We start from the raw sequence: 55382 nt of genomic DNA, 5'->3' as shown, positions 1-55382 counted from the left end.
CACTTACGCTCGTGTGCTCTGACATGCCTTCCTCCTGGCGGCCTTTTAGACGAGTTCGTCGCTCGGGAACACCGTAACACCAATAGGTTTCATTTGTTTTCAGATGTTTCGATGGCAAGACACATTTCGTGTCATCGCCTTCATCGTCTCAGAAAACGCAAAAAACCTGACCAGCTGACTTTGCGTGACCTTGGACAAGGCGGTGAGTTCGCGTTACCTTCCTACACAAGAGGAGAAACGCCCCATGTTCCTGAACTTTTTTTCAGAGCTTCGCGCCGCCAAGGTTCCGGTGACACTCAAGGAATACCTGTCCCTGATGGACGCCATGGATCAAGGCGTCATCGATATGGATGTCGAGGAATTCTATTATCTCGCCCGCACGGCACTGGTCAAAGACGAGCGCAATATCGATAAATTCGACAAGGTGTTCGGACATACTTTCAAAGGGCTCGAAAGCATCGGCGAAGGCATTGATGTGCAGGAGCTGCCGGAAGAATGGCTGCGCAAGATGACCGAAAAATTCCTCACCGAAGAGGAAAAGAAGGAAATCGAAGCGCTCGGCGGCTGGGAAAAACTGATGGAGACGCTGAAAGAGCGTCTTGAAGAACAGAAGAAACGCCATGAAGGCGGCAATAAATGGATCGGGACCGGGGGCACCTCGCCTTTCGGCGCCAATGGCTACAATCCAGAGGGCGTGCGCATTGGCCAGAACAAATCCCGCCATCGCCGCGCGGTGAAGGTCTGGGACAAGCGCGAATACAAGAATCTGGATGATTCGGTCGAACTCGGCACACGCAACATCAAGGTTGCCATGCGCCGTCTTCGCAAATGGGCGCGCACAGGTGCCGCTGAAGAGCTCGATCTCGACAATACCATCCGGGCCACAGCCAAGCAGGGCTATCTCGATCTTGTCCTGCGACCGGAGCGTCGCAACGCCGTTAATCTGCTGCTCTTCCTCGATGTCGGCGGCTCGATGGACCCGCACATTCGCGTCTGTGAAGAGCTGTTTTCAGCGGCGCGGACAGAATTTAAAAATCTCGATTACTATTACTTCCACAACTGCATCTATGAGGGTGTGTGGAAAGACAATCGTCGCCGTCATGCGGAAAAGATCCCGACCTGGGACGTGCTTCACAAATACTCGTCTGATTACAAGGTTATCGTCGTCGGCGATGCCACAATGAGCCCTTATGAGGTCACCTATGCCGGCGGTTCTGTCGAGCACTGGAATGAAGAACCGGGCGGGCTCTGGATCCAGCGTCTGGTGCAGCAATATCCTGACCTTGTCTGGCTGAACCCATCTCCGGAAAACTCCTGGGACTATAACTCGTCGGTCAAACTGATCCGCGACCTGATTGGCCCGCATCGCATGTTCGAGATGACACTTGGTGGTCTCGAAGACGCGATGAAGGAATTGTCGCGCTAGCCGCAGCGCAGGCACGTGAAAGAATAGAAACCTCCCGGCACCAGTCGGGAGGTTTTTCGCATAAGGGATGACCAGCAAGGACGTAACGCCTTCAGAAAGCCCGCCTTCCCCCGACGTCTATCTCGACACGCCCTGGGAAAGCCCATAAGGCAGACAGGTATTGCACCGCATCGGGGGATTTCGTGGCCAGAACGCACGGCAAGAATGCCTTTCTGTTTGTGATCGTCACGGTCGCACTGGACTTGCTGGCTTTCGGCATTTTCATTCCAGTCGTCCCAGACTTCCTGACCGAAATCACCGGGAAATCCGAGTCCGAGACCGTTGCCATTTCAGGCTTTCTGACAGCCACATTCGGCGTGGTGAACTTTCTGATGATGCCGACGCTCGGCAATCTGTCAGACCGGTTTGGTCGCCGCCCTGTGCTTCTGACCTCCATTGCGGTCCTCTGCATCGACTTTCTGATCATGGGCTTTGCACACAGCCTGTTCATCCTGTTCATCGGGCGCGCGCTGGCAGGTCTTGCGAGCGCGACCTATTCGACGGCAAGCGCCTATATTGCGGATGTGACAGAGCCCGAGAACCGCAGCCGCGCCTTCGGCATGATTGGCGCCGCTTTCGGGTTCGGTTTCGTGTTCGGCCCGGTCATTGGCGGCCTGCTGGGCGACATTCACACGCGCCTGCCCTTTTTCGTTTCGGCAGGCATTGCCGCCTGCAACTTTCTCTATGGTCTGTTTGTCCTGCCAGAGTCTCTGGACAAGGAGCATCGCCGCCCGTTCGACATCAAACGGTCAAACCCGCTGGGCGCGTTCACGCACTTTGCGAAACTGCCAAAAATCGCATGGTTCCTCGTGGCCGTTTCGATCTTTGGTCTGGCGCATGCCGTTTATCCGGGCTCCTGGAACTTTTATGGTGCCATCCGTTACGGCTGGGACTCCCAGCATATCGGCCTGTCACTCGGTTTTGTCGGCATCAGTTCTGCGATCGTTCAAGCACTGCTGGTCGGCCCGATCACCAAGAAGATTGGCCCCGAAAAAGCAGCTTATGTCGGATTTTCCTTCAGCGTATTTGGCATGTTCGCCATGGCCTTCGCATTTGAAGGCTGGATGGCTTACACGGTAATCGTGATGTCTGCGCTTTCCGGCATCGCCAATCCATCGCTGCAGACGATGATGACAAGCGTGACGCCCCGCAACGCACAGGGTGAACTCCAGGGTGCCATGGCAAGCCTCCAGTCACTATCCATGATCATTGGCCCGGTCATGATGACCCAGATCCTTCATTATTTTACCCAGCCGGAAGCGCCGATCTATTTTGCGGGCGCAAACTTCCTGCTGGCTGGCACACTCGCAGCCATTGCCATGGTCCCGCTTATCATCGGCATACGATCGAACCATGATGAGATTCAGCACGTTGTTGCCAAAGCAACCGATACGCCGGAGCCGACATGACCCCGAAACAGCCTCGCCCTGCCCTGTTTCTTGACAGAGACGGCGTTCTCAACATCGACAAATCCTACGTCCACAGCGTGGACGCGTTCGAATGGGTGGAAGGCGCAAAACAGTGCGTGAAGACCTTCAATGAGCGCGGCTGGTGGGTGTTGGTTGTGACCAACCAGTCCGGTATCGCGCGCGGCTATTACACAGAAGAAGAGATGTTCGCGCTGCACGCCTTCATGGAGCGCGAACTGGAGGCTGCCGGCGCGCATGTCGACCGCTTTTATCACTGCCCCTATCATGAGGACGGGGAGATTGAGCGCTATCGCAAAGACAGCTTCGATCGCAAACCCAAGCCCGGCATGCTGATGCGTGCCATGGGCGATTTCCCGGTCAAACGAGAAGCCAGCTTTCTGATTGGCGACAAGGAAACCGATATCCAGGCTGCTCATGCAGCCGGTGTTGGCGCCTTTCTCTTCAAGGGCGGAAACATTGCGACCTTCGCAGAATGGGCCCTTGCAAGCTTTGAAGACGGAACCCGGTGACGCGTTAGAGCCCACCCATTCGGCAGACTTCCTCCCATTCTTCCGGCTTGACCGGTTGAACAGACAAACGAGAGTTCTTCACCAGAACCATATCCTCGAGTTTCGGGTTGGCCTTGACGTTTTTCATGGAGACCGGCTTCGGCATCGGCTTCACAGCCTTGATGTCTACACATTCCCATCGCGCGTCGTCTGTCGTCGAGTCCGGATGTGCTTCGGCACAGACCTCGACAATGCCAACAATCTCGAGGCCCTGCCGGGAATGGTAAAAAAAGCCCTGATCACCGATCTTCATCTCACGCATGAAATTGCGTGCCTGATAATTGCGAACGCCGCCCCACTCTTCGCCAGCGTCTCCCTTCTTGACCTGCTGATCCCAGCTCCAGGCATCGGGTTCTGATTTGAAAAGCCAATAGGCCATAAGACAACTCCAAAGCTCAACGCGCCGACCGCACGGGCTCAGCGATCACTCGACGCGAAAGATATTCAGATACATTCCGCTCTCATCGTTTCCGAGCAGAAACAGTGTCTGATTACTATAGCGGAATTTATACTCGATCGCGTCGTCATACTGTTCAAGGCGGTCAAACAAGAGAACCGGACAGGCATGAAGATGGCCTGCCATGTCGCGCACATCGTCAAAGCTATATGTTTCAGCGTCCGTATTGTCCCAATAACACTCTACGGAACTGACGCCTTTGCGCATCCCTCCAAGACCGACCTCCTCCAGCCCCATGATCGCGGAACATTCAGTTTCATTCGCGCCCAGAACAGGCGTATCTGTCAGACCGTTTGGTGTGTTCGTCTCAACAGCTGCCGCGAAGGTTTCAAGCTGACCGCACACATCAGCGGCAGCGACATGTGAGCAGGCAAAAGCCCCGACCAGCATGGCAATGGCATATTTCATGATGATGTCCCCCGAGATTAGTCGTGACGTAATCTACTGAATTCAGGCGGCTTCACAATCATCAGGCGCAGTTCGCAATATCTCGCGCTCAATCCTGTTTCAGAAAGCAGGCGCGCATCACATGCTCATAATGATCCCAGCCCTTATAACGGCGCAGGGAGTCTTCGGTCTGGTTCCAACTCTCCGTGAACGCTTTCCGCCACGCTTCATTTGCAAGAATAGGCGACAAGGGATCGGTGCAGACACGGATGCAGAACAGGACGGCGCCTGTTCGCGTGAGCTTGCGGACCGTCTGGCGCTCAACCCGCAAATGCAGACCGGGGGCGATTTCTTCGGGCCGACCATTTGCCAGCGCCAGCTTCATGGGCTCGGCCGTCGGCGTATAACGTTCCGCGCCATACTGAACCGTCCAGTTGAAGCGTTCCAGCACCATGCCCGGCTGCAGACCATCAAAGACGCGGTTAATGCGGTCTGAGAGCTCAGGCGCGCCGCCTGGCACGGGCCCGTGCAAACCGGCGAGCGGCTTTCCGATGTTTTCCGTCAGCGACCAGAATGTCGGTGCACACAAGCTTGCGGCGGCGAGTTTGTATTCTCCGGCCTGCTTGATCATGACACACACATCATCACTGATCAGACCGGAGGCATTTTCAAACTCGGTCGGAAAGATCAGCTGATCGACAGATGTTGGCCCCAGGGCGCGGTGAATATCCCTTGCCGCTTCCTGCATGGCGTCTTCCGCCCAGGTGCGCGCCGCAAACACCTCATCGCGTGCCTTTTCCATGAGGTTTCGCTTCGTCGGCAGCCACGCTTCAGCCTCCGTATCCGGCGTGAGCCAACGCTCCATCGGAATCGGCTTCAGAAGTGGTGCAACCCGGGCAGGTCCATCCAGAAAAGGGAGATAGGGCGGTGTTCGCATCAGGCAGAAACGGCTTGCCCCCAATAGGCATACCCCATGATCTTCGGCGTGTTGGGCAGATACATAGTGTGCCCCTCCTGCACGCGAAAACCTGTCTGAGCGAGCATATCGGTCGGCACACGCGTCAGATGACATCCGCCTGCCAGTGCCTTTTGCAAGGGTTCAAACCGACGTTGCCATTTCGCCACCCCGGCATCCGGTGAGCCACCGTGCTCAGAATACAGAATGCGTCCACCGGGCTTCAAAACGCGGCGCGCTTCCTTCAACGCACCGGCCCAGTCCGGAATGGTGCAGAGGGTGAATGTAAAAATGACCGTATCGATACTGTTGTCGTCGAGCGGAACCGCCTCCCCGCCTGTCTCCAGAAAGCGGATATCGAGACCTGCCATGTGCTCTGGCTTTTTCTGTGCCTTCTCGATCATTTCAGCATGCGGTTCGAGCGCGAAGAGCGTGTCGACTTTGCTGCGATCATACAGTGAGAAGTTGGTACCCGAGCCGCATCCGACCTCCAGAACGCGGCCATGCGCGTCGGGGATGATTTTTTCGCGCTGCTTCATGATCGGCCTGGACGAACAGGCGCAATCAATCAGGCATGGCAAAATGTAGCGGCTATAGATTCCCATTTGCAGGAGAATAGCCGCCAGTCGCTATTCGGCAAGCTGATCTTTGTCCATCAAAGACGTCACCGGAGATGCAGGTGCCGCGTCACGTCGCGGAACCCAGTCGTGCAGCCCTTTGCGGGCCGCTTCGTTCAGAGGTCGCGCGATGAGGCCATTCTGCGTCATGATGATTTCGTAAGACGCCCCGGCAATCATCGGCACATAGGTTCCGGAGCCATAATAAGCATCGACCGCCTTCAGCCAGCCGCCCCGCTTCTTGACCAGCTCGAAGGTATCCACCCCGCGCTCATCGTGAAGCCGATAGACCGTTCGCGGTTTCTGAAGATCTTCCTGTATGTCGGTGTACTGTCCAGCCAGTCGATCCAGACGATAGACCGCGTCATAGCCGATGATGTTCGCCCAGGGTGACCATTTGATGATCCGCGCCTTGAACTCGATCTCATCGCCGCGCACTTCGTACGGCCTTGGCTGCACTTCATGGGCCAGTCGTACATTCGCGAGATAAAACTGCGGCTCCAGATAGGCGACATCAATGGTCGCGATGGTCTGTTCATGCGTGAGGCGCGAATAGGTCTGTAAATTGAGGCCAAGCATTGAGAGAAAGCCAGCAAGCGCCAGGACACCACCGCCTGATAACAGGCGTGTCGTGCCAGCCATGAGCCGGAATTTTCCGAAACTTCCAAACGCCGTAAGAAGGATGATGACGCCGAACAAGCCAACGGCACCGGGCAAGATCCACCAGACCATTTTGTCTCCCTTCCCAGTACGGTTTCAACCAGCTCTGATTATACCAGAGCTGGTTGTATAGAAAACGAATGGGGCAGGAATTGGTTGCTCAGCCGCAATCAGGCACTGTGGCGACGGGCAAACACGCTTTTGTGACCGTCGGCAGCGGGCTGGTAAAAGTCTGAATATTCCTGAGACGCCGCAAGGAAGGCCTCTGCCGCATCTTCAGACTTGAGCTCAAACGCATCGAAGCCGGACCGGATCATGTTGAGGAGCTGATCGCGCAGCACGTCACCCACGGCGCGCAACTCGCCTTTATAGCCGAGACGACGACGCAAAAGCTGTGCCTGGCTGTAGCCGCGCCCGTCAGCATAGCGCGGGAAGCTGATCTCAATGACTTCCAGCTGGCCCAGAAATGGTTCCAGCGCCATTGGATCATCATCCGGCATCAGACGCACGCTGCGTGCGTCTTCAGGGTCTGCTCCGGCCATTTCAAGGAATGGCGTCAGGGTCAGCACTTCACCGTGCGTGTTCGTTTCGATCTTTCCGTTCTTAACCAGCGGCATAGAGCGCCTCCTTGAAAGGTTCGTCGCCAAGGCGCTCCAGCGCATCGATAAAGCGTTCAGATTTGTCCGCGCGAAGGTTGCGGTAAGCTTCGACCACGCGCTCCAGCGCGTCCGGCACATCTTCAGCTCGCAGACCCGGGCCTGCGATCTTGCCGATGGCGGCTTTCTCATCAGAGCGACCACCAAAGGTGATCTGATAGAATTCCTCACCTTTCCGGTCGACACCCAGAATACCGATATGGCCGACATGGTGGTGACCGCAGGCATTGATGCAGCCGGAAATCTTGATCTTCAACTCGCCAATGTCTTCCTGACGCTCGATATCTGCGAAACGGTTCTGGAGATCCTGCGCAACCGGAATGGAGCGCGCATTTGCAAGATTGCAATAATCCAGACCCGGGCAGCAGATGATGTCCGAGATCAGTTCATAGTTCGGCGTCGCCAGTCCGGCAGCATCCAGTTTCTGGTAGACCTCATAAAGATCATCCAGCTTCACATGCGGCAGAACCATATTCTGCTCGTGTGTGATGCGGACCTCACCGAAGGAATAGGCATCCGCGAGGTCTGCCGTCAGATCCATCTGCGTATCGCTGACATCCCCAGGTGGTTTGCCGATCGGCTTGCAGCTGATGGTGACAATGCCATAGCCCGCCTGATTGTGTTCGCGCAGATTAACGCGTGCCCAGCGGGCAAAGGCCGGATCTGCAGCCTTGGCGCGCTCAAACGCATCGGACTCGGCTGACAGGCCATCTTCGAAGGCTGGCGGCGCGAAGTAGTTCTCAATGCGCTCGATCTCAGCCTGAGGCAGTTCGATCTTTTCGGAATTACGCTGAGCTGCGAACTCGTCTTCGACCAGACGGGTGAATTCCTCAGCGCCTGTCTCGCTGACGAGGATCTTGATGCGCGCCTTGTACTTGTTATCGCGGCGACCAAAGCGGTTATAGACCCGCATAATGGCTTCCAGATAATCAAGCAGGTTTTCCTTGGCGATGAAGTCACGAATGGTCGTGCCGACATGAGGGGTACGCCCCTGACCGCCACCAACGATCACTTCGAAGCCGGTCTCGCCTGCACCATTCTTCTTCATGTGCAGACCGATGTCATGCACGCGAACAGCGGCCCGGTCATGCTCAGCAGCCGTCACAGCGATTTTGAACTTGCGCGGCAGATACGTGAATTCCGGGTGGAAGGTCGACCATTGGCGGATGATCTCACACCAGGGGCGCGGATCTTCAATCTCTTCGGCCGTCGCACCTGCAAACTGGTCCGACGTGGTGTTGCGGATACAGTTACCGGAGGTCTGGATGGCATGCATTTCGACGTCTGAAAGCAAGTCGAGAACGTCCGGAATGTCTTTCAGCGCGACCCAGTTGAACTGAATGTTCTGGCGGGTCGTCCAGTGGCCATAGCCCTTGTCATAGTCACGTGCGACACGGGCGAGCGCGCGCATTTGCCGTGCGCTCAGCGTGCCATACGGAATGGCAATCCGCAGCATATAGGCATGCAGCTGCAGATAGACACCATTCATCAGACGCAGCGGTTTGAACTGGTCTTCGGTAATCTCGCCCTTCAGACGGCGCTCAACCTGCCCACGGAACTGGGCAACGCGGTCTTTGACAATCCGGGCGTCGAATTCGTCATAACGATACATGTATCAAGCCTTTTCTGACCAGACGCCGAGCTCATTGCCGGCGGGGTCTTCGAAATGGAACCGCCGTCCACCCGGGAATGGGTAGATGTCGCGGATGATCTTGCCGCCAGCGGCTTTGATCTGATCTCGTTTCTTCTCGAGTTCTTTGGAGTAGAGGATCACAAGCGTGCCAGGCTTCGAAACCGGCAGTTTGTCCTGCCCGTTAAAGCCACCATCAATGCCTGCGCCTTCAAAGCTGATATAGTCAGCGCCCCAGCGCTGAAAATGCCAGCCAAAAACCGTCTCGTAAAACATGATGACCGGCTCCGGGTCCGTCATCGGAAGTTCAATGTAATTGATGCTGTTTTCTGCACGGCTCATAATGCTGCTCCCTCGCGCGGCATGGCGTGGCCAATACCCAGCGCATGCTCTGTACGACTGACCCATCGTTCTACGGATGGGAACTCGCCCAGGTCAAATCCGCCCTCATGTGCAAGGCGCGTATAAGCAACCAGAGCAATATCTGCGAGTGTCATCTCATCACCGACAATCCAGTCTGTGTAGGTGAGCTGCATCTCCATCACGCCGAGCGCACGGCGCCCTTTGGACAGAAGATTTGGATCGATCTCGTCATCAGATTTTTTGAGATAATGCTTCTGAAAGCGACGCACAGCGATCGCCGTTTCATGTGAGTACTGCTCCCAGAACAACCAGCTCATCATCTGAGCCTTGCGGAACGGGTCCACTGGGATGAGATCGCTTTGCGCGCTTTCGGCAAGATACAGCATGATAGCATTTGACTGCGGAAGGACGCGTCCATCCGGCCAGCGCGCGAATGGCACCTGGCCGACCGGGTTGAGCGCCAGAAAGGCTTCGGTTTGCGTATCGCCGGCGAGAATGTCGATCTCGACCCAGTCATACGAAATGCCCAGCAGGTCAGCCGTCCATTTCGGCTTCATGCAGTTGCCGGAAATCGTGTTTCCGTAAAGCGTCAGTTTTTCAATATCGCGCTGTGGCATGGACACATCTCAGACCGTTTTGTGATACTCAGGGTGTGTCGTCGGCCCGCGCGCCCGAATGCTTTCGCGCAGGGTTTCACGACCATTCACAGCGCCATCTTCCGTCACTTCCATGACATAAGGATCGAGCACAAGTGTCTCTTCTTCCTTGGCCGCGGCAAGTGCGCTTTCGGCGTCCTCTCCCTTGAGGATGGCTGCATCGCTCAGGCTTTCAGACCAGTCCGGCCTGGACGTGCGATAGACCGTGACACCAGTGCGCACATCCCATGCGGTGATGACTTTTGGCGTATCAGGAGAGAGTTTAGGACGAACAGAGGTCATGCGGCGTGTTCCAACAAGGTTTGTGCTTCAGCGATTGCGTCTTCTGACAGGCTTGCCACCTCACCAATGATGAGAAGCGCAGGCCCGCGAATTCCGCGTGTTTCGATCAGTTCGGATAAATGTTCGAGGCGCCCGGTTGCCCGGACCTCATTGTCGCGTGTGCCATTTTCGACGACCAGAACCGGCGTCAGAGCCGACCGCCCAGCCTCGATCAGGTGTTTCTGGATATCCGGCGCCGTTCCGACGCCCATATAGACCACGACGGTCTGATTGGCGCGTGCCAGAGATGGCCAGTCGAGATCCGGCGCTTCACCATTCTTGGCGTGCCCCGTAACGAACGTCACAGACTGCGCCAGATTTCGATGCGTCAGCGGCACACCGGTACTCGCGGCGCAGCCGAGCGCTGATGAAATGCCCGGAACGACATATGCATCAATTCCAGCTTCCCGCAGGGCCAGCAATTCCTCGCCGCCGCGACCGAAAATAAACGGGTCGCCGCCTTTCAGACGCACAACACGTTTACCGGCGCGCGCCGCTTCAATGAGATACTCATGGATTTGCGGCTGCGGAACAGAATGATTGCCCTTGCTCTTTCCAACGCTGATACGTTCAGCGTCACGGCGCACGAGGTCCATCACACCGTCACCAACCAACTTGTCGTAAAAAACAATGTCAGCATCCTGCAACACGCGCAGCGCTTTCAGCGTCAGAAGCTCCGGATCACCCGGACCCGCGCCGACAATGTGAACAACGCCTTGTTTGTTGCTGGTCTCCTCAAGCTCGCGCAGCATGCCCATACGTGCATCGTCGGTTTCACCCGCAAGCACCTTGTCGGCAATCGGACCAGAGAAAACCTTTTCCCAGAATGATTTTCGGTCAGCTTCATCAGCAAAGCGGGACTTCACAGCACCGCGAAAACTCCGGGCAAAATCTGCAAGATCACCGAGACGCTTCGGCATGAGCGCCTCAAGCTGTGCGCGGATCTTCCGTGCCAGAACAGGCGCCGCACCCCCGGTTGCAATCGCTCCGACAACACTGCCACGATCCAGAATGCTCGGAACGGTAAAGTCACAAAGCTCCGGACGGTCGACAACGTTCACAGGCAAGCGTGCCGCTCTCACATCCGCCAGAACGGCCTCAAGCCGGTCGTCCTCTTCCAATGCGACGATGACGAATTTTGCGTCGTTTAGAAGCTCTGACAGGTGTTCGAACGGGGCTGTCTCGATGCGTCCCTGGAATTCATCTGCAAAGGCAGGCGCAAGCTGATCAGCGCAAACATGAATGTGTGCGTGGGTTTTCGCGAGCAATCGAACCTTGCGACGTGCGTTCTCACCACCGCCGACAACGACGACGGAGACGTCTTTTGTTCCGAAGAAGACAGGAAACAGGTCCAAAATTGCCTCTTAATTCCTAGGTTTTGAGCTCATTGCGAAAATGGCAACTTGCAAAATTACCACAAGGTGACACCTCTAAGACGACTTGTTAGATATTCTCATCCTAGCCTATGGCAGCTTCAGGGCATTTCGCGTACCGCCATAGCTCACTCAGGAGCCTGATCATAACATGCCTGACTCCAAAGATCGCCTGCCGCCGCTGAATGCGCTGAAAGCGTTTGAAGCCGCCGCCAGACATCTGTCCTTCACCAAGGCAGCTGACGAGCTTGATGTAACACCTGGTGCCATCAGTCAGCAAATTCGTTTGATGGAAGAATACACGAATGTGCCGCTTTTTAAACGCACGGGCAGACAGGTATTGCTGACCGATGCGGCGCAGGCTGCCCTGCCCATGGTACGGGAAGCTTTCGATAAACTGATCGAGGCTGGCAGGATCATGCGTGCCCCGGCGCGCAAGGGTAAGGTGATGATCTCCTGTGCACCAAGCTTCGCCACGAAATGGCTGGCGCCAAAGCTCGACCGGTTTCATCAGGAACACCCTGAAATCGAGGCCTGGGTTTCGGCGGATATGGGGCTGACGGACTTCAACACCGCCGATACCGACCTCGCCATTCGCTATGGCCGCGGTGTCTATGAAGGCCTGAAATCAGAAAAACTACTCGAAGAGACGGTCTTGCCGGTCTGCTCTCCGCGCCTGATGGAAGGCCCGGATGCCATCAATCGCCCGGCTGATCTCGCCCGGCATACGCTTTTGCACGATGAGAGCCCTGAAAAAGACCCTTCCTGCCCTGACTGGACCAGCTGGCTGCGAGCGCGCGGCGTCGAGGATGTTGATGCGACGCGCGGCCCGCGTTTCAACCAGGCTGTTCTGGTGATTGAGGCCGCTGCTACAGGGCGCGGCGTTGCGCTTGCGAAAAAAGCGATTGCAGCGGCCGATCTGGCATCCGGACGTCTGGTGGCTCCCTTTGCTGACGGCTCAACCGTCATTGATTTCGCGTATCACATTGTGTGGCCGCGCGGACGCACACAAACTATTGAAGCACGGACCTTTATCAAATGGCTGAAGGCTGAAGCTGTTCGCGACGAAATCGTCGGAGTTTAGCTAATCTCACAAAGCCTTTCACCGCAGCGTGACTTGATGCCTCGTTGCACAAACGCATATGCGTGGTTAGAAGCCAGTTGATAAAAGTTCGCAACTTGAAAGAAGAAACATTGAGCGTGACACAGACCGCAGGTAATCCGCCGAAGAAAGTCAGCCCGAACGCGCCGACCGAACAGGAAGTGCTGTCCGTCCACCACTATACGGACCGGCTGTTCAAATTCCGGATTGAACGTCCACCAACTTTCCGTTTCCGCTCGGGTGAATTCGTGATGATCGGTCTGCCAAGGGAAGACGGCAAACCGCTTCTGCGCGCTTACTCTATTGCGAGCCCTGCATGGGATGAGGAACTGGAATTCTTCTCGATCAAGGTTCCGGACGGTCCGCTGACTTCTCGCCTCGGTGATATCAAACCAGGCGATAAAGTTCTGCTCGGCAAGAAGCCAACCGGCACGCTCGTGCATGACGCTCTGGTACCAGGCAAGCGCCTCTATATGTTCTCAACAGGCACAGGCGTTGCGCCTTTCGCCAGCCTGATGCGCGATCCGGAAACGTATCAGAAGTTTGATGAAGTCATTCTGACGCAAACCTGCCGCGAAGTGGCAGAGCTTGCATATGGCGAGGAACTGGCGGCAGGCCTGAAAGACGACCCGCTTTGCGACGAGTATGCGCACCAATTCCGTCTGTACAACTCAGCCACACGCGAAGACTATCCGCGTCAGGGGCGTATCACTGACCTCATCAAGTCTGGAAAACTGTTTGAAGATCTGGGCGTTCCGCCACTGAACCCTGAAACAGATCGCGTCATGATCTGCGGTTCGATGGCCATGTTGCAGGACACCAAAGCCCTTTGCGAGGAAGCCGGCCTTGTTGAAGGTTCTAACGCGACGCCTGCGCAATTCGTTATCGAAAAGGCGTTCGCTGACTAATTTCAGCGATATCTAAGCTGATAGTAAAGCAATCAGCTTCCATCATCGCGCGAAACCTTAAAAAGCCGGCTGAAAAGTCGGCTTTTTCTGTGTAAACAAGTTAAGCGAACGATCTAAATTTGGCGCGCCCCAACACAGCATATTAATCTGATCTGTTTACTCAGGTACTCGAACGAAAGAGGCCTGTGACGACTTCCCGATGATCAATGTAATTTCCTGTATAACGCTTGAACATGACCTGCGGCTCGTAGCTCTGGCTGCGTTTATCTGCCTGGCCGGGGGACTGACACTTATTCAGCTGGTCCGGCGTGCCTATCAGGTCAAAGGACGTGCGCGCATTGCATGGGCGGCGATCTCGTCCATCGCGCTGACGGTCTCAGTCTGGTGTACCCACTTCATTTCCATGCTGGCTTTTGATGCTGGTGTGCCGGTGACGATTGACCCGGTCCTCACAATGCTTTCGCTGCTGCTCCCGACATTCGGCTTCTTTATCGCAATCTGCCTGAACATATCGAAACCAACGCAGCTCAATGCTGTCCTTGGAAACACGCTTATGGGCCTTTGCATCGCGACCCTGCACTATGTGGGCATGATGGCATATCGTGTTGACGGGCTGGTGTCGTGGAAACTGGAATACATTGCAGCGTCCGTCGCGCTGGTTTGCGCGTTCTCGATTTTGTCAGGCTTTGCTTTCCTGCGTTACAAGGAGTCCCGCTTCAACATCCCGGCAACGCTTCTGTTCGCAGCCGGCGTCGTATCCGTTCACTTCACAGGGATGGAAGCGATGCAGATCTATCCCCTGCAGCTAAGCGATGCCCCGATGGATGCAGCGACGTTTCAGGCGCTCTCTATTGCGACAGCGATTGGTGGTATTCTTGTGATTGGCCTGGGCCTGGCAAGCTTCTTCCTGGACCATGACACCCGTCAGGATAACTATCAGCAGCTGCTGAAAATGGCGATGACCGACTCCCTGACCGGTCTGCCGAACCGAAACGCCTTTATTGAAGATCTGGATCGCAAGATCGAGAAAGCACACGGGCTCAACAAGAAACTCGCTGTCATCGTCATTGATCTGAACCGCTTCAAGGAAATCAATGACATGTATGGCCACCGCGCCGGGGATGAGGTTCTGAGCACGCTCGCCACATCGCTGATCGGTGAATTGTCGGCGGACATCAATATCGCACGCATGGGCGGCGATGAATTTGCAGCCTCAGTCGTCTACGACAAGACAGCAACGCTGGATGCGTTCATCGCACGCCTGGAAAGCGCGCTGAACATTCAGGCCATGTTTGAAGAAACGCTCATTACGACGAGCGGCAGTTTCGGCGTCGCCAAATTTCCAACTGATGGTCAGTCGAGCGACGAGCTACGCAACAATGCCGACCTCGCCATGTACCGCGCCAAACTGCACCCATCGCGCAAAGTGTGCTTCTATGAGCCGTCCATGGACGCTGAAATCCGTCAGAAGCGCGAGATTGCCAATGCACTCAGCCACGCCATGGAACATGATCAGCTTGAGCTTCACTATCAGCTTCAGGCCTCGGTTCAGTCCGGCAAGGTATGCGGCATGGAAGCATTGCTGCGCTGGACACACCCGACCATGGGGCCGGTTTCACCCGCGGTCTTCATCCCGATTGCTGAAGAATACAATCTCATCATTGCGCTCGGCGAATGGGTGCTGAACCGTGCATGCCGGGATGCGGCGAGCTGGAAAGATGGCCAGAAAGTCGCCGTCAACCTGTCTCCTCTGCAGCTGATGCAAGTGGAACTCCCGCGCATCATCCATCAAAACCTGATTGAAACCGGTCTTGCCCCGCATCGTCTGGAAGTCGAACTCACCGAAACAGCCATTCTGTCGGACCGGGACCGCTCCTTGCATATTCTTCGCCAGATCAAGGCGCTCGGCGTATGCGTTGCGCTCGATGATTTCGGCACGGGTTATTCATCGCTCGAAATTCTGCGCGCCTTTCCGTTCGACAAGATCAAGCTGGATCGGTTCTTCATGACAGAGATCGAAACCAGCAATGCGTCCAAGGCCATGGTTCGCTCGGTTCTGTCACTCGGCAAGAATCTCAAGATTCCGGTGCTGGCCGAAGGCGTCGAAACCGAACTGCAGCTCGACTTTCTGCGTGAGGAAGGATGCGACGAAATTCAGGGCTTCCTGCTGGGTCGTCCGGAGAAACTCGCAGAAGCCATTCGTAACTCGGTCAACACGCTTGCCATACAGGAGCCTGAGGACTGCGAAGATGATGACAAGGTTTATCAGGCCACAGAGTTTGTGAACTGGGCGCGTTTTGCACGCTAATGCAGCCCATCTGGAATGATTACGCGGCGCACCTAGACGCCGCGGCCAAAACATTCCAAATGGAGCCCAGTTTATTCCATCGTCGAAGCGAGTTTTCGAATGACAAGTTACCCTTCCGATCCGCGCAAACACACGGCGCAGTCGGCAGAAACCATGGCGGATGTACGCTATGAAATTGACCGCATCGATCGCGTTCTGGTCGCCATCCTCGCAGAGCGCCAATCCTTCATGGACGCTGCGGCCCGCATCAAACCAAATCGCGGCGCGGTACGTGATGAATGGCGCATTGAAGACGTGGTCCAGAAAGTCCTCGCAGCTTGCGAAAGCGAAGGCCTGAGCGCGTCCATTGCAGAACCCGTCTGGCGCACGCTGATCGATCGTTCGATCGCCTATGAGTATGCCTCTTACGACGCCCGGAAAGACCCCGACACAGAAATTTCGTGACGGATTTTCGCCACCTCATCGAGCGTTGGCATCAGACAATCGCGAATATCGTTGAGCAGAACCGCCGCCTTTGTTGCACTTGGCGGTTCATCGGAGCGGCCCGCCTGTTCAGCGACTTTACAGGCATCGGCCAGCTGTTCTGCCCCGATCCCGAGAGCGGCGCCCTTGATCGTATGGGCCGCATCTGCCCATCGGCTGGGCTCATCCTTTGCGTTGAGCATTTTGCCCCAGAGATCAACCTGTTCCAGGAAGATGCCAAGCACTTCATCCGCCAGTTCAGCATCGCCGGCGGTGTTTTCGTGTAGTTTCCTGCGTGCAATCAAACCCGACATCTCAGCCTCCATCCAGAGACGACTTTTAGTCGCAATCCATTAACAGGGTTTCATCAAAAACCGGCTGCTGGAAACTTGTTTAAACTCCCGTTTTAGGCGATAGTGCAAGCATCCATACTGGGGTGGAGAAATCGAGATGGAAGTCCTCATAATCGTTCGTGATGTGATCCTGGCAGTTTTGCTAAGCTGGATTGGTGTTGATTACACCGAATCGAAGACGGAAGAGGCACAACCAAATGTTCGTCTGAACATGCAGATTTCTGAGCGTTCTTCTGAACAGGAGTTTCTTGTTCTCAAGGCATCTCATGTGGAATCGAATTCGCTTTGCCGCGAAGAATGGTTCCGTTCGTAACATTTCCACCTTTAATCTGGCATTTACCGCACAGAATGGTCGCATCGTCTTTTTTTATGGGGCATGATGCTTAACCATGTCTCGTAGTAATGATGAACACTATCTTCAGGCCCTGAAAGACACGCAAAGTGAGCTTCAGGCCATCCGTGAAAGCGGGAACGCACTTCTTGCAGGCGGTATCATTGGCGCAATGGCCATCTGTGCCGGTGTCGCTGCAGGCGCTTATGCCATTGTCGGACCGTCCAATTTCGCAAGCCTCGATCCGATCTGGTTCATTGCTGGCGGTTGTCTGACATTCGGCTCCGCGATCGGAATGGTGATGGCAGGCTTTCTGGGCCGCCAATCCTTACGAAACTCTCGCGCAAACATGCTGATCCTGCGCGCATCGCATCTTTTGCTGATGCCAGCCGAGGCCGCTGGGTCCCGCGTCGAAACACTGTCTGAATCGGTCAAGACTGAGACTGCAAAGGTGAACGAGCTGATTGAAGGCTCATACGCCTCCCTCGCCAAGCTCAAGGATACGCTGACGAAAGAGCGCGCTGACGTCACCAAGAATGTCGAGCGCAATCGCGCCTCTATTCAGGAAATGATCGAGAAGCTGACCGCGGACCGTCTGGCACTCAAAGAGCTGACGGAAGCCGTCGAACAGCAAACCGCCACCATGTCAGACGCGATTCCGAAACAGGCCCGCATCATGGTGGAGGCCGCCCGTGAAGCGCAGCAGGAAGTTTCCAAAGCGGACGAGGCGCTTCAGAGCCGACTGACCGCGCTCGACAATTCCGGCCGCATGCTGGGCGAGCGACTGGAACGCCTCGACGCCATGACGATCGAAGGTGAAAATCGCGCCAAAGAGATTGCCGCGCTGATTGTTGAAGTCGAGAACCGCCTCAAGAAATCGGCTCAAACCGTCGACTCGGCGGTCAAGGCCAGCGAGATTGCCGTCTCTGCGGCCGCTGAAACTGGTGACAGCCTGAACGCTGCCGTCGCCAGCGCGCTGGACGGCACACGCGAAGCCGCAAACTTTATCCGTGAACAATCGCGGGAAGCTGTCGAAGATGCCAGAAAGGCGATGGAAGAACTGAAGCAGGCGGGCCTCTCTGCTGAAGCGGCGACGAAATCGGCTGGTTCTGAAGCTCGTGCTCAGGCTGAGCAAACCGAAAAGCGGATTGAAGAACTGAGCGACCTGATGTTCCGCGCCGCGACGCGCGCAACGTCTGCGGCAGAAGCCGGTCTTGAACGCGCACGCCTGCGTATCGAGCGCGCCTCAGCGCTGTTGAATGGTATCTATGATCCGGGCGCAGATGCGCCGGCACAGGAGCCCCAACAGCCAACGCGCAATGAGACGCCTCCCCCGCCCGCTCCGGAAAAACCTTCACTGCGGCCACGCCAGGACGAAGACGTTACGCCGCCCAAACCCGTGACCGGTTCACCGAGCAGTCAAGCCCAGGCAGCGGCGGCACAACCCAAACAGCCCGACCCGCCAAAATCAGATGCCGCTCACGTCAACCGGGAAGACGATGATCAGGACGATGACGATACACCGCCCATGCCCATCGCAGCGCAGCTCGCGAAAGAAGCCTTTTCACGTGCGCCCATTGGCGAAGAACCGGACGATACCGATCCGAGCACGTTCAACATGGTCGAACAACAGCCTGCAGGTCTGAGCTGGAAAGATCTGCTGGCCGGTCTGGAGACGCCCGCCGAAGAGCGCGACGAGTCCGCTCGCTATGTGCTGTCTGAAATCGAGCAGCTGGGCATCACGCTTGCTGGCATGATCAACGCCAAGGAGATCCGCAAGATTGCGAATGCTGCGCGCCGTGGAGACATTCAGCGCCGCCGGACCGTACGAGAGCAAACAGGCGCCGCTGTTCAGTCCATCATGTTCCGCCTGCAGGATGACGCTTCCTTCCGAAATGCGACGGAGCGCTTCGTTTCGGTCGAAGAACCAGACGCGCTCCGCGCCTTGTCGGAATCAGAGAAAAGCCGCGCCGCCGCGTCACCGCGCCTGACGGCTTATTTGTTGCTGGACTCGGCTTTCAGCTCGATCTCGTAAAGGTATTCGGGAAGCTTCACCGCGACCTCATCAGCGGCCTGACGTGCCGCCCGGATCAGCGCCTGTACGCCTTCACGGCTTGCCTGACCTGAATAAGGTTCTTTCACCACAACGGGGAACTGACCGATCACCGTGCGACGACGTGCAGAAAGCACTGTTGCCTGGAGTTTCACGACAGCGCTGTCGTCCCGAATAACAAAATTCTGGACCTGCCAACGCAGCTCCGCACCCGTGCGTGCGCCAGCTCGCTCGCTGACCGCGACGCCTTCTGAGTCCGGCGACAGTTTGGACAAGCGCTCCAGCAATCGGATTTGCAGAAGACGTGCCGCATCATCGCTCCACTGAGCGGCTTTCAGAAGCGACAATGAGCCATCATCATCTTCAAAGACGAAGTTCTCGCTGAGCAGAAGAACCGGTCCGTCTGGCTCATAGATCGAGATATCCACCGGCAAGGTGATCTTATCGACCGGCCCGATATCTTCTTCAGGTTCCAGGCGATAAAGCCCGTCAGGGATTACCGGCTCCGGAAGAACCGACACACAGCCTGTCAGCAAGAGTGGAGCAAGAACCAGCCCCCAGGTCGTTTTCATCATCTGTCTCGATATGGTTTTGGTGAGCCCTGAATCAGGGTCTGTGGGTTTTGTTCGATATCGGTTGCCACGCGGTCGAGCCTGCGAACCAGAAGCCTCAGATCCTGCGCCAGCAGCTGAATTTCTTCGATGGCCTCAACCGTTGGGTTCTGAATGGCTTCGCGGGTCTCACGCAGCGCCGCTTCGCTTTGCCCGATAGCGGCTTCCGCACGTTGAATGGTCTGGCTCGCATCCGCAAACAGCGTCTTCGCGGACTCGGTGATCTCTCCCAGACTCGCCTGCGCATCCGTACCGAGCGTATTGAAGGAATTGGCCGCATTGCCGACCGCCTCGCCCGCGCCTGTCAGCGCCGCCATGGCATCCTTGGCACTGGTGATCAGTTCCTCATCCTCTGCAAACGCGCCGCTGATCGTTTCGATGTTTGTCAGAATGGACTTCAGGCTTTCCCGGTTTTCCTCATCCAGCAGCTCGTTGATACGGTTCACCGTGATCTGAGCATCAGACAAAACGTTAGCACCGCTGGAAAAGAGCTCAGCGAGTTGCGTCTTTTCGGTATCAATCGTTGGACGGTTATTCCCTGTCCGCTTTGGCAGCAAAGGCGAACTCGCCTCACCCGGCTTGATCTGAATAAAGGTCACACCCGTCAAACCGGCAAAATCCAGCGCCGCTTTGGAATCCTCGCGAACCGGCGTCGCCGCATCAATCCGTATCTGTGCGATGACACGGTCTGGCTGTGTGCGATCAAGATGAAGGTCCGTGACCTCACCGACATTGATGCCGAGATAACGCACCTGCCCGCCCTCAGAGAGCCCGTTCACAGCCCCGACAAACACCACATCGTATTCGGCGTAGGACCGATTGAACTGAACCTGCCCAAGCCAGAGAATGAAGCCGACAAACGCAATGACACCGGCAATGATGGAAGCCCCGACCAGGGCGTAACTCGCACGTGTTTCCATGACTAATCTACCACCGCTCGACCGCGCGGGCCGCTGAAATATTCCTTGATCCACGGATCATCAATTCGAGCTATCTCCTGCAACGGACCGATGTATTTGATATGCTTGTCCAGTATGACAGCAATACGGTCACACGTGGATTTCAGCGTGTCGAGATCATGGGTCACGAGAAAGACAGTTAAACCCAGGGTTTTGCTGAGTTCGCGCACAAGCTCATCAAATCTGCCAGCCGTAATCGGATCAAGTCCTGCCGTCGGCTCGTCCAGGAACAGCAATTCCGGGTCCAGCGCCAGCGCGCGGGCCAGTGCCGCCCGCTTTCGCATGCCGCCGGACAGTTCTGAAGGACGCTTGTTCACGGCCGTGCTTGTCAGCCCCGCCATCAGCACTTTCAGATCGGCCAGCTCCTTCATCAGGGTCAGAGACAGATCGGTATGCTCGCGCATCGGCGCCATGACATTTTCCCGAACGGTCAGATTTGAGAACAGAGCACCATCCTGAAACATTACGGCCCAACGCCGTTCCAGCGCATGACGCTCACGAGATGACAGCTGGTTGAGCGTGTGGCCGAACACTTCGATATCGCCTTCTGCCGGTTGAAGCAGGCCCACAATCTGATTCAGCAGAACCGATTTGCCGCAACCTGATGGCCCGATCACACCGATGGTTTCACCGCGCTCAACCTCGAGATCGAGGTTCTCATGCACCACATGCGAACCGAACTGGGTTTTGAGCCCTCTGATATGGATGACCGGATCGCTCAAATGCCCAGCTCCATAAACACCATGGCGTAGATGGCATCCGTGACGATGATCAGGAAGATTGCCTGAACCACAGATGCCGTGGTTGCCTTGCCGAGCGATTGCACATCACCGCCGACCAGAAGGCCCTGACGGCATGCAATAATCGCAACAATCAGCGCAAATACCGGCGCCTTGGACAGGCCAACCCAGAAATTCCGAACCGGCACCATTTCCTGCAAGCGTGTGATGAACAGGATGGGCGAAATATCGAGCACCAGCCAGGAGATCACCAATCCGCCAAACAGGCCGGACAGCGTTGCCGCGAATGTGAGGAAGGGCGTCATCACCAACATGGCCAGAATACGCGGCACGACCAGCACTTCGACCGGGTCGAGACCAAAGGTCTTCATCGCGTCGACTTCCTGACGCATCCGCATGGAGCCGATCTGGGCGGTAAAGGATGAGTTTGTTCGCCCGGCCAGCAGAATGCCGGTCAGAACCACCCCGAATTCACGCAGCATGGCCCAGCCAACCAGATCGACCGTGAACACTGTCGCACCAAAGGTCTGACCGAGAATGGTCGCGCCGATAAAGGCAATCACAACGCCGATGAAAAAGGAGAGAAATGCCACAATAGGGAGCGCATCGAGACCTGCCTCCTCCATAATGGCGACCACGCTGGTCCAGCGAATACGATGCGGCGTCAGAAGCAGCTTGACCGTGGTGACAGCCGACCGGCCGAGAAAGCTGAGCGTCGAGCGCGCTTCGCGCAAAAACTCCAGCCCGCCTTCGCCAATGCGCGCAAGCAGATCAATGACGCTGAAACGATAGGGCTTGGCATCCTCACCGGGCTCAAACGCGGTTTGCACCAAACGGAACAAGGTCTCAGCCTGGGGGTGATCGCCAATCAGATCGATATGCTCGGGCGCTTCCGCCTCTATTTCAGAAACCGTACGCGCGATCAGGAAAGCGCCAGCTGTGTCCAGCGCACCAAGATTGGAAACGTCGACCGAGATATCCTGATGGAGCGATGGCAGTGCCACCAGATCCTTCTCAAGGCGGCCAATGGTATCAATGGTCCAGTCGCCTTCGACCACCAACACGTTTCGGCCATCGTTCTGATTTAACTGAAACGCACTCAATACCCGTCCACCCGAACAACCCTGCTCACACCGACGCTACATAACGCGACGCCCTTCTACTACCCTTGTGTGCATCACAGTGGCAATAAAAGGGCGATCTTCAGGAAGCCGGGTGAGGTGATCCTATTTCGCTGGGTCTAGAACGTCCTTGAAACCAGAAGGTTCATGCGGACCCATGAAAAGTTGTTCAAAGGCACCAAATCCATTGTGAGTTTTGCCGTCTGGATCGGTCAGAACCACTTTTGAGATCGCCTGAATGTGCGCATTCGACGGCTCCATCCAGTTCAGCTCCGCTGGCTTGTATTCCTCGCGAACATAATTCACCGCCTCGCCATGATAGCTGCCGTGGCCCCATTCCGGGTGGGTGTAGCCAATGCCTTTCATCTGGAAATGATGGTGCGGGGTAATGTCGACCTGATAGTCCCGGCCAGCCTGATCCTTCATCCGCAGAACAGCGCCAGATGCGCGACGCGTTCCGGATTTATAGGTCACATCGATCGCGCAAGCCGACATGTGCTCCAGCTCATCTGCGCTGGAACCATCCATCACATGCATGGCTTTCGTGTTCCAGGATTTGCCCAGTGCATCGTCATTGACGTGGAAATAAACAGCGCGGTCTTCAAAATTCAGCGGCGTCCAGATCCAGTAGAACTGGAATTCCATCGCCGGGATAAGAGGCTGTGCATCAGCTGCACCAATTGGCCGGACACCCCAGCTGCGGTCCCGTGTGCCGAAGAAATCCCGCGAATCGACTTTGATCACTTCGCCATCAACCCGCAATTCGCCGGACCAGCGGCCATTCTGCGTCATGCGTGTGACATCCATCAGCATACGCGGCCCCTGGCGCCGGGTGAACCGTGGCTCCTCGATTGGAAAAGCGCGGCCTGTAAACTCCAGCGTCGCCCCAATACCTTCGGTTTCTTCAATGGTGATGCGGACTTTCTTGAGCGGCTCCAGCACCTCGATCTTCATCGGACCAACCTGAGTGTCCATGCGCTCCATATTCAGCGCACGCGACAAATGCAGGCTGCGTTGCTTGCCGTCCTTCAGGATGGAAAAGGCGCCATCCATGATGTTCAGATGCGGATAAACACCAAATGCACCGCCGAAAAAGACCGAACCATCTCTCGAATAGCCATTGAAGAAGTAACGGTCATAGAAATTCCGGTCGCTGCCTGAAAACGCAACCGGTTCAGGTGTCTGGTGAATTGGATACTCGTCGCCTGCTGTCAGCATATGTTTCCTCCCTATATCCCTTATCAATTCCGGCGCCTGAGACGCTCTAAGTCATTTGTTTTATCTGGTGTGGCATTGATAAGCCCACGCCGCAATGCCTTGGCGGCGCGATGCTCAGGCGATACACCGCCGAAACGTCATGCGTCCAGTATGACGCCGGGGCACCCTGTTCTTTGCCCCGCGTCAGGCTAGAGTGCGCGCCAGAATAAGAAATCGGGGAGATGGACATGGCCGTAAATCTGACCACGCAGGAGGTGAATGAATTTTTCGCCAGGGCATTCGACGGCGAACGCACGCGCCCGGAAATCATCGAACTCGGCGATGGTATGGCGAAGGTCCTTCTGCGCTTTCGCAATGATCTGCTTCGCCCAGGCAATGTCATTTCCGGTCCGACACAGATGTCACTCGCCGACACCGCAACCTATGCCGCCATCTTCACCAAAATCGGCATCACCCCGATGGCTGTCACGTCAAATCTCAATATGAGCTTTCTTCGCCCCTGCCCGGCCGAAGATGTCATCGCGACAGCCAACCTCTTGAAGATGGGGCGACGCCTTGCCGTAGCTGAAGTCGACATTAGAGGTGCTATGCAGGATAAAGCCGCAAGCCACGCTGTCGTGACCTACGCCATTCCGACGGAATAGCGGCGCATTTTTTTCCGGCGTCAGTCTCAGGAGTTTCTCATGCCTATTCTCGCAATTGGTGCCCTTTTCGGTTTGCTCGCTGTCGGTCTTGGCGCATTCGGCGCACATGGCCTGGAAGGCAAGCTCACGGAAAAGGCGGTCGGTTGGTGGGAAACAGCCACCCTTTATGCGCTTGGTCACGGCGTCGTTCTGACAGCGCTTGGCCTTGCGAAAAAACTTGGGCTCACTGGTCTTGATGGCCCCGGCGTCATGTTCGCTATCGGTATCATCCTGTTTGCTGGTTCGCTGTATCTGATGTCGCTTGGCGCACCGCGCTGGTTTGGCGCGATCACCCCGCTTGGCGGTGTGTCATTTCTGATTGGCTGGGGCTGGCTTATCTGGATCGGTATCACAAAATAAAAATCCGGGAGGACACATGACGCAGATCGACTGGGACAAGCCGAAAACCTTCAAACGCGACGGACTGACCTTCGCCTATTGGGAGGCAGGCCCAAAAGACAGTTCCTATCCGACGCTGGTGTTTTCTCACGGCTTCCCCGAGCTTGCCTTTTCATGGCGCTTTCAGCTCGAGGGCTTAGCAGAACGCGGCTTTCACTGTGTCGCGATGGATCAGCGTGGTTATGGTCAGTCAGCCTGCCCTGAAGCAATCGAAGCTTACGACATGGAGGCGCTCTGCGCTGATCAGGCTGCACTCTGCGCTGAACTCGGCCTGACCGAGGTGATCTTCGTCGGCCATGACTGGGGCGGTCTCATTGTCTGGCAAATGCCGCTTCGCTATCCCGAGCTCACCAAATCGGTCATCTGCCTCAACACGCCCTACACCAAGCGCGCGCCGATGGAGCCGAGCAAGCTTTACGCAAAGCGGTTTGGCGAAGATTTCTACATGGTCTGGTTCCAGAAAGAAGGCGAAGCTGAAGCGCTGCTCGATGACGACGTCCGAAAAACGCTCACCTATTTTGCCCAGAAGCCGCCGGAAGCGGACGGAAACTCGCCCGACACGCGCGCAGGCAGCAGCCTCAAGGATACGCTCAAAACCTTTGATACAAGCACGGCCCGCCCCCTCGTCATGTCTGATGAGGCGTTTGACTTCTATGTCCGGGAATTTGAGCGAACGGGCTTTCGGGGCGGCATCAACTGGTATCGGAATTTTGACCGGAACTGGCACGAGACGGCCAATCAGGTCGATCTTGTCGAACAGCCCTGTCTGATGGTGCTCGCTGAGCTTGATCCGGTTCTGCCACCAGCGGCGGCTGATGGCATGGAGAAATTCGTTCCGAATCTCGACCGTGTTCTGATCAAGGGTTCAGGCCATTGGACTCAGCAGGAAAAACCGGATGATGTGAACGAAGCGATCGCCGACTGGGTGCAGAAAAAATTCTGACCCCGGCTCAGGAAATGGCGTTCAGATCATTCTGCCATGCAGCAGCCAGATCGTCAGCCAGTCTGCGTGTGGTTTCGATCTCAGCATCGAGACCGGCAAGCGTGCGGTCCATCTCGACACTGGTTGCCAGCTCATCCTTGGCATCGGCAAAGGATTTACGGCATTTCTGAGCCGCGATCAGCGCATCCTCAAAGCTTGCGACATCCGCTCGCTCTGGCTGCATCTCTCCTGCAAGGGTCGTCTCAGCCGTTGTGTTCAGTTCCGTCAGCGAAGCGGTTGCGCTGGCCATATCGGCCATAAGCTTCTGACGGTATTCGGTCTGGCTGGCAGAGTTTTCTTTCAGCTGTTCGACATATTCCGGCGTGTTGTCACCCGCATCACTGGATGGAAAGAGCTTGGACTGAAGAAAGGCGATTGGGTCGCTTTTCTTGATCCACCCTTCGGCTTCCGCATTGTCGGCAAAAGCTTTGGCTGATTTGGTGAGTTCGGACTGCTCTTCATTGAGCGACATCGTAAAATTGGCGGGCTGTATGGTGACAGTCGCACATCCGCCAAGACAGAGAAATGCTGCAGCAAGGTACAGATTCCGCATGAGATATCGCCCAGAAAAAATTATGTGTTTCTTTAACGTAAGTGGTAACCCTGTTGTTCCCACTTCGTCCAGACTTTATCTCACATTAGACTTTGTATAGGTGAAGCAGTCATGAACAGAATGCCCACCATACGAAGAAAGCTGTACCCGCATGTCGAGCCACGACAAACGGGACGCATCAAGGTCTCTGACCTCCACGAACTTTACTGGGAAGATGCCGGTCCGGTAAACGGCATCCCGGTCATCGCCCTTCATGGTGGCCCGGGTGGCGGTGCCAACCCGGACATGCGCCGTTTTTTTGACCCGCGATACTTTCGTGTCATCCTCTTTGATCAGCGCGGATGTGGACGATCCACACCCCGCTCCACGCTCGAGGAAAACACGACCTGGGACCTCATCTCGGACATCGAGAAGATCCGGGAAATGCTGGGCATTGAAAAATGGATCGTGTTCGGCGGCTCCTGGGGGTCCACGCTTTCCCTCGCCTATTCCATCACGCACCCGGACCGCGCGCTTGCCCTGCTCCTGCGCGGGATATTCCTGCTGACGAAGTCCGAGATCAACTGGTTCTACCAGCATGGCGCAAGCAATCTCTTCCCCGATGCGTATGACCGCTATATCGCTCCGATTCCGGAAGCCGAGCGCGGCGATCTGCTCAACGCCTTCCACAAACGCCTGATGGGGCCTCACGGCGACGAACGACGCGATGCAGCACGGGCCTGGGCCTGCTGGGAAGGCGAAACGCTTTCCATTCGGGGGCCATCTGCGCGCCCGCCTCAGTTTGACGATGATGCCTTCACCGACGCCTTCGCGCGCATTGAATGCCACTACTTCAAGAATGGTGGCTTCTTCGAAACCGATGGCTGGCTGCTCGATAACGCCAAAGTGCTGAACGGTATTCCGGGCACGATTGTTCATGGGCGTTATGACGTCGTCACGCCGCTCTCATCGGCTTGGGCGCTTCACAAGGAATGGACGAGCTCTGAGCTGAAAATCATTCCGGACGCGGGCCATTCAAGTCTGGAGCCCGGCATCGTCAATGCGCTCATCGATGCCACGGACGAGTTCGTTCAGCGCTTCCGCTAGGCCGCAGCTGAAAGACACAAGAAAAAAGGCGGCTCCTGAGAGCCGCCTTTCTTATTTGATCAGCTGAATTTGCCGACAATGCCAACGATCAGAATGATGCTGATCGCGATCGGAACCACAAAGCGCAGCAGGAACAGAACCCCGTTCAGCACGAGGCCGTCTCCGAGTTCCTTGATCAGAATGTGTTTCGGCACGACCCAGCCTGCAAACAGACCAATCAGAACACCACCAAGCGGCAGCATGACCGTTCCGCTGAGGAAGTCGGCATGGTCAATCAGATCACCGCGGAAGATATAGCCGGTGGCAATCAGCAGCATCAGAACCCCAAGACCAATGGCGCCTTTTACGCGGCCAATCGCCTTTTGATCTTCCAGCCAGGAAACACCAACCTCAAGCAGGGATACGGCGGATGTGAAGGCTGCAAACAGCGCCAGCGTGAAGAAGACCGCACCAATGAAGGTCGGCATCTGACCAAACGCGATTGGAAGCGTCACGAAGAGAAGGCCCGGACCACCTGCTTCATTGAGGCCGAAGGCAAACACGATCGGGAAGATGGCAAAGCCAGCAATCAGCGCCACAAAAGTGTCTGCGCCCGCAACCAGTGCTGCGTTCTTCGGAATGCTGGTCTCTCGGGTCAGATAAGCGCCATAGGTGAACATCACGCAGCTACCGACGCTGAGTGAGAAGAAGGCCTGCCCGACAGCTGCCAGCACGGTATTGAACGTCACTTTGCTGAAATCCGGCGTGAGCAGGAAGTTCGCAGCACCTGCGAAGTCACCTGTCACACAGGCATAAACAACCATGCCAAGCAGCATGATAAAGAAAGCCGGCATCAGGATTTCCGCAGCCCGTTCAATGCCGCCATGGACACCACGCGCGAGAACAATGACGTTCAGCAGCAGAAAGATCGCCGTATAGATGAAGATCTCGAGTTTATTGCCGGTCGTCTCTGCGAACCGGCAGGCTGACACATCACCAACCGAAATATCACGCAGCACTTCTGCGCCATCCACTGTCTCTGCAACACGCGTGATCACGCCATCGCTGACAAAGCTGCAAGCCCCGGACAAATGAACGCTTTTGATCTGTTCATTCATCACCGCCACGGACTGCCCGATATTGGCATTCAGCAGCTCAACTTCATCGCTGAACAGGGAGAACGCGCCGCTGAAGCTTTGCGGGATGTAGTCGAACACCCAACCGGAAATCACGATGTAAAAGGAAAACAGGATCAGAGAGGCCAGCGCCCCGAGCCAGCCCATACCAACCCAGGCTGACGGCTTTTTCTCTTCGGTCGTGATCTTGCGCAGTGTCGCAATCGCAGAGCGTTGACCGTGACGGCCCAGCGCATATTCCGCCATGAGCACGGGCAAACCGAAAAGAAGCACGCTCGCCAGATAGATCAGGATGAAGGCGCTTCCGCCGTTCTCACCCGCTGTAAAAGGAAAGCGCCAGAGATTTCCCAGGCCGACGGATGAACCCACCGCAGCCATGATGAAACCAAATCGCGACCCCCAATGGTCAGACTTTCCGCTTACGGATGGCAACGCCATATACTACTCCCCCAAAGACTAGCGGGGGGCGTTTGCCACCCGTTGGATACCACACAACATGACGAAACCGCACAAAAGGTCAATTGGCCCCGAAAAGGGAAGCGCTGGATTGTAATCGCGTCAGAAAAAGCTGTTAAAGGTCATCTGGCGCTCACGATCGAGATTGGTTGCACAGATGACAGCAAACGCTGCCATCACCGTGAGCATTGCCGTCCCGCCATACGAGATCATGGGCAATGGAACACCCACCACAGGCAACAAGCCACTGACCATGCCGATATTGACGAAAACGTAGAAGGCGACCGTCACAACAGCGCCGGAAGCCGCCAGATATCCAAAGGTAGACTTGCTGCGCCCGGCGATGATGAAGCCCAGCGCGAAGATTGCGAGCCAGGCCACGATCAGCCCAATCGAGCCGATAAAACCAAACTCCTCCGCAATCACGGTGAAGATGAAGTCCGTGTGCTGCTCGGGAATATAATCAAGCTGGCTCTGCGTGCCCTGCATGAAGCCGCGACCATCATAGCCACCCGACCCGATGGCAATCTCGGCCTGCTGAATCTGATAACCCGCACCAAGCGGATCGCGGGATGGGTTGATCGCTGTCAGAACCCGCTCGCGCTGATAGTCCTTCAGCACGTAAAAGAAGGCGAGCGGCGCTGCGACCACACTGGAAATCAGACCCAGTCCGATCACCCAGTAACGAAGCCCGGCAAAAAACATGACGGCAAAACCCGTTGCCGCCAGCATCAGGGCTGTACCCAGGTCAGGTTGACGGAAGACCAGCATGACAGGCGCAATGATCATCATGAGCGCCGGAAGGTGAAAGACAAACTTCCGGTCTCCGCTGGACAGCACAGAGTGATAATAGCGCGCCAAAGCGAGCAGCAGCGCCAGTTTCATGAATTCGGATGGCTGAACACGGATCGGCCCAATCTCGAGCCAGCGCTGCGCGCCGCCCCCTGTGGAGCCGAAGAATTCAACGCCGACAAGCAGCACCAACGCGCCGAAATAGACCGGATAAGCGATAGCGGCCCAGAAATTCAGCGGCATCATGCCCAGTATCAGCAGGAAGCCGAACGCCATGACCACACGTACCGCATGTTTTACCGGCAGCAGGCTTTCTGCTTCATTGGTGATGGTCGCCGAATAAAGCACCGTCACGCCGAACAATGACAAGCCCAGTACCAGCAGGATCATCACCCACGGCATGCGCAGAAAGCGGGAGAGCAAATCATCATTCAAAGGCGCATAGCTGGCCATCAGATCTTCTCCCGGCTGGAAGGGCCAGTCGCATACTGGTAATTTGGCTGACGCGCTGAATTGCGTTCAAACGCTTCGCGCATCACCTCGCGGGCGATCGGATAGGCGTTACCGGACCCACGCACCGCGTGTTCAGCGACAACAGCAACGGCGTAGCGTGGATTGTCATATGGCGCAAAACCGACAAACAGACCGTGGTCACGCAGACGCCTTGGCAGATCAGCGTTTCCAATCACGCCGGTTGCCCGTTCTGCGGTCGAAATGACACGCACCTGCGCCGTACCGGTTTTGCCCGCCATCCGTATGCCCTGATAGCCGATATCGCCAGCGCGCAGCGCCGTACCGCCCGGCTCAGACGTCACCGCATACATGGCCGCGCGAAGACGATCGAGAATATCGGTCGACGGCATGGTGCCATATGGCGTGTCCTTGTCGAAGGATGGACCATTGCCGATCAGTCTCGGCATGATCTGGCTACCATCTCCTGCCGCGATCCGCGCGCACATCACAGCCAGCTGCAACGGCGATGTCGTCAAATAGCCCTGGCCAATGCCATAGCTGAGCGTCTCGCCCGCATACCATGGCTCACCAAAGCGCTTGCGCTTCCAGGCGTCGGTCGGCACGACGCCTTCACGTCCGCCCGTCATGCCTAAAGTGTAGTCATGACCGAGCCCGAACGTCTTGGCCTCTTCTGCGATGAGGTCTGGCCCCAGACGACGTGCAACTTCGTAAAAATAGACGTCACAGGAGCCCTGGATCGCCGTGTGCAGGTCGACATGGCCGTGACCGCCTCGTTTCCAGCAGTGGAAAGCACGGCCACCAAACGGATTATAGCGTCCGGAACAATAGACCCGCTCATTCGGCGTCACGACGCCAGCGCGCAGCGCAGCCGAACCGACGATCATCTTGAAAGTGGAGCCCGGCGGGTAAACGCCATCATAGGCTTTGTGGAAGAGCGGAGCGCGTTCATCATCACGCAACGCCGCATAGTCCGGAACCGAGATGCCGTTCACAAAGTCATTCGGATCGAAAGCCGGCGTCGAGGCGAGCGTCAGAATATCGCCATTCTCAATATCGATGACGACCGCCGCGCCTGTCTGATCCTCGAAATGCTCAATCGCCGCCTTCTGCAGGCCCGCATCAATCGTGAGGTGGATATCAGAGCCCGGCTTTGGCGCCGTTTCATCGTCCGGCAGACGTTCCAGAATACGTCCCTGCGCGTTCTTCACGAAGCGATAAACACCCGGCGTGCCGCGCAGCCAGTCATCAGCCTGCTTTTCCATACCCAGGCGGCCAATGCGCATGGTCGGGTGTTTGTAGACCCGTTTGATCCGGTTGATCTGTTCCCGGTCCTTTTCCGGATCGAGATTCTCAATCGCCTGATCAATCTCGCGCTGGTTGGGGCGCGCCACATAGCCGAGCACATGGGCAAAATCGCGCCCACGTGGATAGGACCGCGCCTTGACCTCATCAATCGCCACACCCGGAAGACTTGGACGCTCAACGCTCAATCGCGCAAACTGCTCATAGGTGAGGTCCGAGAGAATCGAGACCGGAATGAAACGCTGCTCACGGGAAAAATCGCGTAGCACCCGCTCGATTTGCTCATCAGAGAATTCGACGATCTGCGAGATCCGCTTCAACAGCGCTGGCACATCATCGATATTTTCGCGCGCCGCATAGACGTTCCAGGACGTACGGTGCGTCGCAAGGGGTTCCCCGAACCGGTCGTAAATCAGCCCGCGGCGTGACGGCGCAGGCTCACGGCTCAGACCGTTCTCATCGGCGAGACGGACAAACTTGTCATCGCTGAACAGCTGCAGATAAGCGAGGCGCGATCCGATACCGCCAGCCACAAGCCCACCAACGCCCCCTGCGACGAGTAGGCGGCGGGTCACATCAATATTGTTATCTCGTGACCGACTGCTCATAGGCCCACTCGCTCATCATTGGTCAGCAGAAAGAAGGATCGCATGGGAAAATAGAGGAGCCCTGTCGTCAGGAAGTTTCCCAACAAATCCTGCGTGGCCATACCGCCAAGGTAACCGCCGATAATCCATCGCGCAAAGAAGAAAGTTGCAGCAAATGCAGCGACATCCCCAAGTGCGCGGAACACACCGGTTGTATCGGTCAGCGTGCGGGTACGAAAAGCCGACGACACCAGATATCCGATCAGCTGGATCGCCGGCCAGCAGCCAAGCGGCGCCCCCTGAGACAAATCCATCATCAGACCGACCAGAATGAGTGCCAGAACCGGTCGCATTGATGCCCGGCTCGCGCCCCAGCCAATGGCAGCCCATATGCCCGCGATTGGCCAGAGATACTGAATGCCCAGCGGCGCCGCATAACAAATGCCGACAAAGCCGATCAGCACGATGATCGCTGTGCCGACAAGCATGCGGCCCGTGCGCCCCATCTTGTCCCAGAACGGAATGGGGACATTGCTGGAGGAGACGCGGTTCATTGCCCCTCTCCCGTCGCTGCAGGCGCAGCTTCCGGCGTTTCACTGGCAGCTTCTGTGGTCGGCTCGGTCTCTTCCGATGTGTCAGGAGCTTCGACATCGCTCTGCGCAACCATATCGTCTTCGGGCTTCGGAATGGAGACAGCGGGGAGAATACGTACGAAATCGACCGGCGCTTCAGCAAGTGCAAGCGCGACGGCCCAGTCATTTTCCAGCTCAACAATGGTGCCAACACGCAAGCCACGCGGGAAGGCATTCCCCTCGCCCGTCGTCAGCAATTGTTCGCCGGGAATGAACCCTTCGCGTTCAGGCGAATCAAGCAGCTGTCCGTATTCACGCCCCTTGCCGCCAGCCAGGATCGCACGCACACCGCTGATCTCGCCCATAACGGGAACGCGGCTGTTAAAGTCGGTGACGAGCAGAATACGCGACGAGCGATTTCCCACCCGCACAATGCGTCCCAGAACGCCCTGGGTGTTGATCGCAATATCGCCGACCTTCACGCCATTACGCGCGCCAGCATTTGAAAGGCGTGTTTCCGCGAACGGACCATTGGTCTCGGTCACGACACGCGCTGACACACCGTTTGGAATCAATTCGGATTCGAGATTGAGCAGTTCTTCATATCGCGACATGCGCTCGCCCATGGACGTCGCCGCATCGCGCCAGATCGAAAGCTGGCGATTCTCGACGCGCAGCGCTTCCAGCTGACGGCGCAGTTCTTCATTCCCACCAAAGCCCCAGCTGGAAACTCTCGGCAGGTTTGATGCACTTTGCACGACAATATCGTCCATGCCTGCGCGCAGGGGCGCAACCGCCTCGCGCACGCGTGGTGATGTCTGAACAACTATGAAGCCAAGGGCCAGGACGATCGCAACAATTACGCCGGTTCGCCTGACCTGACCCCCAGCCCTTCGGTCCCGTCCAAGCGTTGCCATTACGGCTTCCCCGTTTTTATCGCGTCCATCAGACTTCCGGCGACAGAACGCCTTTCATTGAAGTAAAGTTTTCGAGCACCTTGCCCGAACCGAGCACGACGCATTTGAGTGGATCATCAGCGATCGTGACAGGCAATTGTGTCCGCTCACGGATGACAACGTCAAGGTTGCGAAGCAGTGCGCCACCGCCCGTCAGAACGATACCCTTATCGACGATATCGGCTGCCAGTTCAGGCGGCATGGCTTCAAGTGCGGTCTTTACCGCATCAATGATCTGCTGAACCGGCTCGGAAAGCGCGTCAGCAACCATGGCTTCGGTGATCTCGGTTTCTTTCGGCACGCCGTTCATCAGGTCACGGCCCTTGATCTCAATGGACATGCCCATCGCATCATCCGGCACTTTCGCCGTACCGATTTCCTTTTTGATTCGCTCCGCTGACATTTCACCGATCAGCATATTCTCATGGCGACGCAGGAAGTTCACGATCGCTTCGTCCATACGGTCACCACCGACACGTACGGAGCGGGAATAAACAATGCCGCCAAGCGAGAGCACAGCAACTTCGGTCGTACCGCCACCGATATCGACAACCATCGAACCTGATGGCTCATCAATCGGAAGACCGGCGCCGATTGCGGCGGCCATTGGTTCTTCGATGAGCTGGACCTGGCGGGCACCGGCCTGCAGAGCAGACTGGTGAATGGCGCGGCGTTCGACCGGGGTCGCACCGGTTGGCACACAGATAATGATCAGCGGAGAGACGAAGGCGCGGCGATTGTGAACCTTGCGAATGAAGGCCTTGATCATTTCTTCGGCCACTTCGAAGTCGGCGATCACGCCATCCTTCATGGGACGAATCGCTTCCATTGCGATTGGCGTCTTGCCAAGCATGGCTTTCGCCTCAGCACCGACCGCGTAAGGGATCTTACGGTTGCCTTCCTTCCGGTATGCAACAACCGAAGGTTCGTCGATCACAACCCCTTGATTTTTAACGTAAACAAGCGTGTTCGCTGTTCCGAGGTCGATCGCCATATCCGTAGATAAAAGGCCGAGAAGGCTACCAATCATTTTAACCGCCGCATTCCACAGGGAGGTTTTGCCCCTGTATTTTACTCATACTCACACCCCAACCTTCTTTGCTTGTGCCGGTTTACAATTTGTAAAGCAAGAGGGGAGATGCGGAGTTTTTTCTTTATAATGGAACACTCCGTTCCCTCTCGACCAAACCAAAGAAAGCCCAGCAATTGCTGGGCTTTCGAGGAAATTGCAATACTGTGGCAGCTTTTAGGCAGCGATCCGCTTCTGTCGACGGATTTCCAGTTTGTTCAAGGCATGCAGATAGGCCTTGGCGCTTGCGACCAGTGTGTCCGGGTCCGCAGAGCGTCCTGTCGAGACAATCCCATCTTCCGCCAGACGCACGCTGACCTCAGCCTGAGCATCTGTGCCCTGCGTGACAGCACTCACCTGATAGAGCTCCAGAACCGCTGTGTGCGGAACGATTTCACGGATGGCGTTGAACACAGCGTCGACCGGACCATTGCCACGTGCCGTGGTCCATTTCGTTTCGCCATCAACTTCCAGATCAATCTCGGCTGTCTGAGGTCCCTCAGAACCGGCGACCACGCGCAGACGTTTGAAGCTGATGCGCTCATCACCGCGTGAGAGCTGCTCATCAACAAGCGCCATGATGTCATCATCAAAGACGTGCTTCTTGCGATCTGCGAGATCCTTGAAACGCTTGAATGCGTCATTCAGCGCTTCGTCCTGCAACTCATAGCCAAGTGCTTTCAGCTTGTCGCGGAATGCATGGCGACCAGAGTGCTTGCCCATCACCAGAGACGTCTTCGAAACACCGACATCTTCCGGGTTCATGATTTCATAGGTTTGCGCGTTTTTCAGCATGCCATCCTGGTGGATGCCGCTCTCATGCGCAAAAGCGTTCTTGCCGACAATCGCCTTGTTGTACTGAACCGGAAAGCCTGTGATCTGACTGACCATTTTCGAAGCCCGCGCGAGCTTCGTCGTGTCGATCTTGGTTTCACATTTCAAAGCATCGCGGCGTACGCGCAAGGCCATGACAATTTCTTCCAGCGCCGCATTGCCTGCACGCTCGCCAAGGCCATTGATCGCACATTCGATCTGCCCGGCCCCGTTCTGGACCGCGGCCAGAGAGTTCGCCACAGCAAGCCCCAGATCATTGTGGCAGTGCGCCGACCAGATCACCTTGTCTGCGTCAGGAACCGTTTCACGGATTTTGCGGAACATGGCGCCATATTCTTCCGGGTGCGCATAGCCCACCGTATCCGGCAGGTTGATCGTACGCGCGCCTGCTGAGATCGCGACATCAACCGCGCGGCAGAGAAATTCGAAATCGGAACGCGTCGCATCCTCGGCGCTCCATTCGACATCGCCGACCAGATTGCGCGCCTGCGATACCGAGCGGCCAATCGCTTCAAGCACCGCATTCTCACCCATTTTGAGCTTTTGCTCCATATGGATCGGGCTGGTGGCAATGAATGTATGGATACGCGGATTGCCAGAGGCACGGACCGCCTCACCACAGCGGTCAATGTCCTGCGGGGTGGAGCGCGACAGACCACACACGATCGTATCGCTCTTTGCGGTCTGTTCTGCGATGCGGCGCACGCAGTCAAAATCGCCTGTAGACGCTGCCGGGAAGCCGGCTTCGATGACATCAACGCCCATCTCGCAAAGCAGCTCAGCCAGATCGAGCTTCTCGCGCATGGTCATGCTGGCGCCAGGCGACTGTTCGCCATCGCGCATGGTTGTGTCAAAAATTCGGATATGTGGTTCGGCGGTCATACTTGTTCGCTCACGCTTGTTCAGTTGATCTTTCGGAAGACATCCCCTGACCGCGCGGACCCGTGCACCGAGTCCTTAAATAAGACGCGGACAGGGGCCACTAAGGCCCCCGGTAAGACGAAGCAGGAGAACAAGTTCGTTAGTCATAATGGGCTTATCGTCGCGAAACCTGAGTAAAGTCAAGAATGCGACCGCCGAATGCGCAAGAATTTTGCGGTTCCATGTCGATTTATATGAGCGACGACACCTTTTTACCGCGACAACAGCTATCAGAGGTGATTTTCGCCAGTTTCTTCACCCTGTTCAGCCGGAACGGGTTTTTCATTGTTCTTGATGCGTGTGCGGGCGAACAGCATCAGCGCGATCCACAACACAACCATTGCGGCCAGCGCGCCAAACGCAAAGAGCGGATTGCCCGCCAGACTCTGCGCCACGGCTTGTCCGAAAAGCGCCATCAGCAATGTTTTCGGAATGATCCCGACAGCCACGCCAGCGGCGTAGTGCAAAAAGCGCGCTTCACTCGCACCGAACGCCATATTCACAACAATGAAGGGCGCCGTCGGGACGTTTCGCACCACTGCGCTCGCCAGAAAATCATTGCGCCCCATGAAACGTGACAACCTCTGGATCGATTCACCGCCATAGCGTTTGACGAGAGATATGCCGAACCAGCGACCACACCAGAACGTCAGGCTTGCCGAGACAATCGTCCCGATCCAGGCATAGAGAAAGCCCAGCCATGGCCCAAAGGCGAGCACGGCAGCCCCCATCAGACCAAACTGCGGCGCGCCCAGAAAAGCCAGAATGCAGAACACCACAATCACGGCAAGCAGACCAAAAGGGGAAGACCTGAGCGATTGCAGATAAGTCTGCACATCGGCCATCAGACCGTCTTCTTCACCCGTGAACAGCATCAGCCGCCCCATCAGCAGGATGCTGATGACGCTGACCAGCAGCAACAGCGTCACGATCACAGATCGCCACGCAGAAGCATCCATACGGTTCACGAATTTCAGGATAGGGTTCATGTCCGCCCCTTGCGCTCAACGCGCGGTTTCGTCAAGCGCGTTAGTCTGCCGCGCCATCCTCAATCATGCTGGCCATTCTGTCTGCCCAATCGCGAACATTCCGGTTCACGCCGGCATCATCAAGGAATTCGAAGAAGACGTCACGCGTCACCACAACAGCGCCGCACTCATCCTGGATCGCCTGAATGTCTGGCACGACATCGCTGTTGAACCGATCGATCATATTTTCCAGCGCAGACACCGCTTTGGCAATCCGCATCGCGCCAAAGGTCGTCTCGCCGCCCATGAACCGGCCCGCCTGGCGTATGTCGTTGATGTCGCCGCGAACGCTTCGGGCATAGTCGGAAAGACTGTCCTCCATGCGCGCATCCACACCCGCTCGGGAACACGGATCGACAGAAACGCTGCTACAGGACGCAGCGACGAATGACAGGGCAGCGATGGATGCCACAGACAGAGCACGAAATGTATAAATCATGGCCCGACGCTAGCGACACTGCCGCCTTCTGTCATCTGACATTCCTGAAAACCGCTGCGCCTGTCTGCGACTAGTTCTGATGAAATGCCAGCATAGCCGCGAGAATATTGGTGTAGTCATCGGTCCAGGGGCGTTTGCCATCCGATTCAATGCGCTCCCAGTTACCAGATGCGAGCGCCCGTGACAGCGCTGCCTCATTCTTGGCGAACAACATGGCATGCGTTGCGGTCTGCCCTTCTTCGCGCTGTTCTGCAGTCGGCTGGTATTTCTGCACAAGCGCGACCGCACCTTCCAGAGCTGCAAGGCGCGCAAACACCTGCTCCAGGGCCATATGCCGGTTCGAGATATGCGCGATGAAAACGCCGTCATCGTCCAGCTTGCTGAGATAGAGCCGCATCGCTTCGCGCGTCACCAGATGCACGGGGATCGAGTCAGAACTGAAAGCATCGAGCAGGAGCAGATCGAAAAACCGGTCATCCTCATAGGTGAGCTGCACACGCGCATCACCAACCACCATGCGGGCATCCGGCTGGCACTCTGAAAGGAAAGTGAACTGGTCCGGATCTTTCGCGATATTGACGACAATCGGGTCGATCTCAAAGAACACCCAATCCTGCCCCGGCATGCCATAACAGGCGACGCTGCCAACACCCAGACCGACGACCCCGACCGTTTCGGCGTCATTGTATTGGCGGAAAGTCTGACCAATTGGCGTGTTCGCGCCATAATATGTCAGAGGCTTCAGGACGCGTTCCCCTTCGAGGAACTGAGCACCGTGAAGCGTTGTGCCGTGCATCATGGCGCGGCGGCCATCAATTTCGAGCACTTTCACAATACCGAAAAAGCCGCGCTCGCTGGTGCCGCTTGCATAAGGGTTCAGCATCAGTCCAGCAAAGACAGACACGGCGAAGGAAGAGACCATCAGAAACCGTCGCCCACGCGCCAGCACAATCATGATGGTCGGCAAAGCGATAAAGATGACAGCGCTTCCGCCGGACAGCGAAATGCCCGCAATGCGATTGAACAGAATGACCGCAACGACCGCTGCCAATATACCAAAGAGCACACGCCCCCGCCCATCGAAGGATGATTGCGTTGCCGGCAGAACCAGCAAGGAGGCGGCCAGCACAAGCGGATACTCAAGCACCAGATCGAAGATGACCGGCGCAATAAGCGCATTGAAAGCCCCGCCCAGAACGCCGCCCAGCGACATGAGCAAATAGAACTCTGTCAGGCGCGAGACATGCGGGCGACGTTCTGCCAGCAATCCGTGACAGGTCATGCTGGCCCAGAACAGACCAAGCAGTGTGAGCGCCAGTTCCAGAAACCAGCCGACATCGATGAAGTGCGGCAGGACCAGCACGACGCCTGCCATGACGACAGGCTGAAAGCGCAGAATGACGGCCTGCGGGATGGGCGGCTTTTTGGCGAACACCAGGACGAAGGTCAGGAGGTAAAGCGTCAGCGGTGGCACCCAGAGGAATGGCGCAGCGGCGACATCTGTCGTGATATGGGTTGTGGCACCGACCAGCAGGCTGGACGGAATGAAAGCGAGCCCCAGCCAGATGAAACGTTCTTTCCAGCTGAGTGAAGCCCGCGCCTCTTCGACGGACGCCTGCGCCTGACGTGCCAGACTGCCCCGGAACGCAACAAACCCGCTTCCCATCAACAGGAAGAAAAGCACACCATAACCGGCCGCCCAGGACGCGCTCTGCGTCGCGACCCGCGTGAAAGGCTCCATCAGCAGCGGATAGGCCGCCAGACCGATCAGGCTCCCGATATTGCTGGCCGCATAAAGGTAATACGGGTCATCTGCATCGGCGCGGTTTGTACGCGCATACCAACTCTGGATCAGAGGCGATGTGGCCGACACAGCCGCAAACGGCAGAGCGACAGACAACAGGAAAACCCCGATCAGCCAGAGCGCCGGATGGTCTGCACTTGGATCACCAAACACGCCTGTCAGCCCGAGCGGCAGACAGATCGTCCCGCTCAGAAAAACGAGGCCGTGGATCAGAACCTGCGTGCGGACAGATTTCAGCCGCCCCAGAATGTGGGCATAGCCATACCCACCAAGCAAGGCGGCCTGAAAACAGACCAGCGAGACATTCCAGACCGATGGCGAACCACCGAGCAGTGGGGTCGCCATCTTTGCGAACATGGGCTGAACCAGAAAGATCAGCACGGCTCCGACAAAGATGCTCAGGATGAACGGCAGCGCACCGAGATCCAGACGATTTGCCGATTGCGCATCTGTTCCAGAAATTGCCGGAGTATCCAGGCTCATAGCGTCTTCCCTCTTGTTCAGCGACAAGAGGTATCAGCCCGAGCTTAGAATATTCGCTATGGGTTCGCCAAAGTTTCAGGCTGAGCGCTTACCCTACGTTAACCACAAAAATGCTGGCGTCACCGGCACAATCGGGAAAAGCCCGAAACGCAGTGTCAGTCCGCGCCGCAGCCAAAAGGCGAAGCACGCCTAGATACACGACCTGTGATTAACCATTGAGGCCTGGCGAGGTTTAAAGCTCACCCGGCCCTTTGCGGGACAAGCGCCAGAATGCGTAGCTGACGCCAACCGACACAATGATGAGAACGCCGAAGCCAACCAGACCCGCAATTGCCAAACCATCTAATACCATAACGGCCCCCTATAATGACCATAACAATGATATGGTTTTTATATGCGAATTTTATAAAATTATATCTGCCATAGCGTCGCATGTGGTGGCCGGAAACGAGAAAAGCCTGCTCCGTTCAGAGCAGGCTTTCCCGTGTCAGATATCAGCTCGGCTTAGCTTGGGCTGATCATGTTCTCAGGTTTCACCCATTCATCGAACTGCTCTTCGGTGAGCAGGCCAAGATCGACAGCCGCCTCTTTCAGGGTCGTGCCTTCCTTGTGCGCTTTCTTCGCAATCTTGGTCGCGTTGTCATACCCGATGTGCGGGTTGAGCGCCGTGACCAGCATGAGCGACTTGTTCATGAGCAGCGTAATGTTGTCGGTGCGTGCTTCGATACCCACCACACATTTGTCGGTGAAGGAGTTACACGCATCCGCCAGAAGGCGGATCGACTGGATCATGTTGTAGGCCATGACCGGCTTGTAGACGTTGAGCTCGAAATGGCCCTGGCTGCCGGCAACCGTCATGGTTGTGTTGTTGCCCATAACCTGCGTGCAGACCATCGTCATGGCTTCACACTGTGTCGGGTTTACCTTGCCCGGCATGATAGAAGAGCCCGGCTCGTTTTCTGGCAGAGCGAGTTCGCCGAGACCGGAACGTGGTCCAGAGCCCAGGAAGCGAATGTCGTTCGCAATCTTGAACAGCGAAGCCGCAGCCGTGTTGAGAGATCCGTGCGCATAGACAAAAGCGTCATGTGCGGCCAGCGCTTCGAACTTGTTTGGCGCCGTGATGAACGGAATGTCGGTGAAGCTTGCCACTTCTTCTGCGAACGCCTCGGCAAAGCCGACTTTCGCATTGATGCCGGTACCAACCGCCGTACCACCCTGTGCGAGCGGATAGAGGTGTTCGAGACCTTCCTGCACGCGCTTGATGCCGAGATCCATCTGCGCGACATAGCCAGAGAACTCCTGGCCAAGCGTCAGAGGCGTCGCATCCTGCGTGTGCGTGCGGCCAATCTTGATGATGTCCTTGAACGCCTGAGATTTGTCGTTCAGCGCGTTGCGCAGATATTGCAGCGCTGGCAGCAGGCGGTGAACAATCTCTTCAGCCGCTGAAATGTGCATGGCGGTCGGGAAAGTGTCGTTCGAAGACTGAGACCGGTTGCAGTGATCATTCGGGTGAACCGGATCCTTGGAGCCGACTTCGCCGCCCATGATCTGGATCGCACGGTTCGAGATGACCTCGTTCGAGTTCATGTTGGACTGCGTGCCAGAGCCTGTCTGCCAGATGGACAGCGGGAAATGATCGTCCAGCTTGTTCTCGGCAACTTCCGTCGCGGCCTTGACGATTGCGTCGGCAATCTCCGGCTCGATATTGTCCAGCTTCTTGTTGGCGAGCGCGGCAGAACGTTTGATGACACCGAGCGCACGAATGACCGGCGCTGGCATTTTCTCTTCACCGATCGGGAAGTTGATCAGCGAACGGGCCGTCTGTGCACCCCAGAGCTTGTCCTCTGGAACCTCAAGCGGACCGAAACTGTCAGTCTCTGTACGCATCTTGCCCTTCTTCTCGCCAAACAATCCCATGAGTAAAACTCCTATCGGTCATCTTGATTTCGCTTCCGGCGTGTTAGCGCGTGACGTGAAAAGAGGCCAGAAGGAAATCGCCCTTCATCGCGATATCTCTCGCGTGGTGGCCATGTGACGTAACGCAATAAGCTGTTTTATGCGCAACACGAGAGCACGCATCACCACGAACCTGCACACCGCGTAATTCTGATAGCTCACGCTGCGCGATTGTCATAAAGAGCAGGCTGACGCCGAATTGGAGCGCGGTGTTTTGGGGGAATCCATGTCATTTAAAAACCTGTTGGCCGGACTGACTCTGGCCGGTGTGTGTCTGAGCGCACCTTTGAGCGCAACATCTGAATCTTTCAGCATGATCGTCTCGTCCGATCCGCAATATCCCTGGACAAACTGCACTGATGGCGACTGCGATGAAGACGCTGATACGCGTATCCAGCGCGCTCGCCAGCTCAATATCGATCAGCGCGATGCCATGACATCGCTCGCGGATACACGCGGCGACGTAAAAGGCGTCATCATCAATGGCGACCTGACAGCCTATGGCCACCCAAAGGAGCTCAAAGTCTACAAGGAGATCTGGCTCGCCTCACCACTCAAGCTCTATGAGGGGCTTGGAAACCACGACTATCTGAACAATATCAATGACACCTGGCTCAATCAGGCTGCCAACGGCATGATCGACTATATGGTCGCGCGTCTGTCCGGACCGCTTGGCGTCGAGGCCGATGTCACCGTTGCAAACGGACTCATGTCGAAAACAACAACAGGCAGCCTTTCTTATTCGTGGGATGTCGGCGACATCCATTTCGTTCAGCTGCACAATTTCCCGACCTATGAACGCCAATGGTCCACCTTTGTCTGGACGAGCATGACCCAGAAGACCTACGTCATCGAAAACGCGCTGGACTGGCTGGAAACCGATCTTGTAAAAGCGCATGCGCAGGGAAAAACCATCATCCTGAACATGCACGATACCGGTGAACACTGGCTGATGGCAGATGGCGGCTTTGCCGGTGCCAATCACGCCGACCGGCTTGCGATGAGCGAGCGCTTTTCTGACTTGCTCCGCCAATTTCCCGTGACAGCGATTTTCGCAGGCCACTATCACAAACTCATTGGTCCTGAAGGCGTCTGGGATGGCATGCCGGACTATGAGGGTGTCCCGATTTTCTATTCAGGCAGCACATCTCAATCCCGTTTCCTGCTGGCCGAATTCGGTACCGACGCCCTTTCCGTTCAAGGATATTCGAGCATTGGAGGACTGGGTACACCTGTCACCGAAGTCTGGACGGTTCCTTTCAAAGCTTCCGTTTCATCAAATTAACGCGTGCTCGAAATCGCTGGATTTAGGAACCACACCCCTCCGGCATCCGTTGTCTTACCATATCCAAATAAGGAGACACGAGATGGACAAGGAACATATCAAAGGCGAAGCCAAGAACGTTGAAGGCAAGGTCAAAGAGGCCGCCGGTAAAGCGACGGACAATGAAGAAATGGAAGCCGAAGGCAAGGGCGACCAGCTTGAAGGCAAAGCCCGTAAAGTCGGCGGTGACGTCAAAGACGCCGTAAAACACGCGACAGAGTAAATCTGTCAGAGAAGGCCCGGCATTCAGCCGGGCTTTTTCTTTGCCTGAGACTCACACAAATTCCGGTGTGCTCGAGAAACTCATCGTCTCTCCACTGACCGGATGCTCAAAGGCGAGCTCACTTGCATGCAGCAAAAGCCGCGGGGCCGCCTCATAGGCCGGGTCGGGCGCGTAGAGCTCATCTCCGAGGATCGGGTGTCCGATGTGAAGTGTATGCAAGCGAAGCTGATGTGTGCGTCCTGTCTCCGGATAAAGCGCTAACAGCGTTGAGCCATCATCCCGGCTCAGCACTTTCCAGCGCGTGACCGCGCGCTTGCCCCGCTCATGGCAGACCATCTGACGCGGACTGTCCTCCCAGTTCTTGCGTAGGGGAATGTCAATGAGCCCTTCATCCTCGGCCATTCTGCCCCAGACCCGCGCGGTATAGACCTTCTTCACGGTGCGTTCCTGAAACTGCCTCGAAATCAGGGACTTCAGAGCTTCGCTGCGGGCAAAGAGGATAAGACCCGAGGTGGAATGATCCAGCCGGTGAACCGCGGTCGCGCCGGGAAAGGCGTCTTTCGCCCGAAACTCCAGACAATCCTTGTGATGCAGCGGCTTTCCCTGAACAGACAGCAAGCCATAAGGCTTGTTGAGCACCAGAATGGCATCGTCCTGATAGACGATGTCGAGCGGCACATCGGGGGGATTGTATGTGAAGGGCCGCTGGTTTTCCGGCGGCACATAATCATCAATCGGGTTGTTCCAGGGATCGGGCATAAGACGCAGTTTACATCAGACAGAAGCTGAGAGGATAAATCACATCTTGCAGGCTGACGGCATGACCGTGCACGGTCGCTGGCGGAAGCGCTGCCCGTTCGACAGCTCGTTCGGCCTCAGGAATAAAGCCCTTATGCGTACAAGCCGCCTGAACGTTCAGGATTTCACCTTCAACAGTTAAGTCGAATTTGACCTCGCAAAGTCCGCTCACACCCTTCGCAGCCAGACTTGAAGGAAAACCAGGCACAGGTGGCCGGACTTTCGATGATTGCTTTGCGCCGTCCTGTTCGTTCTCATCCAGCTTTACAGCCTGGTACGTCATACCTTCATACTCAAACTCAAAGCGTTCTTCCGGTCGGTCGAACAGGGAGGCCGGCAAGTCCCGATAATTCACGTCTGAAGCTGGTTCAGGCCAGTCTTCTTTCCCAATCAGCGCCATTGCCTCAATTTCCGAACTGCATGCCAGAGAAGCGGGCGCACTCAAGGCCAGAAAAACACTCAGGATCGACGAAGTGCAGAGCATTTTTGAGAAACGGTTCTTCATCAAAGCCCCCGCTTCGTTGTGAGATACATGGCAAAGCTCGCCAGCCAGTGTGAGCCGGAATAATGCGAGTCAGAAACGGCCGCGACGCCGGTTTCCTTATGGAGCTGCGCAGCTGCCAGAAGCGCGTCCCGTCGCGGATCATCTTTTGGCAGCGCACTCGCAATGCCTTCCAGCGCCCAGGCGCGTGACAGGTTCACCCCATCGAGATGCACGAGCTTGCCGTCTTCCGGATCGAGCACAATGCCCGGCTCCAGCCAGTCACCTGATCCGTCGAGTGGTATGTCTGGCAGGAAAGACCCAAGCCAGGCTGCATATTGCGAGCGTGGCATGATGCGGCGCATCAGATCGGCTTCCATCAGGCAGGGCGACAGGAAGTCCTCGCCGGAGGGCTCATAACCGATCGGGCAATTGCGATCATCCTTGAAGAATTCCATCGACTTTTCAGCCAGCAGCGTTGCCAGCTGATCATTGCCGACCGTGCTCGCATAATCGAGCATGAGGCCAAAGGAGAATGCGGACTGGTTATGGGTGCCTGCGCGCACCGGATAGGCAAGCTTTGGCAGCCAGTCCATGACGCGCTCAACGATCTTGTCTTCCAGCGGACGCAGCGTATCGCGCCATTCAGAAAGTTCCGGATCTTCGCTTTCCTCAAGCTCAGCGACGAGCTGGAGATACCAGGCAAGCCCGTAAGGGCGCTCGAACCCGGCACGCCCCGGCGCCGAATAATGCACAAGTTCCTGTTCGATATTGGCCTCGGTGAAGGATTGCGACAACGCCACACGGATTTCATCGCCCAGCGCCGTATCCGGCTGGGTGCGCAGAATGCGGGTCAGAAGCCAATGGCCATGAACCGCCGAGTGCCAGTCAAAACAGCCATAGAAAGCCGGCGTCATCTCACGCGGGATGGCGAGGTCTTCATCGCCCTCCATATGGTGACTGATCTTGTTCGGATATGGCCGGTGGATACAATCGAGCGCCATGCGTGCGAACCGATCTTCCACTGTCGTTGGCGCGTCGTTCACAGCCGCCTCCTCCGTCTCACTGGATTTGCCATTATTTCCACACGCGGCCAGCGATGCTGCCAGGGCCAGAGCCAGAGCCACAACCGGACGAAAGACACGCATTCACAACTCCCTTGTTGAAATACCGAGTGTGGCGCGCGCCGCCCGCGCCATCAAGAGGATTGATGCGCGCCGACCACGCGGCGCTGTGCATCCAGATGGATCGCCAATCCGCTTCGGCGTCCTCCCGCCAGCATACGGCGGGTGATCCGCTCATAATGCTGGATGAAGCGCGCCACCCAGAGGCGGCGCTCATCTGGCAGCGTTCCGGGCAACAGGCCAAGATTGCTCTCCTCCTGTTGCAAGCGCCAGTTCAGCACAGCGCTGAAGTCCGGCGCGCAGAGATGGCAGAACGCATCAGCCAGGTCCCAGAGCTTCGCATAGCCGTCAGCCAGCGCGCGCTCCTGAAAGCTGCGCCAATGGCCCTGCTCATCCTGCGCTTCGACAGCGTTCAGGGGAGCCGACATGGGCGCGCCCGCATCTGGCAGCGCCCCGATCATCCACCCTTCGAGCAGGATGACCTTTGGCGGCTCGGACACCCATGGCCAGTCTGAAGGCGGGCATCGATCGTCTGACGCCTTGTCGAAAACCGGAAGGCTTGTTGGCGCGCCGCTTAACAAGCCCTCAAGCACCTGATTGAGGAGCGTCAGATCATGCGTCCCCGGCGGCCCGCGCGTCTCAAACAATGGATGGACGCGATCAGCCAGCGACCGGCGCTCGGCCTGGGTGAGATAGAAGTCATCCAGACCGAGCGTAACAAGGCCCGGAATGTCGCGCGCGAGCTGTCTCATCGCTGTCGATTTGCCGATGCCCTGCGCGCCGGACAGCATCAACAATAGCGGCTGATCATCTGCGCGTCTTTGCGCCCTCACCCAGTCTGAAAGGATCTCGCCCAGCGTTTTCATCGCGTCGAGAGACCATGACGCAGCATGAAGATCAATTGCCATTTCAGAGCGCCTCACCTAAGCCGCAACGCATGGAAGACACCACGCTCACCCGCCGAAACGTCATGGCGCTCGCCATACCCGTCATGCTGGCACAGGCTGCTACGGCCTCGACCGGCGTGGTGGACACAGCCGTGATGGGCCTGCATGGCACCAAGGTGGATCTGGGCGCCGTCGGCGTTGCCGCCGTGGTGATGAATTTCCTCTATTGGGCATTTGGCTTTCTGCGCATGTCGACCACCGGGCTGACGGCCCAATCGAATGGCGCGTCTGATCTGATCGAAGTGAACTCCGTCCTGCAGCGCGCCCTGATCACAGGCGCAGCGCTTGGGGTGGCCATTATCTGTCTGTCTCCTTTGTTGAAGCTCGGCGTGTTCCAGCCCTTCTCCGCAAGCGATGCGGTGAAGGACCTCGCGCGGGACTATTGGGACGCACGGATCTGGGGCGCGCCCGCTGTCCTGATGGGATATGGCATCACTGGCTGGTTGCTCGGCACCGGGCGGACCGGCCAGCTGCTGATCTTTCAGATCGTGATGAATGGCACGAATGCCGGGCTCGACATCTGGTTCGTCGCCGGGCTCGACTGGGGGCCGGCAGGCATTGGCGCAGGCACAGCCATCTCAGAATGGGTCGCGCTTGCGTTCGGGCTGGTCATTGTCCGCAAAGGCCTCAAACGTGGCACCGGCCTCTTTGATCGCACCAAACTCGTCGCGCTGTTCAATGCCAATCGCGATATCCTCATTCGCACGCTGGCGCTTCTGTTTGTCTTTGCCTGGTTCGTCAATTCCGGCGCCGGGCTCGGCACGGCAACCCTCGCCGGTAATGAAGTTCTGTTGCAGTTTGTCAGCGTATCCGCCTTTGTGCTGGATGGCTTTGCCTTCGTTGCCGAGAAGGAAATAGGAGAAGCCTATGGCGCGCGAAACCGCCGCCGACTGATCCGCGCCATGCGCCTGACGAGCGAGATTGCGCTTGTCTGCGCGATTGCGATGTCGGCGCTCTACTTTCTGACAGGTGGCCCGATCATCAACGCGGTCGTTGCCGATGCAGAAGCGCGCCAGATTGCGCTGCAATACCTGCCCTATTGCGCGATCATCCCGGTTGCCGGTCTCGCCTGTTGGCAGCTTGATGGCTTCTTCCTCGGAGCGACCCATGGCAAGGCGCTGCGCAATGCCGCCGTCTTCACCACCCTCGCCTATGTGGCGACCGATTTGATCCTGCGCCAGCAATTCGGCAATGCCGGGGTCTGGAGTGCGATGCTGATCATGTATGGCTACCGCGCCGCATCGCTCGGTTTCTACCTGCCATCACTCATCCGCCGCGTCGAACAGACGCCGAAAACCGCTGCGGCCTGATCTCCATCATTTTTGCCTATATCAGCATTCTGATTTTCAATGGAAAACCACGAGGTTTTCTCTGATCTGCCCTTGCGTCCGCGCCGTAAAAGCTAAATCAAGACACAGATCAATAATGGCGGGCTGAGCAGATCATGGCTGACACACATCGACCGGACGGACACCCATCCATCGCGCAGGGCAAGGTCGGCGTTCTGCTCGTCAATCTCGGCACCCCGGATGGGACGGACTATTGGTCCATGCGCCGCTATCTATCCGAATTCCTGTCAGATCCTCGCGTCATCGAAGTGCCGCAGATCATCTGGCAATTCATTCTGCAAGGGCCGATCCTGACCTTTCGGCCTTCCAAATCCGGCCATGCCTATAAGCAGGTCTGGACCGAAGATGGCTCGCCGCTTCTGCACTTCACCAAATTGCAGGCAGAGAAACTCGGCGCACGCATCAACAGTGAAAACCTGATCGTTGATTACGCAATGCGCTATGGCAATCCCAGCATCAAGTCGCGGGTGGACCGCCTGAAAGATCAGGGATGCGACCGTATTCTGGTCTTCCCGCTCTATCCGCAATATTCAGCGACCACCACCGCGACCGTCTGCGACAAGACCTTTGACGCGCTGAAGACCATGCGCTGGCAACCGGCGGTGCGAACAGCGCCGGCCTTTCATGACGATCCGGCCTATATCGACGCGCTCTGCACCTCGCTTCAGGACAGCCTCTCCAAACTGGACTTCACGCCGGATGTGCTTTTGATGTCGTATCACGGCATTCCGAAAGCCTATTTCGAAAAGGGCGATCCCTATCACTGCCATTGCCAGAAAACGACACGTCTGGTTCGCGAGCAGATGGGATGGAGCGAAGACTTCATTCGCACCACCTTCCAGTCGCGCTTTGGCCCGACCGAATGGCTGCAGCCTTACACCGACAAAACGCTGGAAGCCCTGCCGGGCGAAGGCGTGAAAAAGGTCGCTGTCGCCGCGCCGGCCTTTATTTCAGACTGCCTCGAAACGCTCGAAGAAATTGCCATTCAGGGCAAGGAGAGCTTTATCGAAGCGGGCGGGACCGACTTTGCGTCTCTGCCTTGCCTGAATGCGAGCGAGCCCGCGATCGATCTTCTGCAAACGCTGGTCAGCCGCGAACTCATGGGCTGGATCACGCCTTAACAGGATAAATGCGTTTATTAAGCATTCACGCATTTTGCGCTGCACAAACTCCGGAACCAAAGGCGGGGCCTGACGTTTTATTTCCAGATGTTGAAACAAAGGATGGTGGGCGGCCTGCCCCAGAACAGGCCGGTAAACAGTCCGATGCTTCGACCCAATTCTGTCGCATCAGCAAGGTCTGGAAAAAAATATGAATACACAGAACATGACCATATCCGGCACGACACGACGTTCGGTCAATATTGCCGCTGTGGCATTTGAAGTTGTCTCTGCACTTGCAGGGATTGTTTGGGCGTCTTTCAGCTCCTCTTCCAAGAAGCGGTGCAGCGAAACCCCAACGCGCCTGATCGAGTATCAGGCATAACATTAACCTGACCGGTTAAAGAGAGGCGGGCCCTGGGCCCGCTTTTTTTATGCGCTTGATGCCGTTGAACCGCGCCGAAATGGACAAAACGAGATTGCATCCTAAACTGGCCAGGATCGTCGGGGGATAAAATTGCGCCAGTTTCTTTTCAGCTTTGCGAGCCTGCTTGCCATAACCGGACCCGCCATGGCGGAAACAGATCTGCCGACCTGCGCGGTGACGCCAGAGGATGTGACCGAAACCGTTTTGTCCGAGGCGCAACTGCTTGATCTCATTGACTGTCTGGGCAGCCCGGACCCGAAACTTCGCGATGAGATGGCCTATACCCGGCTGACAGACCAGCTACGCGATCACAGACCGGAAACTGAAACGCTCAATACACTGAAAGACCGGCTGATTGCGCTCTCTCAGCAGGAAGACGATGCCGGTTTCCTGCAGCCTTTCGTCCTGCTCATTCTGGCCGAGATCATCCGAACCGATACAATCGACGCCTGGCTCACCCCGGAAGATCGTGAGCGGATCACGCTGATCGGCGCAGACTATCTGACCAATACCGAAGACTATCGCGCCTTCAGCGAGACCGAGGGCTGGCGGCACGGCATTGCACACGCAGCCGACCTGTTGATGCAAATCTCCCGAAATGGCGGCATCGGCATGGTCGAAGCCATCATCATCATGGAAGCGGTATCAACCAAGGTCGCCCCGCTCGGCGCGCCAGCCTATACCCATGGCGAAGCCGAACGCCTCGCCCGCCCCATTCTCTATCTGGCGCAGCGAGAGATGCTGACCGAAACGATCTGGTCAGACTATTTCGCCCGCCTGCAGCCCAACCGGGAGGAAAGCCCGCACTGGGATGATCCCTACGCCCATGAGGACACACTTGCGGCGCTGCACAACACAACGGCCTTCGCCCGTGCGGTCTATGTCACCGCCGATATGAGCGAATATGAAAGCCTGGAGCCGTTAAAGCTCGGCGCCGATATGCTGTTGCGGTTTCTGCCCTAACGGCCCTTCCAGTTCGGTTTGCGCTTTTCCGCGAAAGCAAGCGGCCCTTCGCGCGTGTCTTCGGCTTTCGTCCATTCGACAAACCCCGGTATGTTGGGCTGAGCTTTCATCGCGGCTTCGACGCCGCCCGCTTCCAGCCCCGACATGACGGTTTCCTTGGACGCCCGGATCGAGATCGGCGCGCAGCGAAGCATGTCCTCACACCAGGCATGGACCGCCTGCTCGAGCTGATCGGCCGGAACGACCTCATTGACGAGGCCCATCTGTTCCGCGTCGGCCGCGCTCATCTGGCGACCGGTGAAGATATAGCCCATCGCCTTCTTCAGCCCGATCTGCCGGGCGAGCCGGTGCAGACCGCCGCCCAGCGCGACCGCGCCAACCAGCGGTTCGGGCAGACCAAAGCGCGCATTCTCGCTGGCAATGATGAGATCGCAAGCCAGCGCGACTTCAAAACCGCCACCAAGCGCCAGACCATTCACAGCTGCAATGACCGGCTTGTTGAGATCAAACCGTTCGATCAGCCCGGCATATCCGTTTTTCGGATAGGCGTGACGCGTCGAGCTGGACGCGGCTTCCTTGAGATCAGTACCCGCGCAGAACGCCTTTTCACCCGCGCCGGTGACCACGCAGATCCACTGATCATCATCTGCGGCGAAGGCATCGAAAGCGGCCTGCAGCTCATCATGCATGGCATGGGTGATGGCATTCATCTGCGCCGGACGATTGAGCGTGATCCAGGTGACCCGGCCCTTCTGCTCCACAAGAATGGTGTCATACGCCATGTCGGCCCTCCCCTTTTGTTTCAGGGAAGACACGCATTTCCGCCGCGGCGGTCAAGCAAAATGAAGGCCGTTAAGCCTCAGGCCTTTTTCACAAACTCGGTTTTCAGCTGCATCGGGCCAATGCCATCAATGCGGCAATCAATATCGTGATCGCCTTCAATGAGGCGGATATTCTTCACCCGCGTGCCGACCTTCACCACCAGCGACGAGCCCTTCACCTTGAGATCCTTGATCACGGTGACCGTGTCACCATCAACGAGCTCATTGCCATTGGCATCGCGCCAGACTTTGGCGTTTTCGGCATCCGCAGACGGCGACCATTCATGCGCGCATTCCGGACAGATGATCAGCGCGCCATCCTCATAAGTGTATTCGCACGAACAATTCGGACAGGGAGGAGTGGACATGAAACGCGCCTTTGAAAAACCGGAGATCGCCTCTCCATAACGGCGCCGACGCAAAAGGCCAGAAAAAATCAGAAAATTTGTAGGGAGATTAAATTACCGGAAGCGCCGCGATCCGCCAGGGCGAGGCCCGGGCGGTTACAGCGTGCGCAATTGTGGCGGCGGTGGCGGATCCAGACAGGCGAGATCCGGCAGGCCTGCATAAGGGTCTGGCCGTATGCCAAAGCCTGCCGCTTCCAGACGCGACTGCGCCAGATAATGGATGAAATTCACATCCGCCTGCTCGGCCTCATCCGGCGCGCTTTGCCAGTGACATTCCGGCGGAAGAAAGCGCGCCAGAGGCTCAAACCAGAGCGGGTGGCAGATCCGTTCATCAGCGGGGTCCGGATTGGTCGCCACAGCCCGGCAGGCGAGCGCCATGGCAAACCGATCAGCGCGGGAAAGCACATGCGCCAGCCGTTTCAGGCGGGCAAAGACATGCCCGGCATCGACGACTTCCAGCCGGTCGGTCAGAAGACGATAAGCCCGTGGCCGGCGCCGTTTTGAACCGGACGCAGGGATCAGCGGTGTCAGAACGGAAAAGCGGGCGAGCCGTGGCAGCGGTGCCAGAGCATCGCGCAGGGCTTCATCCTGCAACTGGATCAGGCTTTTGCCGGAATCGGTTTTGCGCGGACGCCTGTCTGGCGGCGCAGCCAGCTCACCAAGCGCAATCAGCTCTGCCGCGAGAAACAGAATGAAGCAGCGAAGCTGGTATTCGAGCCTCAGAACCTGCGCCATCATATCCTGCACCAGACCATACATCATGGTCGGGCGCGCGTGCGGCTGTTGCGGGTCCGGGTGTTCGCGCTCATCCTCCGCCAGGCGTGCCGCCCGGTCGATATAGCCTTTCAGGCGCTGCGCCACATCCAGTGGCGCGGCCGATGGTGGCTGATAGGAGAGATCTGCGTCCGACATGGCACTGAGTGTAAGCCGGGTTAGCGCAGGGTGGGATAGTTTTTGAGTAGTTCCCGCGAACCTTTGGTTCGCATGGAACGCGCTCAGGGTTTATATTTGTTCCCGCGAACCTCTGGTTCGCATGGAACGGGCTCAGGGTTTATATTTGTTCCCGCGAACCTCTGGTTCGCATGGAACGGGCTCAGGGCTGTTGATGCGCTCCACACAAGCGACTGCGCCGGCGCAGGCCGACCGAGCCCGTGGCGAGGAACAAAGCCGAGCAAAAAAACATCAAGCCGCAGGAGCGCAGGCATGGGTGCGGTGCAGGCTGGCTTCCTTGAGATAATCCCAGCCAAAGGCCTCATCAGAATCGCCATGCTGGCGGCGCATTTCGAGGCGTTCGAGCGCTTCTTCCAGCGTCGGCTGATGGCCTTCGGGCACCCACCACAGCACAAAATGCATTTCGCCCAGAACTTCGAACCATTCGGTGCGGCGTTCATAGAATTTCTTATGCACCGTGCCCCAGACAAATCGCTCCAGGCTTTCCACATCCTCCCACACGGTGAGGTTGGAGACATGCTGCGGGTCGCCGCCAATCGCGGCATCTGTATTGCCGGTCCCCGGCTCGCCCGAGCCTTCCATCATCCAGACAAAGCCCGGCATGCGTTTACCAAGACCATTGATGAAATCCAGATTGTCCATGAATTCCTTGACCCGCGGGTCATCGGTCGGCGCAACCAGACGCCCGACATTCAGCTCTGCCAGATGGTATTTCATGATGCTTTCCCCTTCCGTCCTTTCAGGAGATGGGGAGCGATCCAGACCCTGTAAACCGGTTCTGAGGTTTTTATGAGCAGGGATCCTGTCAGTCGATCGGCGTCACTTCAAAGGTTCGGAGATAGTATGTTCCTGGGGTGTCGTTGATAATGGAAAGTCGCTTCGGACCTATGCCTGCTTCAACCACAAAATTGTAAGTCTGAATTCCGTTTGTCGGCAATGTGTCTGTGCGATGCTGACCTGCGGAGAAGTATCGAAATGATAGCGGATTGGCACCCTCGCCGCGCAGGGTAACCGTAACAAGCCATCTGTCATAATCGCTATTGCGAATGTCGAACCAGACATCCGACGCGCCGGTGATTCCGACCTGGGGGACGCTGCCTTTTACCTGGAAGATGGACATGCCGCCGCCTTCCTTCGTTCGCATGGTCAGGCTGGCTTTGCCGGGCTTTTTGAATTCCGCTTCCTGCACATTCAGCGTGAATGACGGTTTCAGATCCGCCGCATTGAGATTTGTCTTCAAGGTGGCGCTCGCGAAGGTCAGCTTGTCGGCCAGCGAAAGCGAGCGCGTTTGCATGTTCCGCAATTCAACATCGGTCATTCTGGGCTGAGCCTGCAGCCCCGGACGGACCGGCGCCTGGTTCGGACGCAGATCTTGCGCATGAGACAGGCCGGCAAATCCAACCGCGATAAAGAGTAAGACTAAGCGATGCATTTTCGTGTTCCTCCACCCAGAAACGAAACGTAACATACGTGAAAGCCGGTGAAGTTCAAAGCAGCGTTGTGTGAGGCCCGGTCGGCGCTATGCCGCGCGCCCCCAATCCTCCCTGTATCGGTGCCAGGAGGAATGTGGCCAGTCAGACGGGTCCGCGACGAGCCCATGTTTCACCGGGTTCCAGTGCACATAGTCCATCTGAGCAGATAAATCGGTTTCGTCGCGGATGAGATGTTCCCAGAACCGGCGCTGCCAGATGCCGCGCTCACCATGGCGTCGGCCAGACCGGGTTTGTTCAAGTGATTTGGTAAAATGTGTTTTGATCAGGCGCCAGCGGACGGCGAAGTCGTAATCATCTTGAGGAAGTTGCCAGATCATATGCGCGTGATCTGGAAGAACGACCCACGCGATGGTCTGAAAAGGATATTTGAGCCGGACCTTCTCGATGCATTGATGCAGACGCCCAATCTCATCCACGAGAAGGCTTGAAGAACGATCTTCAAGGCAAACAGTAAATGCGTAGGTTCCACCCGGTATGTGAAGGCGTCGGTAGTTCGGCATAACAAGAACATACCAAGAACAATTGTCATTGTGAAGTCAATTTGCAGGGTGAATGAACGGCCGCGTCATTCACCCTGATGACGACAGGCACCAACCCGTAGGGTGGATTAGATCGTCAGATCGTAATCCACCGAAATTGCATGAGGGGTTACCGATTGTGGTGCATTACGTCCTTCGGCCTAATGCACCCTTGTCTTAGCGAAATCTGCTATTCTGGGATCGGCAGGTGAGGTCCGTGTGCACCCTTGGCCATCTTTCGATGGGCCGTGCTGTAGCTCGGACTCACCTGCCTTCCAAAC

59 protein-coding genes (1 of these 59 running past the window's edge) are annotated in these 55382 nt (G+C 56.7%); 19 read left to right on the top strand and 40 right to left on the bottom strand.

Going from position 1 to position 55382, the window contains the following annotated elements; translation table 11 throughout:
• Positions 1 to 25 carry the beginning of a DUF2270 domain-containing protein gene (locus ACFQDM_RS03530; RefSeq protein ID WP_377375558.1) on the bottom strand. It extends 680 nt beyond the left edge of the window, so 25 of the gene's 705 nt are visible here — the first part of the coding sequence; its start codon is at positions 23 to 25; the stop codon falls past the left edge of the window.
• Between the two features lie 219 nt (positions 26 to 244).
• On the opposite strand from ACFQDM_RS03530, the gene ACFQDM_RS03525 reads away from it, so the two are divergent.
• From ACFQDM_RS03525 to ACFQDM_RS03515, 3 genes are all read left to right on the top strand, one after another.
• The gene (locus ACFQDM_RS03525; RefSeq protein ID WP_377375555.1) at positions 245 to 1426 is read left to right on the top strand and encodes a vWA domain-containing protein; all 1182 of its coding nucleotides are present in this window, start codon (positions 245 to 247) and stop codon (positions 1424 to 1426) included.
• Positions 1427 to 1608: 182 nt separating this feature from the next.
• Complete coding sequence (locus tag ACFQDM_RS03520) at positions 1609 to 2874, top strand: TCR/Tet family MFS transporter (RefSeq protein WP_377375553.1); 1266 nt, start codon at positions 1609 to 1611, stop codon at positions 2872 to 2874.
• Positions 2871 to 3404, top strand: a complete 534-nt coding sequence (locus tag ACFQDM_RS03515; protein ID WP_377375550.1) for a D-glycero-alpha-D-manno-heptose-1,7-bisphosphate 7-phosphatase — start codon at positions 2871 to 2873, stop codon at positions 3402 to 3404. The genes ACFQDM_RS03520 and ACFQDM_RS03515 overlap by 4 nt, the downstream gene beginning before the upstream one ends.
• 4 nt (positions 3405 to 3408) lie before the next feature.
• On the opposite strand, the gene ACFQDM_RS03510 is transcribed toward ACFQDM_RS03515, so the two are convergent.
• The 11 genes from ACFQDM_RS03510 to cysG form a co-directional block, all read right to left on the bottom strand.
• Positions 3409 to 3822 (bottom strand): EVE domain-containing protein, encoded by a 414-nt coding sequence (locus tag ACFQDM_RS03510; protein ID WP_377375548.1) that lies wholly within the window; start codon positions 3820 to 3822, stop codon positions 3409 to 3411.
• A 45-nt stretch (positions 3823 to 3867) separates the two neighbouring features.
• Positions 3868 to 4308: a hypothetical protein gene (locus ACFQDM_RS03505; RefSeq protein ID WP_377375545.1), complete on the bottom strand. Its 441-nt coding sequence runs from the start codon at positions 4306 to 4308 to the stop codon at positions 3868 to 3870.
• Positions 4309 to 4396: 88 nt separating this feature from the next.
• On the bottom strand, positions 4397 to 5224 hold the full coding sequence (locus tag ACFQDM_RS03500; RefSeq protein WP_377375542.1) for a heme-dependent oxidative N-demethylase subunit alpha family protein: 828 nt from the start codon (positions 5222 to 5224) through the stop codon (positions 4397 to 4399).
• Positions 5224 to 5781 carry a class I SAM-dependent methyltransferase gene (locus tag ACFQDM_RS03495; RefSeq protein ID WP_377375539.1) on the bottom strand — a complete coding sequence of 186 codons (558 nt, stop codon included), beginning with the start codon at positions 5779 to 5781 and terminating at the stop codon, positions 5224 to 5226. The genes ACFQDM_RS03500 and ACFQDM_RS03495 overlap by 1 nt, the downstream gene beginning before the upstream one ends.
• A 90-nt stretch (positions 5782 to 5871) precedes the next feature.
• Positions 5872 to 6591 carry a hypothetical protein gene (locus ACFQDM_RS03490; RefSeq protein WP_377375536.1) on the bottom strand — a complete coding sequence of 240 codons (720 nt, stop codon included), beginning with the start codon at positions 6589 to 6591 and terminating at the stop codon, positions 5872 to 5874.
• 98 nt (positions 6592 to 6689) lie between these two features.
• Positions 6690 to 7136: a DUF934 domain-containing protein gene (locus tag ACFQDM_RS03485; RefSeq protein ID WP_377375533.1), complete on the bottom strand. Its 447-nt coding sequence runs from the start codon at positions 7134 to 7136 to the stop codon at positions 6690 to 6692.
• On the bottom strand, positions 7123 to 8787 hold the full coding sequence (locus ACFQDM_RS03480) for a nitrite/sulfite reductase (protein ID WP_377375531.1): 1665 nt from the start codon (positions 8785 to 8787) through the stop codon (positions 7123 to 7125). Before ACFQDM_RS03480 ends, ACFQDM_RS03485 begins: the two co-directional genes overlap by 14 nt.
• A gap of 3 nt (positions 8788 to 8790) precedes the next feature.
• Positions 8791 to 9147, bottom strand: coding sequence for a VOC family protein (locus ACFQDM_RS03475; RefSeq protein WP_377375529.1), 357 nt, complete (start codon positions 9145 to 9147; stop codon positions 8791 to 8793).
• A complete protein-coding gene (locus ACFQDM_RS03470) occupies positions 9144 to 9785 on the bottom strand; it encodes a glutathione S-transferase family protein (protein WP_377375526.1) in 642 nt (213 codons plus the stop codon). The genes ACFQDM_RS03475 and ACFQDM_RS03470 overlap by 4 nt, the downstream gene beginning before the upstream one ends.
• A 9-nt stretch (positions 9786 to 9794) precedes the next feature.
• Positions 9795 to 10106 carry a DUF2849 domain-containing protein gene (locus tag ACFQDM_RS03465; protein WP_377375524.1) on the bottom strand — a complete coding sequence of 104 codons (312 nt, stop codon included), beginning with the start codon at positions 10104 to 10106 and terminating at the stop codon, positions 9795 to 9797.
• Positions 10103 to 11500, bottom strand: coding sequence for a siroheme synthase CysG (cysG, locus tag ACFQDM_RS03460; protein WP_377375521.1), 1398 nt, complete (start codon positions 11498 to 11500; stop codon positions 10103 to 10105). Before cysG ends, ACFQDM_RS03465 begins: the two co-directional genes overlap by 4 nt.
• A 169-nt stretch (positions 11501 to 11669) precedes the next feature.
• Between cysG and gcvA the strand changes: the two genes are divergently transcribed.
• The 4 genes from gcvA to ACFQDM_RS03440 all read left to right on the top strand — a co-directional run bounded on the left by gcvA (position 11670) and on the right by ACFQDM_RS03440 (position 16280).
• Complete coding sequence (gcvA, locus tag ACFQDM_RS03455; protein WP_377375519.1) at positions 11670 to 12602, top strand: transcriptional regulator GcvA; 933 nt, start codon at positions 11670 to 11672, stop codon at positions 12600 to 12602.
• A gap of 116 nt (positions 12603 to 12718) precedes the next feature.
• Positions 12719 to 13528, top strand: a complete 810-nt coding sequence (locus ACFQDM_RS03450; RefSeq protein WP_377375517.1) for a ferredoxin--NADP reductase — start codon at positions 12719 to 12721, stop codon at positions 13526 to 13528.
• Between the two features lie 199 nt (positions 13529 to 13727).
• Positions 13728 to 15836: a putative bifunctional diguanylate cyclase/phosphodiesterase gene (locus tag ACFQDM_RS03445; RefSeq protein WP_377375514.1), complete on the top strand. Its 2109-nt coding sequence runs from the start codon at positions 13728 to 13730 to the stop codon at positions 15834 to 15836.
• Positions 15837 to 15935: 99 nt separating this feature from the next.
• Positions 15936 to 16280, top strand: coding sequence for a chorismate mutase (locus ACFQDM_RS03440; RefSeq protein ID WP_377375512.1), 345 nt, complete (start codon positions 15936 to 15938; stop codon positions 16278 to 16280).
• On the opposite strand, the gene ACFQDM_RS03435 is transcribed toward ACFQDM_RS03440, so the two are convergent.
• Entirely contained in the window at positions 16241 to 16612 is a 372-nt protein-coding gene (locus ACFQDM_RS03435; protein ID WP_377375509.1) for an Hpt domain-containing protein, read from the bottom strand. The two genes, ACFQDM_RS03440 and ACFQDM_RS03435, sit on opposite strands and share 40 nt — an antisense overlap.
• 136 nt (positions 16613 to 16748) lie before the next feature.
• Between ACFQDM_RS03435 and ACFQDM_RS03430 the strand changes: the two genes are divergently transcribed.
• The gene (locus ACFQDM_RS03430) at positions 16749 to 16964 is read left to right on the top strand and encodes a hypothetical protein (RefSeq protein WP_377375507.1); all 216 of its coding nucleotides are present in this window, start codon (positions 16749 to 16751) and stop codon (positions 16962 to 16964) included.
• A gap of 76 nt (positions 16965 to 17040) precedes the next feature.
• Positions 17041 to 19017, top strand: a complete 1977-nt coding sequence (locus ACFQDM_RS03425) for a hypothetical protein (RefSeq protein WP_377375504.1) — start codon at positions 17041 to 17043, stop codon at positions 19015 to 19017.
• Here the strand turns inward: ACFQDM_RS03425 and ACFQDM_RS03420 are convergent.
• From ACFQDM_RS03420 to ACFQDM_RS03400, 5 genes are all read right to left on the bottom strand, one after another.
• Positions 18978 to 19610 (bottom strand): ABC-type transport auxiliary lipoprotein family protein, encoded by a 633-nt coding sequence (locus tag ACFQDM_RS03420; RefSeq protein WP_377375501.1) that lies wholly within the window; start codon positions 19608 to 19610, stop codon positions 18978 to 18980. The two genes, ACFQDM_RS03425 and ACFQDM_RS03420, sit on opposite strands and share 40 nt — an antisense overlap.
• Positions 19607 to 20566, bottom strand: a complete 960-nt coding sequence (locus ACFQDM_RS03415) for an MlaD family protein (RefSeq protein ID WP_377375498.1) — start codon at positions 20564 to 20566, stop codon at positions 19607 to 19609. The genes ACFQDM_RS03420 and ACFQDM_RS03415 overlap by 4 nt, the downstream gene beginning before the upstream one ends.
• Positions 20567 to 20568: 2 nt before the next feature.
• Positions 20569 to 21327, bottom strand: coding sequence for an ABC transporter ATP-binding protein (locus ACFQDM_RS03410; RefSeq protein WP_377375495.1), 759 nt, complete (start codon positions 21325 to 21327; stop codon positions 20569 to 20571).
• The gene (locus tag ACFQDM_RS03405; protein ID WP_377375492.1) at positions 21324 to 22448 is read right to left on the bottom strand and encodes an ABC transporter permease; all 1125 of its coding nucleotides are present in this window, start codon (positions 22446 to 22448) and stop codon (positions 21324 to 21326) included. The genes ACFQDM_RS03410 and ACFQDM_RS03405 overlap by 4 nt, the downstream gene beginning before the upstream one ends.
• 123 nt (positions 22449 to 22571) lie before the next feature.
• The gene (locus ACFQDM_RS03400) at positions 22572 to 23684 is read right to left on the bottom strand and encodes a hypothetical protein (RefSeq protein WP_377375489.1); all 1113 of its coding nucleotides are present in this window, start codon (positions 23682 to 23684) and stop codon (positions 22572 to 22574) included.
• Between the two features lie 227 nt (positions 23685 to 23911).
• Between ACFQDM_RS03400 and ACFQDM_RS03395 the strand changes: the two genes are divergently transcribed.
• From ACFQDM_RS03395 to ACFQDM_RS03385, 3 genes are read left to right on the top strand one after another with little or no spacing between them, the layout of a single operon-like run.
• Positions 23912 to 24328, top strand: coding sequence for a PaaI family thioesterase (locus ACFQDM_RS03395; protein ID WP_377375487.1), 417 nt, complete (start codon positions 23912 to 23914; stop codon positions 24326 to 24328).
• Between the two features lie 39 nt (positions 24329 to 24367).
• Positions 24368 to 24727 carry a DUF423 domain-containing protein gene (locus ACFQDM_RS03390; protein WP_377375484.1) on the top strand — a complete coding sequence of 120 codons (360 nt, stop codon included), beginning with the start codon at positions 24368 to 24370 and terminating at the stop codon, positions 24725 to 24727.
• A 16-nt stretch (positions 24728 to 24743) separates the two neighbouring features.
• Positions 24744 to 25709, top strand: coding sequence for an alpha/beta fold hydrolase (locus ACFQDM_RS03385; RefSeq protein WP_377375482.1), 966 nt, complete (start codon positions 24744 to 24746; stop codon positions 25707 to 25709).
• Between the two features lie 7 nt (positions 25710 to 25716).
• On the opposite strand, the gene ACFQDM_RS03380 is transcribed toward ACFQDM_RS03385, so the two are convergent.
• A complete protein-coding gene (locus tag ACFQDM_RS03380) occupies positions 25717 to 26301 on the bottom strand; it encodes a hypothetical protein (RefSeq protein WP_377375479.1) in 585 nt (194 codons plus the stop codon).
• A gap of 111 nt (positions 26302 to 26412) precedes the next feature.
• On the opposite strand from ACFQDM_RS03380, the gene pip reads away from it, so the two are divergent.
• Positions 26413 to 27387: a prolyl aminopeptidase gene (gene pip / locus ACFQDM_RS03375; RefSeq protein WP_377375476.1), complete on the top strand. Its 975-nt coding sequence runs from the start codon at positions 26413 to 26415 to the stop codon at positions 27385 to 27387.
• Between the two features lie 59 nt (positions 27388 to 27446).
• On the opposite strand, the gene ACFQDM_RS03370 is transcribed toward pip, so the two are convergent.
• From ACFQDM_RS03370 to fumC, 11 genes are all read right to left on the bottom strand, one after another.
• Positions 27447 to 28940 carry a sodium-dependent transporter gene (locus ACFQDM_RS03370; protein ID WP_377375474.1) on the bottom strand — a complete coding sequence of 498 codons (1494 nt, stop codon included), beginning with the start codon at positions 28938 to 28940 and terminating at the stop codon, positions 27447 to 27449.
• Positions 28941 to 29060: 120 nt separating this feature from the next.
• Positions 29061 to 30203 (bottom strand): rod shape-determining protein RodA, encoded by a 1143-nt coding sequence (gene rodA / locus ACFQDM_RS03365; protein ID WP_377375473.1) that lies wholly within the window; start codon positions 30201 to 30203, stop codon positions 29061 to 29063.
• Positions 30203 to 32134 (bottom strand): penicillin-binding protein 2, encoded by a 1932-nt coding sequence (gene mrdA, locus ACFQDM_RS03360; protein WP_377375470.1) that lies wholly within the window; start codon positions 32132 to 32134, stop codon positions 30203 to 30205. Before mrdA ends, rodA begins: the two co-directional genes overlap by 1 nt.
• Positions 32131 to 32667, bottom strand: coding sequence for a hypothetical protein (locus tag ACFQDM_RS03355; RefSeq protein ID WP_377375468.1), 537 nt, complete (start codon positions 32665 to 32667; stop codon positions 32131 to 32133). The genes mrdA and ACFQDM_RS03355 overlap by 4 nt, the downstream gene beginning before the upstream one ends.
• A complete protein-coding gene (gene mreC / locus ACFQDM_RS03350) occupies positions 32664 to 33602 on the bottom strand; it encodes a rod shape-determining protein MreC (protein ID WP_377375466.1) in 939 nt (312 codons plus the stop codon). Before mreC ends, ACFQDM_RS03355 begins: the two co-directional genes overlap by 4 nt.
• A gap of 28 nt (positions 33603 to 33630) precedes the next feature.
• Positions 33631 to 34671, bottom strand: coding sequence for a rod shape-determining protein (locus tag ACFQDM_RS03345; RefSeq protein WP_377375463.1), 1041 nt, complete (start codon positions 34669 to 34671; stop codon positions 33631 to 33633).
• A 216-nt stretch (positions 34672 to 34887) separates the two neighbouring features.
• Positions 34888 to 36426, bottom strand: a complete 1539-nt coding sequence (locus ACFQDM_RS03340; RefSeq protein WP_377375460.1) for a 2-isopropylmalate synthase — start codon at positions 36424 to 36426, stop codon at positions 34888 to 34890.
• 269 nt (positions 36427 to 36695) lie between these two features.
• The gene (locus tag ACFQDM_RS03335; RefSeq protein WP_377375459.1) at positions 36696 to 37454 is read right to left on the bottom strand and encodes a TVP38/TMEM64 family protein; all 759 of its coding nucleotides are present in this window, start codon (positions 37452 to 37454) and stop codon (positions 36696 to 36698) included.
• 40 nt (positions 37455 to 37494) lie between these two features.
• Positions 37495 to 37932 (bottom strand): hypothetical protein, encoded by a 438-nt coding sequence (locus ACFQDM_RS03330; RefSeq protein ID WP_377375457.1) that lies wholly within the window; start codon positions 37930 to 37932, stop codon positions 37495 to 37497.
• A gap of 70 nt (positions 37933 to 38002) precedes the next feature.
• On the bottom strand, positions 38003 to 40219 hold the full coding sequence (locus ACFQDM_RS03325; RefSeq protein WP_377375454.1) for a fused MFS/spermidine synthase: 2217 nt from the start codon (positions 40217 to 40219) through the stop codon (positions 38003 to 38005).
• A gap of 504 nt (positions 40220 to 40723) precedes the next feature.
• Entirely contained in the window at positions 40724 to 42136 is a 1413-nt protein-coding gene (fumC, locus tag ACFQDM_RS03320; protein ID WP_377375452.1) for a class II fumarate hydratase, read from the bottom strand.
• A 265-nt stretch (positions 42137 to 42401) separates the two neighbouring features.
• On the opposite strand from fumC, the gene ACFQDM_RS03315 reads away from it, so the two are divergent.
• Together ACFQDM_RS03315 and ACFQDM_RS03310 are read left to right on the top strand one after the other, a co-directional pair.
• Positions 42402 to 43460, top strand: coding sequence for a metallophosphoesterase (locus ACFQDM_RS03315; RefSeq protein ID WP_377375450.1), 1059 nt, complete (start codon positions 42402 to 42404; stop codon positions 43458 to 43460).
• Between the two features lie 82 nt (positions 43461 to 43542).
• Entirely contained in the window at positions 43543 to 43722 is a 180-nt protein-coding gene (locus ACFQDM_RS03310) for a CsbD family protein (protein ID WP_377375448.1), read from the top strand.
• Positions 43723 to 43773: 51 nt separating this feature from the next.
• Here the strand turns inward: ACFQDM_RS03310 and ACFQDM_RS03305 are convergent, their stop codons facing one another.
• From ACFQDM_RS03305 to ACFQDM_RS03290, 4 genes are read right to left on the bottom strand one after another with little or no spacing between them, the layout of a single operon-like run.
• Entirely contained in the window at positions 43774 to 44481 is a 708-nt protein-coding gene (locus tag ACFQDM_RS03305; RefSeq protein WP_377375445.1) for an RluA family pseudouridine synthase, read from the bottom strand.
• A 10-nt stretch (positions 44482 to 44491) separates the two neighbouring features.
• Positions 44492 to 45025: an energy transducer TonB gene (locus ACFQDM_RS03300; RefSeq protein ID WP_377375442.1), complete on the bottom strand. Its 534-nt coding sequence runs from the start codon at positions 45023 to 45025 to the stop codon at positions 44492 to 44494.
• Positions 45025 to 46149 (bottom strand): DUF2891 domain-containing protein, encoded by a 1125-nt coding sequence (locus ACFQDM_RS03295; RefSeq protein WP_377375441.1) that lies wholly within the window; start codon positions 46147 to 46149, stop codon positions 45025 to 45027. The genes ACFQDM_RS03300 and ACFQDM_RS03295 overlap by 1 nt, the downstream gene beginning before the upstream one ends.
• A 50-nt stretch (positions 46150 to 46199) precedes the next feature.
• The gene (locus ACFQDM_RS03290) at positions 46200 to 47033 is read right to left on the bottom strand and encodes a hypothetical protein (protein ID WP_377375438.1); all 834 of its coding nucleotides are present in this window, start codon (positions 47031 to 47033) and stop codon (positions 46200 to 46202) included.
• Here ACFQDM_RS03290 and ACFQDM_RS03285 point away from each other — a divergent pair.
• The 4 genes from ACFQDM_RS03285 to ACFQDM_RS03270 all read left to right on the top strand — a co-directional run bounded on the left by ACFQDM_RS03285 (position 47006) and on the right by ACFQDM_RS03270 (position 50911).
• Positions 47006 to 48382, top strand: coding sequence for an MATE family efflux transporter (locus ACFQDM_RS03285; protein WP_377375436.1), 1377 nt, complete (start codon positions 47006 to 47008; stop codon positions 48380 to 48382). The two genes, ACFQDM_RS03290 and ACFQDM_RS03285, sit on opposite strands and share 28 nt — an antisense overlap.
• 134 nt (positions 48383 to 48516) lie before the next feature.
• Positions 48517 to 49542: a ferrochelatase gene (gene hemH, locus ACFQDM_RS03280; protein WP_377375433.1), complete on the top strand. Its 1026-nt coding sequence runs from the start codon at positions 48517 to 48519 to the stop codon at positions 49540 to 49542.
• 190 nt (positions 49543 to 49732) lie between these two features.
• On the top strand, positions 49733 to 49906 hold the full coding sequence (locus ACFQDM_RS03275; protein WP_377375430.1) for a hypothetical protein: 174 nt from the start codon (positions 49733 to 49735) through the stop codon (positions 49904 to 49906).
• A 132-nt stretch (positions 49907 to 50038) separates the two neighbouring features.
• Positions 50039 to 50911: a DUF2785 domain-containing protein gene (locus tag ACFQDM_RS03270; RefSeq protein WP_377375427.1), complete on the top strand. Its 873-nt coding sequence runs from the start codon at positions 50039 to 50041 to the stop codon at positions 50909 to 50911.
• On the opposite strand, the gene ACFQDM_RS03265 is transcribed toward ACFQDM_RS03270, so the two are convergent.
• The 6 genes from ACFQDM_RS03265 to ACFQDM_RS03240 all read right to left on the bottom strand — a co-directional run bounded on the left by ACFQDM_RS03265 (position 50908) and on the right by ACFQDM_RS03240 (position 55083).
• Complete coding sequence (locus ACFQDM_RS03265; protein WP_377375424.1) at positions 50908 to 51693, bottom strand: enoyl-CoA hydratase-related protein; 786 nt, start codon at positions 51691 to 51693, stop codon at positions 50908 to 50910. The genes ACFQDM_RS03270 and ACFQDM_RS03265 overlap by 4 nt on opposite strands.
• A gap of 77 nt (positions 51694 to 51770) precedes the next feature.
• Positions 51771 to 52100, bottom strand: a complete 330-nt coding sequence (locus ACFQDM_RS03260) for a zinc ribbon domain-containing protein YjdM (RefSeq protein WP_377375421.1) — start codon at positions 52098 to 52100, stop codon at positions 51771 to 51773.
• Between the two features lie 135 nt (positions 52101 to 52235).
• Positions 52236 to 53051, bottom strand: coding sequence for a hypothetical protein (locus ACFQDM_RS03255; RefSeq protein WP_377375418.1), 816 nt, complete (start codon positions 53049 to 53051; stop codon positions 52236 to 52238).
• Positions 53052 to 53321: 270 nt separating this feature from the next.
• A complete protein-coding gene (locus ACFQDM_RS03250; RefSeq protein ID WP_377375416.1) occupies positions 53322 to 53807 on the bottom strand; it encodes a DUF3291 domain-containing protein in 486 nt (161 codons plus the stop codon).
• A gap of 88 nt (positions 53808 to 53895) precedes the next feature.
• The gene (locus tag ACFQDM_RS03245; RefSeq protein WP_377375414.1) at positions 53896 to 54522 is read right to left on the bottom strand and encodes a hypothetical protein; all 627 of its coding nucleotides are present in this window, start codon (positions 54520 to 54522) and stop codon (positions 53896 to 53898) included.
• 87 nt (positions 54523 to 54609) lie between these two features.
• On the bottom strand, positions 54610 to 55083 hold the full coding sequence (locus ACFQDM_RS03240; RefSeq protein ID WP_377375411.1) for an REP-associated tyrosine transposase: 474 nt from the start codon (positions 55081 to 55083) through the stop codon (positions 54610 to 54612).
• Between the last annotated feature and the right edge of the window lie 299 nt (positions 55084 to 55382).

The organism is Ponticaulis profundi (genome assembly GCF_042659465.1).
GTDB classification, from domain to species: Bacteria; Pseudomonadota; Alphaproteobacteria; order Caulobacterales; family Hyphomonadaceae; genus Ponticaulis; species Ponticaulis profundi.
The sequence above is the reverse complement of the archived record's forward strand: the minus strand, read 5'-3'. Positions and strand labels throughout refer to the sequence as shown.

Bases quoted from the DNA above. Each gene is read 5' to 3' on its own strand.
- ACFQDM_RS03275 (WP_377375430.1), top strand. From the start codon at position 49,733: ATGAATACACAGAACATGACCATATCCGGCACGACACGACGTTCGGTC.
- ACFQDM_RS03525 (WP_377375555.1), top strand. From the start codon at position 245: ATGTTCCTGAACTTTTTTTCAGAGCTTCGCGCCGCCAAGGTTCCGGTG.
- ACFQDM_RS03315 (WP_377375450.1), top strand. From the start codon at position 42,402: ATGTCATTTAAAAACCTGTTGGCCGGACTGACTCTGGCCGGTGTGTGT.
- ACFQDM_RS03325 (WP_377375454.1), bottom strand. From the start codon at position 40,219: ATGAGCCTGGATACTCCGGCAATTTCTGGAACAGATGCGCAATCGGCA.
- ACFQDM_RS03245 (WP_377375414.1), bottom strand. From the start codon at position 54,522: ATGCATCGCTTAGTCTTACTCTTTATCGCGGTTGGATTTGCCGGCCTG.
- ACFQDM_RS03330 (WP_377375457.1), bottom strand. From the start codon at position 37,932: ATGATTTATACATTTCGTGCTCTGTCTGTGGCATCCATCGCTGCCCTG.
- ACFQDM_RS03475 (WP_377375529.1), bottom strand. From the start codon at position 9,147: ATGAGCCGTGCAGAAAACAGCATCAATTACATTGAACTTCCGATGACG.
- ACFQDM_RS03255 (WP_377375418.1), bottom strand. From the start codon at position 53,051: ATGTCGGACGCAGATCTCTCCTATCAGCCACCATCGGCCGCGCCACTG.
- ACFQDM_RS03420 (WP_377375501.1), bottom strand. From the start codon at position 19,610: ATGATGAAAACGACCTGGGGGCTGGTTCTTGCTCCACTCTTGCTGACA.
- ACFQDM_RS03490 (WP_377375536.1), bottom strand. From the start codon at position 6,591: ATGGTCTGGTGGATCTTGCCCGGTGCCGTTGGCTTGTTCGGCGTCATC.
- ACFQDM_RS03250 (WP_377375416.1), bottom strand. From the start codon at position 53,807: ATGAAATACCATCTGGCAGAGCTGAATGTCGGGCGTCTGGTTGCGCCG.
- ACFQDM_RS03505 (WP_377375545.1), bottom strand. From the start codon at position 4,308: ATGAAATATGCCATTGCCATGCTGGTCGGGGCTTTTGCCTGCTCACAT.
- ACFQDM_RS03440 (WP_377375512.1), top strand. From the start codon at position 15,936: ATGACAAGTTACCCTTCCGATCCGCGCAAACACACGGCGCAGTCGGCA.
- ACFQDM_RS03300 (WP_377375442.1), bottom strand. From the start codon at position 45,025: ATGAAGAACCGTTTCTCAAAAATGCTCTGCACTTCGTCGATCCTGAGT.
- ACFQDM_RS03385 (WP_377375482.1), top strand. From the start codon at position 24,744: ATGACGCAGATCGACTGGGACAAGCCGAAAACCTTCAAACGCGACGGA.
- ACFQDM_RS03445 (WP_377375514.1), top strand. From the start codon at position 13,728: ATGATCAATGTAATTTCCTGTATAACGCTTGAACATGACCTGCGGCTC.
- ACFQDM_RS03335 (WP_377375459.1), bottom strand. From the start codon at position 37,454: ATGAACCCTATCCTGAAATTCGTGAACCGTATGGATGCTTCTGCGTGG.
- ACFQDM_RS03425 (WP_377375504.1), top strand. From the start codon at position 17,041: ATGTCTCGTAGTAATGATGAACACTATCTTCAGGCCCTGAAAGACACG.
- ACFQDM_RS03290 (WP_377375438.1), bottom strand. From the start codon at position 47,033: ATGGCAATTGATCTTCATGCTGCGTCATGGTCTCTCGACGCGATGAAA.
- ACFQDM_RS03265 (WP_377375424.1), bottom strand. From the start codon at position 51,693: ATGGCGTATGACACCATTCTTGTGGAGCAGAAGGGCCGGGTCACCTGG.
- ACFQDM_RS03400 (WP_377375489.1), bottom strand. From the start codon at position 23,684: ATGCTGACAGCAGGCGACGAGTATCCAATTCACCAGACACCTGAACCG.
- ACFQDM_RS03390 (WP_377375484.1), top strand. From the start codon at position 24,368: ATGCCTATTCTCGCAATTGGTGCCCTTTTCGGTTTGCTCGCTGTCGGT.
- ACFQDM_RS03485 (WP_377375533.1), bottom strand. From the start codon at position 7,136: ATGCCGCTGGTTAAGAACGGAAAGATCGAAACGAACACGCACGGTGAA.
- fumC (WP_377375452.1), bottom strand. From the start codon at position 42,136: ATGGGATTGTTTGGCGAGAAGAAGGGCAAGATGCGTACAGAGACTGAC.
- ACFQDM_RS03240 (WP_377375411.1), bottom strand. From the start codon at position 55,083: ATGCCGAACTACCGACGCCTTCACATACCGGGTGGAACCTACGCATTT.
- ACFQDM_RS03340 (WP_377375460.1), bottom strand. From the start codon at position 36,426: ATGACCGCCGAACCACATATCCGAATTTTTGACACAACCATGCGCGAT.
- ACFQDM_RS03465 (WP_377375524.1), bottom strand. From the start codon at position 10,106: ATGACCTCTGTTCGTCCTAAACTCTCTCCTGATACGCCAAAAGTCATC.
- ACFQDM_RS03430 (WP_377375507.1), top strand. From the start codon at position 16,749: ATGGAAGTCCTCATAATCGTTCGTGATGTGATCCTGGCAGTTTTGCTA.
- ACFQDM_RS03295 (WP_377375441.1), bottom strand. From the start codon at position 46,149: ATGCGTGTCTTTCGTCCGGTTGTGGCTCTGGCTCTGGCCCTGGCAGCA.
- ACFQDM_RS03370 (WP_377375474.1), bottom strand. From the start codon at position 28,940: ATGGCGTTGCCATCCGTAAGCGGAAAGTCTGACCATTGGGGGTCGCGA.
- ACFQDM_RS03310 (WP_377375448.1), top strand. From the start codon at position 43,543: ATGGACAAGGAACATATCAAAGGCGAAGCCAAGAACGTTGAAGGCAAG.
- ACFQDM_RS03510 (WP_377375548.1), bottom strand. From the start codon at position 3,822: ATGGCCTATTGGCTTTTCAAATCAGAACCCGATGCCTGGAGCTGGGAT.
- ACFQDM_RS03435 (WP_377375509.1), bottom strand. From the start codon at position 16,612: ATGTCGGGTTTGATTGCACGCAGGAAACTACACGAAAACACCGCCGGC.
- ACFQDM_RS03480 (WP_377375531.1), bottom strand. From the start codon at position 8,787: ATGTATCGTTATGACGAATTCGACGCCCGGATTGTCAAAGACCGCGTT.
- ACFQDM_RS03395 (WP_377375487.1), top strand. From the start codon at position 23,912: ATGGCCGTAAATCTGACCACGCAGGAGGTGAATGAATTTTTCGCCAGG.
- rodA (WP_377375473.1), bottom strand. From the start codon at position 30,203: ATGGCCAGCTATGCGCCTTTGAATGATGATTTGCTCTCCCGCTTTCTG.
- ACFQDM_RS03415 (WP_377375498.1), bottom strand. From the start codon at position 20,566: ATGGAAACACGTGCGAGTTACGCCCTGGTCGGGGCTTCCATCATTGCC.
- hemH (WP_377375433.1), top strand. From the start codon at position 48,517: ATGGCTGACACACATCGACCGGACGGACACCCATCCATCGCGCAGGGC.
- ACFQDM_RS03380 (WP_377375479.1), bottom strand. From the start codon at position 26,301: ATGCGGAATCTGTACCTTGCTGCAGCATTTCTCTGTCTTGGCGGATGT.
- ACFQDM_RS03470 (WP_377375526.1), bottom strand. From the start codon at position 9,785: ATGCCACAGCGCGATATTGAAAAACTGACGCTTTACGGAAACACGATT.
- ACFQDM_RS03305 (WP_377375445.1), bottom strand. From the start codon at position 44,481: ATGCCCGATCCCTGGAACAACCCGATTGATGATTATGTGCCGCCGGAA.
- ACFQDM_RS03285 (WP_377375436.1), top strand. From the start codon at position 47,006: ATGACGCAGCATGAAGATCAATTGCCATTTCAGAGCGCCTCACCTAAG.
- mreC (WP_377375466.1), bottom strand. From the start codon at position 33,602: ATGGCAACGCTTGGACGGGACCGAAGGGCTGGGGGTCAGGTCAGGCGA.
- mrdA (WP_377375470.1), bottom strand. From the start codon at position 32,134: ATGAGCAGTCGGTCACGAGATAACAATATTGATGTGACCCGCCGCCTA.
- ACFQDM_RS03495 (WP_377375539.1), bottom strand. From the start codon at position 5,781: ATGAAGCAGCGCGAAAAAATCATCCCCGACGCGCATGGCCGCGTTCTG.
- ACFQDM_RS03260 (WP_377375421.1), bottom strand. From the start codon at position 52,100: ATGTCCACTCCTCCCTGTCCGAATTGTTCGTGCGAATACACTTATGAG.
- ACFQDM_RS03345 (WP_377375463.1), bottom strand. From the start codon at position 34,671: ATGATTGGTAGCCTTCTCGGCCTTTTATCTACGGATATGGCGATCGAC.
- ACFQDM_RS03355 (WP_377375468.1), bottom strand. From the start codon at position 32,667: ATGAACCGCGTCTCCTCCAGCAATGTCCCCATTCCGTTCTGGGACAAG.
- ACFQDM_RS03500 (WP_377375542.1), bottom strand. From the start codon at position 5,224: ATGCGAACACCGCCCTATCTCCCTTTTCTGGATGGACCTGCCCGGGTT.
- pip (WP_377375476.1), top strand. From the start codon at position 26,413: ATGAACAGAATGCCCACCATACGAAGAAAGCTGTACCCGCATGTCGAG.
- gcvA (WP_377375519.1), top strand. From the start codon at position 11,670: ATGCCTGACTCCAAAGATCGCCTGCCGCCGCTGAATGCGCTGAAAGCG.
- ACFQDM_RS03515 (WP_377375550.1), top strand. From the start codon at position 2,871: ATGACCCCGAAACAGCCTCGCCCTGCCCTGTTTCTTGACAGAGACGGC.